This window comes from Kitasatospora sp. NPDC101157 (genome assembly GCF_044768255.1).
In the GTDB taxonomy this organism is placed as follows: Bacteria; Actinomycetota; Actinomycetes; order Streptomycetales; family Streptomycetaceae; genus Kitasatospora.
On record NZ_JBIWPL010000022.1, the window covers coordinates 111,905 to 153,258 of the forward strand.

General features: G+C 74.3%; 35 protein-coding genes and 2 tRNA genes (1 of these 37 cut by a window edge). 27 read left to right on the plus strand and 10 right to left on the minus strand.

Going from position 1 to position 41,354, the window contains the following annotated elements; genetic code table 11:
• Window positions 1–102, plus strand: partial view of an SAM-dependent methyltransferase gene (locus ACIRVF_RS32595; RefSeq protein ID WP_402825915.1) — the final stretch only. Its footprint begins 744 nt before the window's first position; the window shows 102 of its 846 coding nt (coding positions 745–846); the start codon falls outside the window, past its left edge; its stop codon occupies window positions 100–102.
• Window positions 103–304: 202 nt separating this feature from the next.
• The gene (locus tag ACIRVF_RS32600) at window positions 305–721 is read left to right on the plus strand and encodes a hypothetical protein (RefSeq protein ID WP_402825918.1); all 417 of its coding nucleotides are present in this window, start codon (window positions 305–307) and stop codon (window positions 719–721) included.
• Window positions 722–796: 75 nt separating this feature from the next.
• Here the strand turns inward: ACIRVF_RS32600 and ACIRVF_RS32605 are convergent, their stop codons facing one another.
• Window positions 797–1,828: a YihY/virulence factor BrkB family protein gene (locus ACIRVF_RS32605; protein ID WP_402825921.1), complete on the minus strand. Its 1,032-nt coding sequence runs from the start codon at window positions 1,826–1,828 to the stop codon at window positions 797–799.
• A 146-nt stretch (window positions 1,829–1,974) separates the two neighbouring features.
• Here ACIRVF_RS32605 and ACIRVF_RS32610 point away from each other — a divergent pair, with 146 nt between their 5' ends.
• From ACIRVF_RS32610 to ACIRVF_RS32620, 3 genes are all read left to right on the plus strand, one after another.
• A complete protein-coding gene (locus ACIRVF_RS32610) occupies window positions 1,975–3,210 on the plus strand; it encodes a PP2C family protein-serine/threonine phosphatase (RefSeq protein WP_402825924.1) in 1,236 nt (411 codons plus the stop codon).
• A gap of 86 nt (window positions 3,211–3,296) precedes the next feature.
• Window positions 3,297–4,388, plus strand: a complete 1,092-nt coding sequence (locus ACIRVF_RS32615; protein WP_402825927.1) for a VWA domain-containing protein — start codon at window positions 3,297–3,299, stop codon at window positions 4,386–4,388.
• A gap of 291 nt (window positions 4,389–4,679) precedes the next feature.
• Window positions 4,680–5,765 carry a peptidoglycan-binding protein gene (locus ACIRVF_RS32620; RefSeq protein WP_402825930.1) on the plus strand — a complete coding sequence of 362 codons (1,086 nt, stop codon included), beginning with the start codon at window positions 4,680–4,682 and terminating at the stop codon, window positions 5,763–5,765.
• Between the two features lie 221 nt (window positions 5,766–5,986).
• Here the strand turns inward: ACIRVF_RS32620 and ACIRVF_RS32625 are convergent, their stop codons facing one another.
• A complete protein-coding gene (locus ACIRVF_RS32625) occupies window positions 5,987–6,379 on the minus strand; it encodes a hypothetical protein (protein WP_402825933.1) in 393 nt (130 codons plus the stop codon).
• 335 nt (window positions 6,380–6,714) lie between these two features.
• On the opposite strand from ACIRVF_RS32625, the gene ACIRVF_RS32630 reads away from it, so the two are divergent.
• Window positions 6,715–7,101: a phosphodiester glycosidase family protein gene (locus ACIRVF_RS32630; protein ID WP_402825936.1), complete on the plus strand. Its 387-nt coding sequence runs from the start codon at window positions 6,715–6,717 to the stop codon at window positions 7,099–7,101.
• Window positions 7,102–7,166: 65 nt separating this feature from the next.
• Here the strand turns inward: ACIRVF_RS32630 and ACIRVF_RS32635 are convergent, their stop codons facing one another.
• Complete coding sequence (locus tag ACIRVF_RS32635) at window positions 7,167–7,544, minus strand: hypothetical protein (protein ID WP_402825939.1); 378 nt, start codon at window positions 7,542–7,544, stop codon at window positions 7,167–7,169.
• Window positions 7,545–7,716: 172 nt separating this feature from the next.
• On the opposite strand from ACIRVF_RS32635, the gene ACIRVF_RS32640 reads away from it, so the two are divergent.
• From ACIRVF_RS32640 to ACIRVF_RS32650, 3 genes are all read left to right on the plus strand, one after another.
• Window positions 7,717–9,882 carry an ArnT family glycosyltransferase gene (locus tag ACIRVF_RS32640; RefSeq protein WP_402825942.1) on the plus strand — a complete coding sequence of 722 codons (2,166 nt, stop codon included), beginning with the start codon at window positions 7,717–7,719 and terminating at the stop codon, window positions 9,880–9,882.
• Between the two features lie 272 nt (window positions 9,883–10,154).
• A tRNA-Ser gene (locus ACIRVF_RS32645) sits at window positions 10,155–10,239 on the plus strand.
• A 54-nt stretch (window positions 10,240–10,293) separates the two neighbouring features.
• A tRNA-Tyr gene (locus ACIRVF_RS32650) sits at window positions 10,294–10,376 on the plus strand.
• Window positions 10,377–10,494: 118 nt separating this feature from the next.
• Here ACIRVF_RS32650 and ACIRVF_RS32655 read toward each other — a convergent pair.
• The 3 genes from ACIRVF_RS32655 to ACIRVF_RS32665 all read right to left on the minus strand — a co-directional run bounded on the left by ACIRVF_RS32655 (window position 10,495) and on the right by ACIRVF_RS32665 (window position 14,733).
• A complete protein-coding gene (locus ACIRVF_RS32655; protein ID WP_402825944.1) occupies window positions 10,495–11,832 on the minus strand; it encodes a hypothetical protein in 1,338 nt (445 codons plus the stop codon).
• 180 nt (window positions 11,833–12,012) lie between these two features.
• The gene (locus ACIRVF_RS32660; RefSeq protein ID WP_402825947.1) at window positions 12,013–13,848 is read right to left on the minus strand and encodes an FAD-dependent oxidoreductase; all 1,836 of its coding nucleotides are present in this window, start codon (window positions 13,846–13,848) and stop codon (window positions 12,013–12,015) included.
• 60 nt (window positions 13,849–13,908) lie between these two features.
• A complete protein-coding gene (locus tag ACIRVF_RS32665) occupies window positions 13,909–14,733 on the minus strand; it encodes an MBL fold metallo-hydrolase (RefSeq protein ID WP_402825950.1) in 825 nt (274 codons plus the stop codon).
• Between the two features lie 104 nt (window positions 14,734–14,837).
• Between ACIRVF_RS32665 and ACIRVF_RS32670 the strand changes: the two genes are divergently transcribed.
• Window positions 14,838–15,998, plus strand: coding sequence for a YbdK family carboxylate-amine ligase (locus ACIRVF_RS32670; protein ID WP_402825953.1), 1,161 nt, complete (start codon window positions 14,838–14,840; stop codon window positions 15,996–15,998).
• 158 nt (window positions 15,999–16,156) lie between these two features.
• Window positions 16,157–16,771: a hypothetical protein gene (locus tag ACIRVF_RS32675; protein ID WP_402825955.1), complete on the plus strand. Its 615-nt coding sequence runs from the start codon at window positions 16,157–16,159 to the stop codon at window positions 16,769–16,771.
• Window positions 16,772–16,888: 117 nt separating this feature from the next.
• On the opposite strand, the gene ACIRVF_RS32680 is transcribed toward ACIRVF_RS32675, so the two are convergent.
• The gene (locus ACIRVF_RS32680) at window positions 16,889–17,563 is read right to left on the minus strand and encodes an erythromycin esterase family protein (protein ID WP_402825958.1); all 675 of its coding nucleotides are present in this window, start codon (window positions 17,561–17,563) and stop codon (window positions 16,889–16,891) included.
• Complete coding sequence (locus tag ACIRVF_RS32685; protein ID WP_402825961.1) at window positions 17,541–18,611, minus strand: AraC family transcriptional regulator; 1,071 nt, start codon at window positions 18,609–18,611, stop codon at window positions 17,541–17,543. The genes ACIRVF_RS32680 and ACIRVF_RS32685 overlap by 23 nt, the downstream gene beginning before the upstream one ends.
• A gap of 126 nt (window positions 18,612–18,737) precedes the next feature.
• Here ACIRVF_RS32685 and ACIRVF_RS32690 point away from each other — a divergent pair, with 126 nt between their 5' ends.
• The 9 genes from ACIRVF_RS32690 (at window position 18,738) to ACIRVF_RS32730 (ending at window position 30,346) form a co-directional block, all read left to right on the plus strand.
• Window positions 18,738–20,012: an FAD-dependent monooxygenase gene (locus tag ACIRVF_RS32690; protein WP_402825964.1), complete on the plus strand. Its 1,275-nt coding sequence runs from the start codon at window positions 18,738–18,740 to the stop codon at window positions 20,010–20,012.
• 33 nt (window positions 20,013–20,045) lie between these two features.
• Window positions 20,046–21,551 (plus strand): 4-hydroxyphenylacetate 3-hydroxylase family protein, encoded by a 1,506-nt coding sequence (locus ACIRVF_RS32695; RefSeq protein ID WP_402825967.1) that lies wholly within the window; start codon window positions 20,046–20,048, stop codon window positions 21,549–21,551.
• Window positions 21,538–22,986, plus strand: a complete 1,449-nt coding sequence (locus ACIRVF_RS32700; protein ID WP_402825970.1) for an MFS transporter — start codon at window positions 21,538–21,540, stop codon at window positions 22,984–22,986. The genes ACIRVF_RS32695 and ACIRVF_RS32700 overlap by 14 nt, the downstream gene beginning before the upstream one ends.
• A gap of 75 nt (window positions 22,987–23,061) precedes the next feature.
• Window positions 23,062–23,982 carry an SDR family oxidoreductase gene (locus ACIRVF_RS32705; protein WP_402825973.1) on the plus strand — a complete coding sequence of 307 codons (921 nt, stop codon included), beginning with the start codon at window positions 23,062–23,064 and terminating at the stop codon, window positions 23,980–23,982.
• A 129-nt stretch (window positions 23,983–24,111) separates the two neighbouring features.
• On the plus strand, window positions 24,112–25,467 hold the full coding sequence (locus ACIRVF_RS32710) for a polyketide synthase (protein WP_402825976.1): 1,356 nt from the start codon (window positions 24,112–24,114) through the stop codon (window positions 25,465–25,467).
• Between the two features lie 208 nt (window positions 25,468–25,675).
• Window positions 25,676–26,797, plus strand: coding sequence for a monodechloroaminopyrrolnitrin synthase PrnB family protein (locus tag ACIRVF_RS32715; RefSeq protein WP_402825979.1), 1,122 nt, complete (start codon window positions 25,676–25,678; stop codon window positions 26,795–26,797).
• Window positions 26,794–28,074, plus strand: a complete 1,281-nt coding sequence (locus tag ACIRVF_RS32720) for a flavin-dependent oxidoreductase (protein ID WP_402825982.1) — start codon at window positions 26,794–26,796, stop codon at window positions 28,072–28,074. The genes ACIRVF_RS32715 and ACIRVF_RS32720 overlap by 4 nt, the downstream gene beginning before the upstream one ends.
• Window positions 28,071–28,730 carry a DsbA family protein gene (locus tag ACIRVF_RS32725; RefSeq protein WP_402825985.1) on the plus strand — a complete coding sequence of 220 codons (660 nt, stop codon included), beginning with the start codon at window positions 28,071–28,073 and terminating at the stop codon, window positions 28,728–28,730. The genes ACIRVF_RS32720 and ACIRVF_RS32725 overlap by 4 nt, the downstream gene beginning before the upstream one ends.
• Window positions 28,727–30,346, plus strand: a complete 1,620-nt coding sequence (locus ACIRVF_RS32730) for an FAD-binding oxidoreductase (protein WP_402825988.1) — start codon at window positions 28,727–28,729, stop codon at window positions 30,344–30,346. The genes ACIRVF_RS32725 and ACIRVF_RS32730 overlap by 4 nt, the downstream gene beginning before the upstream one ends.
• Window positions 30,347–30,438: 92 nt before the next feature.
• Here ACIRVF_RS32730 and ACIRVF_RS32735 read toward each other — a convergent pair whose 3' ends face one another.
• On the minus strand, window positions 30,439–31,296 hold the full coding sequence (locus ACIRVF_RS32735; RefSeq protein ID WP_402825991.1) for an alpha/beta hydrolase: 858 nt from the start codon (window positions 31,294–31,296) through the stop codon (window positions 30,439–30,441).
• Window positions 31,297–31,396: 100 nt separating this feature from the next.
• Here ACIRVF_RS32735 and ACIRVF_RS32740 point away from each other — a divergent pair, with 100 nt between their 5' ends.
• The 6 genes from ACIRVF_RS32740 (at window position 31,397) to ACIRVF_RS32765 (ending at window position 38,569) form a co-directional block, all read left to right on the plus strand.
• Window positions 31,397–31,807 (plus strand): winged helix-turn-helix transcriptional regulator, encoded by a 411-nt coding sequence (locus ACIRVF_RS32740; RefSeq protein WP_402825994.1) that lies wholly within the window; start codon window positions 31,397–31,399, stop codon window positions 31,805–31,807.
• A 165-nt stretch (window positions 31,808–31,972) separates the two neighbouring features.
• The gene (locus ACIRVF_RS32745; RefSeq protein ID WP_402825997.1) at window positions 31,973–32,551 is read left to right on the plus strand and encodes a DNA-binding protein; all 579 of its coding nucleotides are present in this window, start codon (window positions 31,973–31,975) and stop codon (window positions 32,549–32,551) included.
• A 7-nt stretch (window positions 32,552–32,558) separates the two neighbouring features.
• Window positions 32,559–34,736, plus strand: coding sequence for a hypothetical protein (locus ACIRVF_RS32750; protein WP_402826000.1), 2,178 nt, complete (start codon window positions 32,559–32,561; stop codon window positions 34,734–34,736).
• Window positions 34,733–35,440 carry a helix-turn-helix domain containing protein gene (locus tag ACIRVF_RS32755; RefSeq protein WP_402826003.1) on the plus strand — a complete coding sequence of 236 codons (708 nt, stop codon included), beginning with the start codon at window positions 34,733–34,735 and terminating at the stop codon, window positions 35,438–35,440. Before ACIRVF_RS32750 ends, ACIRVF_RS32755 begins: the two co-directional genes overlap by 4 nt.
• A 118-nt stretch (window positions 35,441–35,558) precedes the next feature.
• Window positions 35,559–37,844: a Helicase associated domain protein gene (locus ACIRVF_RS32760; RefSeq protein WP_402826006.1), complete on the plus strand. Its 2,286-nt coding sequence runs from the start codon at window positions 35,559–35,561 to the stop codon at window positions 37,842–37,844.
• 209 nt (window positions 37,845–38,053) lie between these two features.
• Window positions 38,054–38,569, plus strand: coding sequence for a GNAT family N-acetyltransferase (locus tag ACIRVF_RS32765; protein ID WP_402826009.1), 516 nt, complete (start codon window positions 38,054–38,056; stop codon window positions 38,567–38,569).
• Between the two features lie 179 nt (window positions 38,570–38,748).
• Here ACIRVF_RS32765 and ACIRVF_RS32770 read toward each other — a convergent pair whose 3' ends face one another.
• Complete coding sequence (locus ACIRVF_RS32770; protein ID WP_402826012.1) at window positions 38,749–39,165, minus strand: GNAT family N-acetyltransferase; 417 nt, start codon at window positions 39,163–39,165, stop codon at window positions 38,749–38,751.
• A 475-nt stretch (window positions 39,166–39,640) separates the two neighbouring features.
• Between ACIRVF_RS32770 and ACIRVF_RS32775 the strand changes: the two genes are divergently transcribed.
• Window positions 39,641–40,855, plus strand: coding sequence for a PP2C family protein-serine/threonine phosphatase (locus ACIRVF_RS32775; protein ID WP_402826015.1), 1,215 nt, complete (start codon window positions 39,641–39,643; stop codon window positions 40,853–40,855).
• Window positions 40,856–41,354 lie beyond the last annotated feature (499 nt).

The following is a 41,354-nucleotide window of genomic DNA, read 5'->3' on the forward strand; positions in this document are numbered from 1 at the left end:
CGCTGGCACCCCGAGGGCACCGAGGACACCGCCGACCTGCTGCCGGCCGCCGTCACCGACGCCCAGGTCTCCTTCTACGCCGGGGTCGCCCTCAAGCCCTGACACCCGGCGCCCGGCCCCCGGTCCCTGACCCCCCTGGCCCCCTGGCCCCTTCCGACCGGGAGCCCGTCCGACTGTTACACGACAGTGACGTTCCGCACACAACCGGTGGCGCCGGGTGAGACGTCCTCAGGAAGGACAGTGCCCGAACCGCACCGACGGTGCCCCGGGCCGAACGACCACCTCCCCTGAAAGGGGTGCACCCGTGATCGTCACCAAGCGGAACTCCCTGCGCCTGGCCGCCGTCGCCGCCCTCGGCGCGCTGCTCCTCGGAACGGCGGGCACCGCCATGGCGGCCGCCCCGGCCGCCTCCGCCGCGCCCGCCGTCTCCGTCGCCGCCGCCCCCGCGTCCGCCGGCATCACCGCCAAGCCGTCGGCCACCTCCGTCCAGGCCTGGCAGCTGTTCCGGGTCACCGGCACCACCACCGGCCTCGACGCCGGGAGCACGGTGGCCCTCCAGCAGAAGCAGCACGGCGCGTGGGTCACCCTGCCGGCCACCGTGCACACGACCCGCAACGGCTCCTACTCCCTCGGCGTGAAGCTCGGCATCAAGGGCCTCAACGAGCTGCGCATCGTCAGCGGGAACACCGCCTCGCCCGTGTTCACCGTGACCGTGCGCTGACCCCGCGCCCCCGGCGGCCCGCCGGGTGCAGCACCCCTGCACCCGGCGGGCCGCCGCCGTGCCGGGCGGCCGGCCCTACCCGGACGGCGGCGCCCTCCCGGCATCCCGGTCCCCGTCCCCGCTCTCCTTCCCGTCCCAGTCCCCGTCCCCGTCCCCGTCCTCGAACTCGACGTTCACGCGCTGCTCCGGCCGCCGCTCCTCCTGGCGCGCGATGGACGACAGGACCTCCTGGTCCGGCCCGGTCAACGGGGGCTGCAGGATGCTGCGCGGCCACAGCCGCCGGTGCAGGACCACGTTGGCCTCGGCGGCGTACACGGTGATCTGGGCGTTCAGGTAGAGCCAGGACAGCAGGCCGATCACGGTGGCGAAGAAGCCGTAGACCGCCGTGGCGTGCCGCAGCTGGTGGGCGACCAGCAGGGCGCCGAAGGCCTGCAGCACGGTGAACAGCGGGCCTGCGAGCAGGCACCCGGGCAGCAGCGCCCGGGTGGGCACGCTCTTGGGCGTGAGGACGCGGAAGCACGCCAGGCACAGGGCGGTGTTGACCAGGGCGGACAGCACCAGCCCGCCCACACGCGCGGCCGGCCCGGTGAGGGCGACGGCGACGAGCGTGGCCGCGGAGGTGGCCAGCAGCAGCCCGAGGGCCAGGACGACGAACAGCAGCAGGCTGCGGGCCAGGCGCGGCCAGTAACCGGGGCGCACCACCCCCGGCACGTTCCAGATCTCGGCCATGGCGTGCTGGAGGACCTGGGCGATGCCCAGCGTGCCGTACAACAGGCCGAGCACGGCCACCACCAGGGCCAGTCCGCTGCCCTGCACCGAGTGGACGTTCTGGCGCAGCTGGCCGCCGATGATCGGGAAGTCGGCGAGGGCCGAGTTGACGACGGACTGCTGGGCCTGCGGATGGCCGTGGAGGACGAAGCCCAGGACGGTGCTGAGCAGGAGCAGCAGCGGGACGAGGGCCACGAAGCCGTAGTAGGTGATCAGGGCCGCGAGCAGGCCGCCGCGGTCGTCCCCGTACTTCTTGACCACCCCGACGACCGTTCCGGGGGCCCGGTGCCGCTGCTGGGCACGGTCGAGGGCGCGCAGGGCGCGTTCGACGGGGTTCATCTGCCACCTCCGGGCCGGGCGTCCGTTCGGCCGAGCGCCTACCCCACCGGCGCGCCGGTCACCGCCGACCCCGTGCCGGCCACCGCCGACCGCGTGCGACCGGCCCCGCACGGGGTACACGCCGCTGCGACGGGAGGTGCGAAGCGGTGACCTGGGACGACGCTGTGCTGGGCGACGCCCTGGCCGGGCTGCTCACCGACTCCCGGACCAGCGGCCCGGCCGAGCTGCCCGCCCTGGTGCACGAGGCCGCCCGCGCGCTGGGCGCGGACGGCGCACGGGTCTTCCTCGCCGACGTCCAGCAGCACTCCCTCGTCCCGCTGCCGGGCCCCGGGCCGGGGGAGTACGGCCACCCGGTCGACATCGAGGGCACGCTCGGCGGCCGCGCCTACCGCCTGCAGCAGACCCAGCTGTCCGCCGGCCCGCCGCCCACCGGCTGGTTCCCCCTGGTCGACGGCATCGAACGGATCGGCGTGCTGCGGATCGAAGGCCGCCTCCACGGCGCAGCGCCGGACGGCCGCACCATCGAGCGCTGCGAGGCGCTGGCCGCCCTGGTCGCCCTGGTGGTGGTATCCAAGAGCGCCTACAGCGACGTCATCGTCGAAGCGGGCCGCCGGCAGCCGATGAGCCTGCAGGCCGAACTGCTGTGGGCCTTCCTGCCGCCGCGCACCATCGGCACCCGCGACGTCACCTCCAGCGCCGTCCTGGAACCCGCCTACGACGTCGGCGGCGACGCCTTCGACCACGCGGTGGCCCGCGGCCACCTCCACGTGTCCGTGTTCGACGCCATGGGCCACGACCTCGCCTCCGGCGGCGCCAGCTCCGTCGCCCTGGCCGCCTGCCGCTCCACCCGCCGCTCCGGCGGCGGCCTGGTCGACATCGCCCGCACCATCGACCGCGCCCTCGCCCGGTGGATCCCGGACCGCCTGCTCACCGCCGTCATCGTCGACCTCGACACCGCCACCGGCGAACTGTCCTGGGTCAACTGCGGCCACCCGCCGCCGCTGCTCATCCGCGACACCCGCGTCGTCCCCGACGCCCTGCGCCGCAGCCCCGAACTGCCGCTCGGCCTCGGCTTCCACCAGCACGGGCCGCAACCCGTCCACCACGCCAGGCTCCAGCCCGGCGACCGACTGCTGGTCTACACCGACGGGGTCACCGAGGCCCGCTCGGCCGCCGGCGAACTCTTCGGCGAACACCGCCTGACCGACACCCTGGTCCACCACATGGCCGGCGGCGCCCCCGCCCCCGAAGCCCTGCGCCGCCTGGTCCGCGCCCTGCTCGCCCACCAGGACCACCAGCTGCGCGACGACGCCACCATCGCCCTGGCCGAGTGGCACCCCCGGCGCCACGGCGGCGGACGCACTGTCAGTGGCCCCGCCTAGTGTGGGAACCACGACGGAGAGGGCGCCGCGAAGGCGCCCGCGAAGCCCGCCGGAAAACCACCGCCGAAAACAAGGGGGGCACACCCATGTCCGCGAACAGGATCAAGCACAAGGTCAACCACGTCTCGCTGGTGGTCGACAAGTCCGGCTCGATGCGCCAGCACCAGGGCCAACTCATCCGCGTCGTCGACGAGTTCGTCAAGGGCCTGCAGGAGGAGTCCGACCGCCTCGGCCACGAGACCCGGATCAGCCTCTACGCCTTCGACCACGAAGTGCAGAACCTCGTCTGGGACATGGACGTCAAGCACCTGCCGTCCCTGCGCGGCCTCTACCGCGTCGACAACGGCGCCACCGCGCTCATCGAAGCCGCCGTGAAGTCCGTCGACGACCTGAAGAACATCTGGGAGGGCTACGGCGAGCACTCCTTCCTCCAGGTCGTCGTCACCGACGGCGAGGAGAACGCCTCCGGCTTCTCCCAGACCGGCCAGATGCACACCCGCATGAACGCCGGCCAGGGCACCACCGTCCTGCGCACCTGGCGGGACCGCATCCAGGGCGCCATGGACGACCTGCCCGAGCACTGGACCTCGGCCATCCTCGTCCCCAACTCCCTGGCCAAGCGCACCGCCCAGGAGTACGGCTTCCCCGCCGGCAACATCGCGATCTGGGACGCCGACTCCAGCAAGGGCGTCGAAGAGGCCATCGGCACCGTCAAGTCCGCCGCCACCAGCTTCCTGCGCGGCCGCGAACAGGGCGTGCGCGGCACCAAGAACCTCTTCGCCATGGGCCAGGACCTCAACACCGCCGAGGTCAACGCCAAGCTCGACGCCCTCGACGCCGGCAAGTACATCCTGATCCCCGTCGACCAGGCCACCGCCATCCGCGACTTCGTCACCAGCGCCGGCCACCCGTACCGCACCGGCTGCGCCTTCTACGAGCTCTCCAAGCGCGAGAAGATCCAGGGCAACAAGCAGCTCGCCGTCGCCGAGAAGGACCCGGCCACCGGCCGGATGACCGGCCGGGTCTTCTCCGGTCCGGCCGCCCGCCAACTCCTCGGCCTGCCCGCCGCCGAAGCCACCGTCAAGCCCGGCGACAACCCGGCCTACACCGTCTTCGTCCAGTCCACCTCCGTCAACCGCAAGCTCGTCCCCAACACCAAGCTCCTCGTCCTCCTCTGACCCCCGCACCGCTGCCCGCACCGGCCCGCAGGAGGATCGGGGAGGACGCGGGGAGGAGGCGGGGACGAGGCGGCGGGGACACGCGCCGGGGCCGGGAGGGTGACGGTGTCTCCAATCGGCGGACCCCCGTGGTATCAAATCCCCGGTCAGCGGGTGTGGGACGTTTGGGACGGGCACGACCGGGCCTTGTGCCGGGGCGCTTCGCAGGCAGACTGGCCAAACCGGCGGCAGTCGACCGAGTCCTGCCGGCCGGCCCTCCTGACGAAGCATCACGGACCTGGAGAGCCATCTGTGACCACCCCCCTGCCCACCCGCCGCCGGTTGTCGCTGGGCCTGGCCCTGGCCGCCGTGCTGACGGGCGCCGGCGCCTACACCGCCGCCGCCGCACCCGCCACGACCGCGCCGAGCCCGATACCCCTCACCTCCCCGGCCTGCCCGGCCGACCTCACCCAGGGCGAGGCCGACGGCTGCGTCACCCAGCTCCAGCTGGAGCTCAACCTGACCGGCGCGCGCCTCACCGTGGACGGGCAGTTCGGCCCGGCCACCGGCACGGCCGTGCGCACCTTCCAGGCCGCCCACGCCCTGACGGCCGACGGCGTCGTCGGCCCGGCCACCAAGTCGGCCCTCGACGCGGCGGCCACCGCCGCCTCCGGCACCGTCGACCTGCGAACCCAGTGCGGCGACCTGCGGACCGGCGCCACCGGGCCGTGCGTCAGCACCCTGCAGACGATGCTCAACACCTTCAACGCGGGCCGCCTCACCGTGGACGGGCAGTTCGGACCCGCCACCGACACCGCCGTGCGCAACTTCCAGGCCGCCCACGCCCTGACCGTCAACGGCGTCGTCGGCACGGCCACCAAGAACGCCCTCTACACCAGCACCCCCACCCCGCTGCCCAGCGGCGCCGTCGACCCCACCAAGGTCCTGAACGCCGCCAAGTCCTACCTCGGCGTCCCGTACGTGTGGGGCGGCGGCCACTCCCTGCGCGGCGAGGGCCCCGGCCCCTCCCTCGGCACCTGCGACGGCTACACCGGCTCCATCCAGCCCTGCCCGGCCAACACCACGGCCGGCCTGGACTGTTCGGGCCTGGTCCGGGCGGCCTTCTGGTTCGGCGCCGGCCTCGACCTCGCCAACGGCGGCGACACCACCGAGCAGACCCTGGACAAGCACCTCACCCCGATCACCGAGGCCCAGCGCCGCCCCGGCGACGTCGAGTACTTCGGCACGGACGCGCACAACACCACCCACGTCGTGCTCTACGCCGGCACCGACCCGGCCACCGGCGCGGACATGATGTACGAGGCGAAGGAGACGGGCACCGACGTCCACTACGTCGGCCTGCGCACCGGCGGCTACTGGTACCACGTCACGGCCTGACCCCGGCCCCGGGAAGTCCGCGCCGTTCGGCCGACCGGCCGACGGAGGGCCGGCCCCAGCGCGTCAGCCGACCGGGGAGGCCGCCAGCATGGAGGCATGAGGACCGTCCTGCGCTGTGCGGCCGCCCTGGTACTGGCCGCGGCCCCGGCCGGCCCGGCGGCCCCGCCCGTCCGGGCCGCCGGGCCGGCCGGGGGCTGGGCGGCGCTCGCGCCCGGAATCGGCTACCGGGAACTGACCGTGCGCACCGCCCACGGCCTCGCGAGGGTGTACGCCGTCCGCGCCGAGCTGAGCCGCCCCGGCGTACGGGCGGACCTGCTCCTCCCCGGCGTACGGGCGGACCTGCTCCTCCCCGGCGCGGTGGCGGCCCGGGCGCCGCTGACGCGGCTGGCGGGGGAGCGCGGGGCGGTGGCGGCGGTGAACGGGGACTTCTTCGACATCACCGAGACGCAGCACCCGGGCGTCCAGGCCACCGGGGCGCCCTCCGGGCCGGCCGTCCACCGGGGCAGGGCGCTGAAGGCGGCGGTCCCGGAGGCCCAGCGGTTCGGCTGGCGGCCACCGCCGGGCGACAGCGACCGGGACGTGCTCGGGGTCGGCGTGGACGGGGTGGCCCGCACCGCACGCCTGACGCTCCGGGGCCACCTGTGGACCACGCGCGGCGTCCGGCCGCTGGGCGGGCTGAACCAGTACGCCCTCCCGGTCGGCTCGATCGGCGCGTTCACCGCCGACTGGGGCGAGGTCTCCCGGGCCCGGGCGGCCTGCGGGAGCGACGAGTCGCGGCAGGACCCCTGCACCGCGGAAACCTGGGAGGTGACGGTCCGTCACGGACGGGTGGTGGCGGCCTCCGCCACCCCGGGAAGCGGCCCGATCCCGGCCGGAAGCACCGTACTGCTCGGCCGCGAGGCCGGGGACCCGGGAACTGGCCGCCCTGCCCCTCGGCTCGCCGGTCGCGGTGGACCACCGCCTGGCGTCGAGCGAACCGGTGCCCTTCACCTTCGCCCTGGGCGCCTACTCCCTGCTACGGGGCGGAAGGCCGCCGGCGGGGCTGGACTCCACCGACGTCGAACCGCGCAGCGCGGTCGGTCTCACGGACGGCGGCCGCACACTGACGCTGCTGTCCACGGACGGCCGCGAGGGCACCTCCACCGGCCTGACCCTGACCGAACTCGCCCGGGTGGTGGGCGATCTCGGCTGCCCGGACGGCGTCTACCTGGACGGCGGCGCCTCGGCCACCCTGGTCACCCGCGACCCCGCCACCGGACGCCTCGCCGTGCGCAACCACCTCGACCACGACCAGGAACGACCGGTCCCCAACGCCCTCGCCGTCTTCGCCGGATAGGCCCGCCCCCGCTCCGTACCGCGCCCACCTCCGGACCCTCCCGCCAGGTCCCCCGCTCCGCCCGTTCACCCCCGCGACCGCCGGCCGGCCCGCTCCCCGAACACCCGCACCACCCAGGCGGCGAGCCGAAGGCCGAACACCGCCGCCGAATCGATCCCGGACGCCGCAAGCGCCCCGGCGTCCTCGTCGCCCAGGTAGTCCACATCGGCCCAGCCGCCCCGGAAGAGCACCACCGACAGCACCGTCTCCCGCGGACCGGAGACGAGAACACCCATCGAGTCGGGATCGCCCACCCGCGCCCGATCCGTCTCAAGGCCCTGCGGCCACGGCGCCGCCGCGTCGCGCCACGTCAGCTCGCCCACCACGAGACCGGCGGCCCGCCAGCCGGGCGCCCGCGCGGCCACCTCCGCGGCCGCCCCGTCGAGATCCACGATCCTGTCCATGGGACGGATCATGATCCAGCCCCGCCTCCGTCCTCCACCGACTTCCACCGGCACGGCGCGGCGCCGCACGGCGGGGGAGCGGTGGGCCGATCGGTGTGCCGTAGGTATAGAAATGCCCAAACCGGGGCGCTTCCCAAGGGATCTCTCACCAACGCGTCCGAAGGTGCCGACCATGGCTACCAACGTCCTCACCGCCCCCAGGGAGCCCTCGTCTCCCCCTCCGCGCGGCCGCCGGGCCCCGTGGAGGTCACCCGACGGCCAGCCGGGCTACGCACGGCCCGCACTGCTCGGAATCGCCGCCGTCGCCGCCGTCCTGTACGCGTGGAACATCAACCACAGCCAGTACCACAGCTTCTACGCCGACGCCGTGCGCAGCATGACGGAGAGCTGGAAGGCGTTCGTGTTCGGCTCCTTCGACCCGGCGGGCACGATCACACTGGACAAGCTGCCCGGCTTCCTGTGGCCGCAGGCACTGTCGGCGCGCCTCTTCGGGTTCCACCCGTGGGCGCTGACCCTGCCACAGGTGGTCGAGGGAGTGCTGTCCGTCCTGGTGCTGTACCGGGTGGTGCGGCGGTGGGCGGGGGCCGACGCCGGACTGCTCGCGGCCGCGGCCCTCACGCTGACGCCGGTGGCCGCGGGACTGTTCCGCACCGCGGTCGAGGACGCCGCCTTCACCCTGCTGCTCCTGCTCGCGGCGGACGCCGCGCAGCGGGCCGCCCGCACGGCACGGCTGCGCCCGCTGCTGCTGGCCGGAGTGTGGGTGGGACTGGCGTTCCAGACCAAGATGCTGGAGGCGTGGGCGGTACTGCCCGCACTCGCGGCGGTGTACCTGCTCGCGGCGCCAACCACCCTGCGGCGGCGGATCGGGCACGTCGCGCTGGCCGGGCTGGTGACGGTGGCGGTGTCGGCCTCCTGGATGCTGGCGGTCACCGCGACCCCGGCTCCGGACCGCCCGTACGTGGACGGCACGACGGACAACTCGGCGTTCAGCATGGTGGTCGGCTACAACTTCCTGAACCGGTTCTCCGCACTGGGAATGAGCGCGGCGCGGACCGGCAGCGTGCAGGCGGTCCGCGGCGGCGGGGGCGGGGGCCACGCCGGCAAGGGTTCGCAAGGCCCCCAGGGCAGCGCCCCCGCCCAGGCCCCGTCCCAGGCCTCGGGACAGGGCCCCGGCGGCTGGGGCGGCCAGGGCGGCGGCGCGAGCGACGGCGGCTGGACGAAGATGTTCGGCCCCCAGTTCGCCCCGCAGACCGGCTGGCTCTACCCGCTCGCCGCCGTCGCGCTGGTGTGCGCCCTGCTCTGGCGGCGGCGCGAGCCGCGCACCGACGCGCTGCGGGCCGGCTACGTCCTGTGGGGCGCCTGGCTGGGCGTGTTCTTCCTGGTCTTCAGCGCGGGCAGCGTCGGCGGCCACAGCTACTACATGGGTGTGATCGCCGTCCCGCTGGCCGCCCTGGGCGGCGCCGGGACGGTCCTGCTGTGGCGGGCCTTCCGCGAGGGCGGCGCCCGGGCGTGGGTGCTGCCCGCGGCGATCGCCGCAACGGTCGCCTGGTCCGCCCACCTGGCCCGGGAGTTCCCGTCCTTCCTGCCATGGCTGGCCCCGACCGTGATCGGACTGGGCGCCGTGGCACTGGCGCTGCTCGCGGCGGTCGCGCTCGAACGCGTCACCGGGCGGGGGTTCGCACCGGCGGGGCTGGTGGCGGGCGTCGCGGCGATGCTGGTCGCGCCGGGCGCCTGGGCGTCGTCGGTGCTCAGCCCCGCGTACGGCAACTCGGGCATGGGCACCGTCGGCCCCTCCGCGGCCGCGCACGGCGGGGGAGGGCACCACGCCTCGCCGAAGGGCTCCACCACCACCGCCGCGCTGCGCACCCGCCACGGCGGTGGCGGCGGGTTCGGCGGCTCCTCGGAACACCTGACGGCATCCGAGCAGGCCCTGTTCGACTACCTGCAGGCCCACCGGAACGGCGCCCGCTACCTGTTCGCCGCCTCCAGCTGGAGCGCCGCCTCACCGTTCATCCTGGCGACGGGCGAGGAGGTCCTGCCGATGGGCGGCTTCAGCGGATCGGCACCCTCACCGACCCTGACGGAGTTCCAACAGCTCATCGACAAGGGCGAGTTGCGCTACGTCCTGCTCGGCACCGACCGGCACGGCAGCAGCGCCGGCAGCGCGTCGACGGCAGGGACACCGACCGCACAGGTCCAGTCCTGGGTACGCGGCACCTGCACCCCGGTGCCCCCCACCGACGTACCCGGCACCACCACACCGCCCCCCGCCGCGGAACGGCCGGACGACAACGACCCCACCGGCCAACAGCTCTACCTCTGCGCGCCTTCGGCCTGAGCCCCGCCCCGGGAGGCCCCACCACCACCGGCCTCCCGGGGCGAAAACCGGTTGCCCGCGCCGCCGACGGTCCGGCACAGTGGGCACATCGCGCCACACGCCCGAGGAAGGAGCGCGACCGTGAACAGCACCACCCCTGTCCAGTCGTATCAGCGCTCCTCCAGTCCCCGGTCCACCGGGACGTCCTCGTAGCGCGCCGACCGGCCTGAGGCCGGGCCGCCCCGGGGAGTCCCCGTACGGGCGGCCCTTTTCCGTGCCGCCCAGCAGCACCCGGAGAGTTGGCCGAGTGGTAAGGCAGCGGCTTGCTAAGCCGTCGTCGGGTGAAAGCCCGCGCGCGTTCGATCCGCGCACTCTCCGCGCAACGCGGCGCAATCACGGAGGACCCGGCACCCGTGCGGGTCGGGCCCCCAAGGGCGAGCTGGGCACCGGAGAGCCCAAGGGTCTGTAACACCCCCGCCTCGGCTGTGGCGGTTCGAATCCGCCCTCGCCCACCAACCACCGCGCGCCGCCGAGCCGGCGCGGGCCGACCGATCCGGTCCGCGGACAGGTCGAAGCCCTGCCCGCGGACCGGACCGGAGCACCGGCCCGATCGGCGTCAGCCGCGACGAACCGTCACGCGAAGCGGGAGCTGCGGACCGGCCCGGCGGAGCGGACGCGCTCGCGCGGGCCCGCCGCGGGCCAGCCCACCGCGCGGGCGGCGAAGGCCGTGAGGACGTCGTCCGTGTCGGGCGGGGTTTCGCCGTCGCCCTCCGGGGCGGTCGGGGCGGCGGCCAGGACCGCCTCGGCCAGTTCCTCGGCCGAGCGCCGGTCGGGCTCGTCCTCCTGCGGTTCGCCGTCCTCACCGAACCGCAGCCCGGGCTCCCACGGGGCGTTCACGATCTGCCCCAGCAGCGTGGAGACGTCGGCCGTCACGGCCGGCGGGTCGGTCCAGCAGGTGGCGTGCTCGAAGAGCAGCTGCCCCTGCGCCCGCTCGTCCAGCTGCGCCACCTCGGCGGGATCGCACTCGTTCAGGTCGTACGCGACCACCAGCACATCCGTCGCATCCGGCCGGTACGGAGCCGCCGGAACGCCGAGCAGCCGCGCCGCCGCCAGCCCCAGCGCCCGGCTGCCCCGGTCGGCCAGCAGCCCGACCGAGGCGGGCCGGCGGCCGGTGGCGGCCAGCACGGTGCGCAGCCGCTCCAGGCCGTAGTGGCAGAGCCCGAAGTCGTCCTGCAGGTAGGCCCAACGGCCGGTCATGCCCTGGTCGAACCCGTGCGGCGACAGGGTGGTGAGCAGGCCGCCGGTGAGCACGTAGTGCCAACCGCGCAGGTCCCGGTCGTCGACCGGCGGCAGGGCCGCCGCCCGCTCCAGCATCCGCCCGACCCGCTGCGCCGGGCCCGCCCAGACCCCCTCGGGGGCCGACAGGGCCTCGTACACCTCGCGGGCCAGGGGTATCCGGCCGGCCATCAGCGCGTTGTAGACCGTCAGGTACCGGTCCGGCCAGTCGTCGAGGCGGGCGTCGTGCTCGCGCAGTACGGCCAGGGCCTCGGTGTGCCGCTCGCAGCCCTCCAGGGCGGAGACCAGCTCCAGCAGCACCGTGCGCAGGCCGAGCCGGCGGGCGGCCTGCGGCTTGGGCTTGCGGCGGAACAGCCCGGTGCGGGCCGTGGTGGTGGGCGGTTCCTGGACCAGCCGCAGCGCCTCCCGCAGTGCGGGGACGGCCACCGCGTCGATGCCGCGCTCGACGCAGGCGTAGCCGTAGGTGTAGAGCCGGTCGGCGTCGCCGGGGCCGGCCGCCAGTGCTGTCGAAGCCTGTGCCAGGTCCTCGAAACCGGCGCCCTGGGCCAGCCTGGCCACCAGCGGTGCGGTTTCGGCGGGCGGGAGCCGGTCCGCTGCGGAGCGCAGCACCCGCATCGAACCCTGCGAGTCGCCGGACTCGAAGAGTTCCCAGGCTTCGGACAGTTCGGTGGCCATGTGTCTCCGGGGGTCGGGGGGGGGTGGCAGGACCTCAGGATGATCGTCCACCGACCGCGGCCCGGGCAACTCGGTTTTCCGCGCCGCGGGGGACTGCATGTGCGGTCGGCCGACAGTTGAAGGGGGACGGCCGATCGTCTGGACGGAGCGGTGGCAGGAGGGCGGGCGCACCGCCCGCCGTCAGCCCAGGTCGAAGGCGTTCGGCAGCCCCCGGCGGTAGCGGCCCTCGTCCTGCTGCTGCAGGGCGGCCAGCTCCGGCGGCCGGTACAGCGGCCACACCGTGCAGCGCGGGGCCGGTGAACCGTCCGCGTCGAGCAGGGCGTTGACCGCCCGGCGGGCGGATTCGTTGGCGCCCTCCATGGTGGCCAGGTCGATGTCGGTGGCGACGTAGTCGCCGGCCAGGAAGAGGTTGGGCACGGCCGTCGCGGCGGACGGACGGTTGTCCAGGGTGCCCGCCGGGTGGATGAGCAGTTGTTCGCGGTTGGCCGGGGCGGGGCCGCCGAGGCCGGTGACGGCCGGGTCGATGAACCAGGTGAGCAGGTCCGCGTCGTCCAGGACGCGCCGGCCGCCGCTGTTGAGGGATTCCTTGAGCTGGGCCCAGGTCTCGCGCACCACTTCCTCGCGGGTGCACTTGAGCGCGGGCCTGCCGTAGACGATGCCCGGGGCGTCCCACTGCGAGACGATCGCCGACAGGCAGTCGGCGGCCCGCCCGTCGCCGTAGTCCCGGCGGAAGTCGCGGTCGGGCCAGAACTGGGCCTGGCCGATGCAGGTGATCGCCCAGGGGGAGTCGACCAGGTCGACGTGGCCGTGCACGATCGGGGTGCGGCTGCGCAGGTAGAACTGCACGCCGACCATCCAGTCGGTGCGCAGCCGGTCGCAGCGCCCGAGTTGGGGGTCGGCGGAGCGCAGGGCGGGCCCCCAGGTGTTGCGGGCGTGTTCGACCGGCATCGCGCTGACGTAGTGGTCGGCCACGACGGGGGTGGCCGAGTCCCGCAGCCGCACCCCGGTGATCCGGCCGCCCTCGTACAGCAACTCCTGTACCTCTGCGCCGAGTTGGAACCGCACCCCGAGGGAGCGCAGCCGGGCCTCCCAGGGGCCGATCCAGGCCTCGCTGGTGGGAGCGTTGAGGACGCGGTCCGGTTCGCCGTCGTTGCCCCGGCCCAGGGCGTTGTAGACGAACGCCTGGAAGATCCGGGCGACGGTGCGGGTGCTGGCCTCCTCCGCCTTGGTCGCGACGATGTTGCGGGTGACGCCGACGCCGAGCAGCCGCTGGTAGTCGTACGACATCTCCTCGGCCCGGATGAACCGCCACCACGGGACGCGTTCCCACTGCTCGCGGCGGCGCAGGTCGCAGCTGGTGAAGTGGACCAGCAGCCGGTTGGCGAAGTACGCCGCCTCGGTGGCAGGCAGGTGCAGGGCGGTGTCCAGCAGGCCCGTCAGCGTCTGGAGCAGCGCGTCGGGCAGCAGTTCGCCGAGCACCGGTGGCGCGGTCACGGTACGGAACGGCAGCCGCAGCGCCGGTCGCCCTCCGGCGCGGGGGAGCAGTTCCTCGGTGGCGTTCACCAGGTTGTCGTGAACGGTGCGCCCGGGCGTGCCGGTGGGCAGCGGGATCCGGCGCAGGGTGTCGGGCAGGTTGCGGTAGAAGCCGGGGAAGAAGCGGAAGCCGTGTTCGCCGGGCAGCGGCCGCCGCCCGCCCCGGGCGGTGCCGGGCACGTCCATGCTGCGGGCCTTGCCGCCCAGTGCCGTGTTGCGCTCGTAGACCGTCACCCGGTAGCCGCGTTCGGCCAGTTCCTGCGCCGCGCTCAGTCCGGCGACCCCGCCGCCGAGCACGGCGACCCGCCGTCCCGGCCGTCCCGGCTGTTCCGGCTCTTCCTCGGACCGTCCCGCCGCCCGTGCCCGTGCCCGTGCCGCCTCGCTCCCGGTCGGGCCGAGGTCGAGGCCGAGACCGGCGGCCGCCCCGGCCGCCCCGGTGAGCAGGGCGCGCCGGGTGTGCGCGGCCGCTGTGATCGTTCGCATGTCCCGTCAACGAGCCGGTGCGCGCGCGGGCACGGCCGGGGGCCGTCGCCGCGCGCGGGGTCAGCCGATCGGTGGTGCGAGGTATTCCAGCGCGTAGCCGTCGCCGCCGGGGCCGGGACTCACGCGGGCGATGCCGGGTGAGTCGAGGTGGGCGCCGGCCACGAAGTGGTGGGGCCGGGTCAGTCGTGCGAGCAGGGCCGCCCGTGCGGTGCGGGCCTGGGACCGGTCGCCGTCGAGTTCCCAGGTCACGTCCGGCCGGTCGAACTGGAGGGTGGGGACGTGCACGGTGTCGCCCCAGACGAGCAGGTGGCCGGCGTCGCTCCTGATGTCGTAGACGGTGTGGCCGGGGGTGTGGCCCGGGGTCGGGAGCGCGGTGGCCCAGTCGTTGATCGCGGTCTCCTGTGAAACGGGGACGACCCGGTCGCGGACCGGTTCCAGCCGCCCGGTGAACACCGGGGTGTCGTCCGCGCCGATCCACACCCGCTCCAGTGCGGTGAACGCCTGCGAACCGTCGGGCGCGATCAGGCCGCTCACGTGGTCCTGGTGCCGGTGGGTGATGGCCACGTCGGTGACGCGCGCGCGGTCGATGCCCGCTTCGTCGAGCGCGTCGTGGAGCAGTCCCATGGTGGGCTCGTGCCAGACGTCGGACGCGCCGGTGTCGACGAGCAGCGAGCGCGTGCCGTCGGTGACGTGGAAGGCGTTGACCGACAGCCGCAGGTTGTCGCCGGCCAGCGGGACGGCGGCCGGCAGCACGTCGAGCGCGCGCCCGTCCTCGCCGCGCAGCCGGGTCGGCGGCAGGTCGAGGTACCCGTCCCGCAGCGAGGTCACCCGCAGGCCGCCGAATTCGAACGTGGCATGGTGCCGGCCACGGGAGAGCAGACGCATGGAACCTCCGTCGGGTGGGATGCACAGGCATGTCCGGTGAACGATTCTCGTCCGGGACGGCTCCCCGGGATGACACCGCCGACCGCGCGGGGGAGCGTTGGCTGATGGACGACACGACTGAGACGAGTTCCCGGCGGTCGGTGCCCGCGCCGCCGGCGTGCGCCGCCGGGGTGCCGACGGTCGGGGTGGAGGAGGAGCTGTTCCTGGTGTGCCCCGGCACCGGCGCCGTGGTGGGCGCCGGCCCGCGGGTGGCGGCCCTGGCCGCGCGGGAACTGGGGGACCTGGTGGCCGGGGAGTTCACCGACCTGCAGGTCGAGGTGCGGACGCCGCCGTGCACGGACACCGGGGAGCTGCACGCCCACCTGGTGCGGGCCCGGCAGGCCGTCGCCGCGGCCGCGGCGGGGGAGGGCCTGCGGGTCTGCCCCTCGGCGACCCCGGTGATCGGAGGCTCCCACGCCCCGGTGGGCGATCACCCCCGCTACCGGGCCGGCGTGGAGCTGTACCGGTCGCTGATGGACGACTTCGTGGTCAGCGCCCTGCACGTCCACGTCCTCCTGCCGGACCGCGAGGTGGCGGCCCTGGTCGGCAACCACCTGCGGCCGTGGCTTCCGCTGCTCGTGGAGATGACCGCGAACTCACCGTACTTCGACGGCCGGGACACCGGCTACGCGAGCTGGCGCACCGTGACCCGCCTGCGGATCCCGGCTCTGGGCCCGCCCCCGTACATCGAGTCCTTCGACGACTACCGGCGCACCACCGCGCAGCTGGCCGCGGCGCGCGTGGTTCCCTTCGCCGACCTGCCGTTCTGGGACGTCCGCCCGCACCCCCGCCTGCCGACCATCGAGGTGCGGTCCATGGACGTTCCCCCGGACCCGGCCGACTCCGCCGCCGTGGCGGCCGTCGTCCGCGCCCTGGTGGACACCTCCGCCCGCCTGGTCGAAGGCGGCGACCCCGGCCCGCGGCTGAGCTCCGACCTGCTGCGCGGGGCGTACTGGTACAGCACCCGCGACGGCTGGACCGGCACGGGCCTGGACGCGCTGTCCGCCGCCATGCTGCCCGCACCGGAACGCGCCCGCCGGCTCATGGACCACATCGGCCCCGCCCTCCAGCGCTTCGGCGACCTCGACAGGGCCGCCGCCTTCTTCGACAGGCTCGCCGCCCACGGCACCGGAGCGCACCGCCAGCGCGCCGCCCACCGCGCCGGAGGCCTGCCCCACGTCGTCGCCGACCTGACGGCCAACTGCGCCGCGCCGCACCGGGAGTAGCCACGCCCCCCGGTACTCGGTGGTACCGTGTAGCGGTACTCAGTACCACGCAGTACCGGCGGGGGCGACCGGCCCGCCGAGCAGCTGGACCGGGGCGTCCGGAGGCCGGGCGCCGGGGCGCTCAAGACGATCACCGAACAGGGGCAAGGGGAGTGGACGTGACCACCGAGCGGATGCTGGACCGGCTCGCCACGCTGATCGGACCACCGCCGGAGGACGTGGTCCCGGTCCCGTGGGAGCTCGGGCCCGAGGCACTCGGCTTCCAACTGCCCGCGGACTACCGGGCGTTCGCCGACCGGTACGGGACGGTCAGCATCGGCGACGAGCTGCACGTCTACACACCGTCACAAGCGCCGCCCAGCCCCCAGGCCGGGCAGCCGGTCGGCTTCGAGGGGTTCCTCCACTGCACGACCGAACCGTACGGATACTGCACCACGCTGGCCCGGGCCTACCGGGACGGGGACCACGACGAGTGCCCGTACCCGCTGTTCCCGGCCGAGGGCGGGCTCCTGAACTGGGGCAACAACTGGGACTCCGACCACTTCTTCTGGCTGACGCGGGGCCCGGACCCGGACCGGTGGCCGGTCGCGGCCAAGTTCCACTCGCTGCGGGAATGGGACCTCTTCGAGGGCGGCTTCCTGGAGTTCCTGCTGGCCGCGGTGACGGAGCAGTACCCCTACCACGCGGACGTCGTCCCCGGCGGGATGAAGCAGCTCGGTGACGGCCGCGGCTACCGCCCCCGGGGCGACTGGTCGAAGCAGCTCTGGCAGTGAGCCCACGCCCCGGTCGACCGCCGGCCCGGGTCGGGCCCCCACCGCCGCCAGCTGCCTCCGCTGCCGCTGTCGCCGCTGCCGTCGCCCCCGGACGGATCGGATGTCGCCGACGGACGATCAGAACACCCGCGCCTGCGTGACCCGGTTCAGGTGGACGAGCACGTCGTACGCCCGGCCGATCGCCAGCCGCGGCATCGGGTCGCCGACGTAGACCGAGCCCGCCTCGTAGGTGGGGCGGGAGACGTCCAGCCAGTCGCGGGCCACCCGCGCAACGGTGCGCAGGTCGACGTAGTAGTCCCGGTAACGGACCCGGTCGAGGGCGTACTCGTTCATGTCGGGGCCGGCCGGCGGGACGGTGACGGCCTTCCAGCTGTCGGTCAGAACGGCGTCGTTGGTGAGGAAGGAGCCGCTGCCGAAGGTGAAGCCGATCGCCACGTAGTCCCGGCCGTAGGCGTCGCGCAGCCGGGAGCCCTGCGGCTCGGGGTACAGGAAGGTGTCGGTGGCCAGGTAGCCGGCGTGCCCGTGGTGCGCCGACAGCAGCACCTTGCCGCCGGTGCGCCGCTGCCACCACATGACGTTGTCCGCCATCGCCCGGTCGCGCAGCTGCTCCGAGGCGGCGACGGAGGCCGGGTCGGCCAGGTCCAGGGTGGCGAAGGCGAACGTGCCGGCGATGTTGCGGGCGTGCTGCACGGCCGCGGCCATGCGAAGCCGCGGGCGGATGCCTCGCCGCGCCCGTGGCTCCGGGACGTCCTGGCCGGGGGCGATCCCGTCATTCGCCCCGCGCAGCGCCACCCTTGCCGTCCGGCCCTGCCGCCGGGCCCGCGTCGCCCGCGGCAGCCGGGCGGGCCGGGGCTTCGCCGTCCCGGCCCGCCCGGTCGGGGCCGGGACGGCCCCGCCGCGGGGTGCGGCCTGCCGCGGACCGGTGGGTGCGGTAGTCGCCGGGCGTCGTGCCGCACTCCTTGCGGAAGGCGAGGTGGAAGCCGACCTGACTGCGGTAGCCGATGCGCTGGGCGATGTCCTGCTGCGGCACGGTCGTGTCCGCGAGCAGCCGTCTGGCCTCCTGCAGCCGACGCGCCGTCAGGTGCCGCATCGGCGGCTCGCCCACCAGGTCGCGGAACATCTGGGAGAACACCGACCGGGACATGCCGGCCTCGCGGGCGAGCGACTCCACCGTCCAGGGCTCGGCGTAGGAGCCGTGGATCGCCAGCAGGGCCTTGCTGATGCCCGGATGGTGCAGGGCCTGGAGCGCGGGCGACTCCTCCGCCAGCTCCTGCATGGCGAGCCGCAGGGACAGGACGAACACCGTCTCGAAGGCCCGCAGCGTGACCAGCCGGGACCCGGGCGCCGTCCGCCCGATCTCGGACGGCAGCGATTCGAGGGTGCGCAGCAGCAGCGGTTCCCCTTCGAGCATGTGGCGCCGGAGCACGATGATCCGGGGCAGGGCCTGGTAGAGCCCGGGCTCACCGATCGCGCTGTAGCGCAGGCTCGCGCAGAGCATGCGCGTGCGGTACGGGGGCGCCCCGACCGTGACGACGCCGGAGCGGCCGGGGCGGCAGTGGGGCACCAGGGCGGACAGCGGTGTCGTGCGCACCCCGGGCTCGGCGGCGAAGGTGTGGGCGGTGCCGTGCGGGAAGATCGCCAGATCGCCCTCGTGCAGCTCCGTGGGCGCGGAGCCGTCGCCGAAGCCGATGACGCAGCCGCCCTCGATCATGTAGTGGACGATCGCGCACTCGTCGTCGTACCCCTTCACCCCCCAGGGCCCGCCGGCCTGCCACATGCTGTAGAAGACGTCGGTCAACCACAGAGGACGCAGCAACTCGCTGAGCACGTCGTCATGCACGGACGATCCTTAAAGCGATCCGGCTCCTGATTAATTGATCGTAGCCGTCCCCACGCACAACGATGGGGGACGGAGCCGGGCTCTTCGGCCGGTTCACGGGGTTGAGTTTCCGGGGGGACTCGTTGGATGGACATCGTCATTGCCGGTGCGGGCATCGGCGGCCTGACCGCCGCGCTGAGCCTGCACACCGCCGGCCTGCGCAACGTCCGCGTCCTGGAGGCGGTTCCGCGGATCCGCCCGCTGGGAGCCGGAGTGAACCTCCAGCCCAACGCGGTGCGTGAACTGGCCGCCCTGGGACTGGCCGAAGACCTCGCGGACCTCGGCGCCGACCTGACCGAACTCGGCTACTACAACCATCTCGGACAGGAGATCTGGCGCGAACCGCGCGGCCGCGCGAACGGAGCCCGGTGGCCCCAACTGGCCCTGCACCGCGGGGCCCTGCAGACGACCCTGGCCGACAGCGTCCGCGCCCGCCTGGGGGACGACGCGATCACCACCGGCACCCGCGTCACCGGCTTCGCCCAACTGCCGCACGCAGGCGTCGAGGTGGGCGTCGGCCACCGCGACGACAACCGGCCCGCCGCCAGGATCCGGGCCGACGTGCTGATCGGGGCCGACGGGCTGCGCTCCGCCGTACGGCGGGTCCTGTACCCGCAGGAGGGCGAACCGCGCTCCAACGGCACCACCGTGTGGCGGGGCATCACCCGCGCCGAACCGTTCCACGGCGGCCGCTCGATGGTCGTGATGGGGGACGGGCGCTGGAAGGCGGTCGTCTACCCGCTGGCCGTACGCCCGGACGGCGACGGCCTCGTTCCGGTCAACTGGGCGGTGTCCCGGGCCGGACGGGAGGACCCCGCGCCCCCCGACGCCGGGCCCGGTGACGGCTTCCCCACGGCGGTGGCCCACTGGCGCTGCGAGGACCTGCGGATGGACGCGCTCGTGGCCGGCACCGACGCCACGGCCTCCTTCCCGATGCTCGACCGGGACCCGGTACCCCGCTGGTCCTTCGGCGCGGTGACCCTGCTCGGCGACGCCGCCCACGCCATGGCACCGATGGGCTCGAACGCCACGACCCAGGCGGTGCTGGACGCGCGCAGCCTCGCCCACGCCCTGGCCACCCACGACGACCCGACCGCGGCGCTCACCGCCTACGACCGCGACCGCCGCCCGCGGATGAACCGGCTCCAGCTCCTCAACCGCGCCAAGGGCCCGGAGGTCGTCATCGACCTCGCCCACCAGCGCGCCCCGCACGGCTTCGCCCGGGGCGTGCACTCCGTGCTCCCCGCCGAGCGGCTGGCGCACATAGCCCACGCCTACGCCCGCGCCGCGGGCTTCGACACGGCCTCCGTCAACGCCCCCTCCCCCTACCGGCCGCCCGCCCCGGACCCCCACACCCTTTGACCACCACCCATCGCACCCTGTGTCAGGAGAGACATGCGCAGCGGTCAGGACTACCTCGAATCACTACGCGACGGCCGTACCGTCTGGCTCGACGGCGAACTGGTCAAGGACGTCACGGAGCACCCCGCCTTCCGCAACACGGCCCGCTCGATGGCGCACCTGTACGACCTGGCACGGGACCCCGAGCTGCGGGACGTCCTGACGGTGCGCCCCGAGGGACAGGACCGCCCGGTGCTGCGCGCCTACCACGTGCCGCGCACCCACGCCGAACTGATCGAGCGGCGCAGGGCGTTCAAGACCTGGTCCGAGGCGAGCTTCGGCTTCCTCGGCAGATCCCCCGACTACATGGCCGCCGGCATCGCGGGCTTCGTCTCGGCGCCGGACGTCTTCGCGGGCGAGGCCTTCGACGGGCGGCCCAACCTCGCCGCGTACCACCGGCGGATGGCCGAGGGCCACCTCTACCCGGCGTTCACCATCACCAACCCGCAGATCGACCGGACCAGGGCGGCCGGCGAGCAGGTGCAGGACGACCTCTACGTACGGGTCGTCAAGGAGCGCGACGGCGGCATCGTGGTGCGCGGCGCCAAGATGATCGGCACCGGGGCGGTGTTCGGCGACGAGGTCGTCGTCGGCACGATCGAGCCGCTGCCGCGCCAGGACGTCCAGTACGCCCTGAGCTTCTCCGTGCCCCTGGACACCCCGGGCCTGAAGTTCGTCTCCCGCACCTCCTACGAGGGCCGGGCCCGCAGCGTCTTCGACAACCCGCTGTCCGCGCGCTTCGACGAGAACGACGCGCTGCTCGTCTGCGACGACGTCTTCGTCCCCTGGGAGCGCGTCCTGACCTACCGCGACGTCGACACCACCTTCGGCATGTGGTGGCTCACCCCCGCCTACAACAACTTCGTCCACCAGGCCGCCACCCGCTTCTGGACCAAACTGGAGTTCCTCACCGGCCTCGCCGTCCTCATCACCCGCTCGAACAACACCTACGACCTGCCGCCCGTGCGGATGCAGCTCGGCCGGCTCATGGGCTGGCTCAACATCGCCAAGTCGATGGTGCTGGCGGCCGAGGCGGCCTACGAGCGGGTCCCCGGCGAGGGCGGCGCCGTGCACATCAACCGGGAGATCGCCTCCGCCCACCGGGCCATGGCCGGCGACCTCTACCCGAAGGTGCTGGCCGAGATCAAGCTGCTGGCCGGCGGCGGCCTCATCCAGCTCCCGGCCTCCGGCCACGACCTGAGGCACCCCGAACTCGGCCCGCTGGTCGCCAAGTACGTGCGCTCCTCGGGCACGCCGGCCGAGCAGCGCGTCAAGCTGCTCAAACTCGCCTGGGACGCCCTCGGTTCGGAGTTCGCCGCACGCCACGAGCAGTACGAGCGCTTCTACCACGGCGCCCCGCACGTCTACCTGCCCGGCATCGTCCGCGACGGCGACCCCGACCTGCTGGCCGCCTTCACCCAGTCGTGCCTGGACGGCTACGACCTGGACGGCCCGGACGACCTGCCGGGCGGCGCGGGAGCCCCGCATGGCAGCCACTGACCGGCGGCGGGCCCTGGCCCTGCTCGCCTGCACGCAGTTCGTCCTGATCCTGGACACCTCGATCATCAACGTGGCCGCACCCTCCATCGGCCGGAGCCTGGACATCTCGCCCGCCGAGCTGTCCTGGGTGGCCAACGCCTACCTCGTCTCCTTCGGCGGACTGCTGCTGCTCAGCGGCCGCGCCGCCGACCTGCTGGGCCGGCGCAGGGTGTTCGTGTCCGGGCTGGGCGTACTCGCGGCGGCCTCGCTGCTGGGCGCCCTCGCCGACCGCGCCGACCTGCTGATCGCCGCTCGCGCGCTCCAGGGCGGGGGAGCGGCGCTGGCGGCGGCGGCGGCGTTCTCCCTGGTCCTCACGCTCTTCGAGGACGGGCCCGAACGCCACCGGGCGCTCGGGGTGTTCGCCGCGATGGCGGGCGCGGGCGGCGCCGTCGGCACGGTGCTCGGCGGCGTGCTCACCAGCTGGCTGGGCTGGCAGTCGACCTTCGCGCTGAACGTCGTGGCCGGCCTCGCCCTGATCCTGCCCGTGCCGCGACTGCTGCCGCCCGGCACCCCGGACGGACGCGAGCGCGGCTTCGACGTACCCGGCGCGGTGGCGGTCACCGCCGGCCTGGGGCTGCTGGCCTACGCCGTGGTGAACGCGGGCGAGGCCGGCTGGAGCTCCACGCCGACCCTGGCCACCGGCGCCGCCGCCGTCCTGCTGCTGGCGGCGTTCGTCCTGATCGAACGCCGGGTCGCGCATCCGCTGGTGCCGCTCGCGGTGCTGGGCCGGCCGACGCTGCGCCTCGCCAACATCCTGGCCGGGCTGTGGCAGATGTCGCTGTTCCCGATGTTCTTCCTGGTCAGCCTGTACCTGCAGGCGGTGCTCGGGTACCAGCCGGTGCTCGGCGGCCTCGCCCTGCTGCCGCTGTGCGCGGTCGTCATCGCGGTCGCCTCCCAGGCGGACCGGCTGATCGGCCGCTTCGGCCCGCGCACGGTGATGCTCGCCGGCTTCGCCCTGGTGACCGCCGGCATGGCCTGGCAGTCCCTGCTGTCGGCCGACGGCTCCTTCCTGACCGACGTCCTGCCGCCCAGCCTGGTCCTGGGCGCCGCCCTGCCGCTGGTCGCCATCACCACCAACGTCGCGGCCACCCTCGACACCCGCGAGCACGAGGCCGGCCTGGTCTCCGGACTGGTCAACACCAGCCTGCAGTTCGGCTCCGTGCTGGGCCTGTCCGTGCTGTCCGGAGTCGCCGCCGCACGCACCGGCGCCTCCTCCGCGGCCCACGACACCGCGCTCACCGAGGGCTTCCGCACCGCCCTCCTGGTCGGCGCGGCACCGGCCGCACTGGCCCTGCTGCTCGCCCTGCGGCTACGGCTGGGGCTGCGCTCGCCGGAAGCGGACGCCGCGGCCCCGCCGGAGGCGAGGACCGCCGGGCACCGCGGCCCCGGCCCCTGAGCGCGCACGGCCGGCCCGGACCCCCGGCGGACCGGCCGTGCGCACCGAACCGAAAACCACCGAGAAAGGCACGACATGACACGACAGCACCGCAAGCACATCCTCGTCACCGGAGCCAACGGCTTCCAGGGGGGCGCGGTGGCCCGCTTCCTGGCCGCACAGGGACACCACGTGCGCGGCCTCGTCCGGGACACGGCGAAGGCCGCCGAGCGGGCGACCGCCGGACTGACGCCGGTGCGCGGTGACCTGGGCAGCCTCGACGACCTGCGCGCCGCCTTCCGGGACGTGACCCACGCGGTCGTCGTGATGCCGCTGGTGTACGACGCCGACACCGTCGCCGCCTACGCCCGCAACATCGCCGAGGCGGCCCGCGAGGCCGGAGTGCGGCGCCTGGTGTACAACGTCAACACCCCGGTCCCGGACGAGACCACGCCCTACGCCGCGTTCGAGACGCGCCGCCTCGCGGAGGCGCTGCTGCGCGACGGCGAGGTCCCCGTCGTCGTGGTCAGGCCACCGGTGTACCTGGAGAACCTGTTCAGCCCGTGGAACGGCCCCGCGATCGTCAACGACGGCGTGCTGGCCTACCCGCTGCCGGCCGAGCAGCGCGTGGCCTGGATGTGTCACGACGACCTCGCGCGCGTGATCGCCCGGGCCCTGGACGACGACGTGCCGCCCGGCCGGGTGATCAACGCCGGAGGCGCCGACGTGGTCACCGGACCCGAGCTGGCGGCGGCGTTCGGGCAGGCGCTGGGGCGTGAGGTCCGCTACCTCCCCCTGGACGTCGCGCAGTTCGAGCAGGGACTCGCCCAGCTCCTCGGCCCGGAGGCCGCCGCGGGCGTCGCGGGGATCTACCACCACGCCGCCACCGGCCGGGCCGGCGACCTGCTCGCCCCCTCACCCGACGCGGTGGAGGCCGCGCTGGGGGTACGGCTGACCCCGGTGATCGAGTGGGTCAAGGCACAGCACTGGGACCACTGGGCCCGCAACGCGGGGTGATCACGGCCGGGGCCGGGACGCGGTTCCACGCGTTCGCGTCCCGGCCGACGGCACCAGGACACACGGGGGGAAGACATGTCAGGCCACAACCGTGCGCCGCACCAACGGCGCACACCGGTGCCCGTCGCCGTGACCGGCGTCGGATGCCGCCTGCCGGGGGCCCACGGCCCCGGGCAGCTGTGGGAACTGCTCCACGCGGGCCGGGACGCCACCGGCCCCGCGCCGACGGACCGGTTCCCGGCCGGGGCCGCGCTGCCCGCGGGGGGCGAGCGCGGCGGATTCCTGGACGGCGTCGAGGAGTTCGACGCGGGGTTCTTCGGCATCCGGGACGACGAGGCCACCGCGATGGATCCGCAGCAACGCCTGCTGCTGCTCACCGCCTGGGAGGCCCTGGAGGACGCGGGCGCCGACCCGGCGCGGCTGAAGGGCAGCCGCACCGCCGTGTTCGTCGGCCAGGCCCACGCGGACCACTGGGAGCGGCTGCGCGATACCGGGGCCGGCGCGCTCGACCTGGACCGTCTGGTCGGCGGCCACCAGCGGGCGATGCTCGCCGGGCGGCTCTCCTTCCACCTCGGACTGCACGGCCCCAGCGTCACCGTGGACTGCGCGCAGGCCTCCTCGCTGGCCGCGGTCCACCTCGCCTGCCTGAGCCTGCGCGCGGGCGAGTCGGACCTGGCCCTGGCCGGCGGCGCCAACCTGCTGCTCGCCACCACGACCACCGCCGTCCTCGACCGTGCGGGGGTCCTGTCCGCGCGGGGGCGCTGCCGTTTCGGGGACGCCGACGCGGACGGCTTCGTGCGGTCCGACGGCGTCGGCGTCGTCGTGCTCAAGACGCTCGACCGGGCCGTCGCGGACGGTGACCCGATCCGGGCGGTGATCCTGGGCAGCGCGATGAGCCACGACGGCGCCACCAAGGAGCGCGTCACGGACGCCTCCGGCAGCGGTCAGGCCATGGCGATGCGCTGGGCCTACCAGGACGCCGGCGTGGCGCCGGGCGACGTCGGCTACGTCGAGGCGCACGGCACCGGCACGGGCATCGACGCGGTGGAACTCGCCGCGCTCACCGAGGTCCTGGCCGAGGGACGCCCGCCCGGCCGGCCGTGCATGGTGGGCTCCCTGAAGACGAACATCGGGCACTGCGAGGCCGCCGCCGGCGTCGCCGGGCTCATCAAGGCCGTGCTGTGCCTGGAACACGGGCAGGTGCCGCCCAGCCTGCACTTCGACCGGCCTTCGCCCCGCGTCGACTGGGACCGGCTGCCCTTGGTGGTGCCGACGTCGCCGCGGCCCCTGCCGGCCACCGCGGGCCGGCCGCCCCTGGCGGCCGTCAACGGGCAGGGCATGTCCGGCACGAACGTGCACGTGGTCCTCGGCCGGTGGGACGCGCCGGAGCGCGACCCGCTCCGGCGCGCGAGCGTGCCACCGCACCGGTGGCGGCCACGCGCCCACCCCCTGCCCGGTGCCGCGGCGACGCCGCAGCGGCACTGACCGGCCCTCACCGGAAGAACGGCCCGCGGCTGCGGCCGCCCGGGGCCCCTCTCCCTCCTCCTCTCCCACCCACCGGCCCTCGTCCGCTCCTGCGGCCGCACCACGTCACCGTCACCGCCGCCCGTGCGCGCGAGCGCGGTGAAGGCGCTGTGCGCGAGGAACGGCCGCCGGCCGGCCCACGACTGACGACTCTTTCTGGAGACATGTCATGACACGTACGGGTGTCGATCTCGGCAGTTCCCCACGCACGGCGGTGATCCGGGAACTGGACCCGCTCGCCGCCGACGGCCCCTGCCTCGGCATGCGCCGCCACAACGACCGCGCCGACGTCCCCGCCCTGGTGGCGGCGGTGCGCCGGCTGGTGCCGTCCCTGGACGACGTCGCCGGGTACTCGGTGGAGGCCTGTGCCGCGGCGATGCGCGACCTCGGCATGTTCCTCGGTTCGATCAAGCGGCACGGCCCCGAGCCGCTGCCCCTGGTCCCCGAGGCGGTGCCGGTCCTGCTCGAACTGGGCCGGCGCACCGACATGGTGCCGCGCGACACCGTGCACCACTACACCACCTGGAACCCCGTCGGCGGCCGCCAGCGCATGTACACCGGGGACATCCAGGAGGCGTACCTGCAGGAGTCCGTGCGCATGGTCTTCCCGCATCTGCGCGAGGGCCTGGAGCTGTGCGAACGGCTCAGCGGCGCGGACGTCGCCGACCCCAAGTTCGCCGTGCTCACCGAAGAGCTGACCGCCCACGTGGAGACCATGGTCTCGTCCATCGACATGGTCGTGGCCAACGTCAGCCCGGAGTTCTTCGCCCGGGTCCTGCGCTCCTACTTCGAGGAGATCACCGTGGACGGCCGGGTGCTGCTCGGGCCGGCCGCGGCCCAGGTGCCGCTGTGGCTGGTCGACCAGGCGATCTGGGCGGCGGACAACAGCGAGCCGCAGTACGAGGAGTTCCTGCGCGACTCGGTGCCCTACAGCCTGCCGCGCTGGCGCGAGCTGTACGGCCGCTGGACGGGCGTGCCGTCGGTGGTGACCCGGCTGGTGGAGGCCTACGGCCCCGACCCGGACTGCGCCGAGCGCCGCGCCCCCGCGCTGCGGCAGTCCGCCGAGGAGCTCGCCCGGCTGCTGCGGGTGATCGTGGTCTTCCGCGGCCGCCACCTGGGCATCGCCCGCAAGGCCTACGACGCCGACCTGCGGCTGTACCCGGTGGGCAGCGGCGGTGCCAGTGTCGACCTGCTGCGGCAGATCATCGACCTGACCCGGGCCGGCGCCGCCCTCACCCGCCGGCCCGGGCCGGCGGGCGCCGCGGCGGGCGCCGAACGGACGTCGGCATGAGCGTCCTGATCGCGGGAGCCGGCATCGGTGGCCTGACCGCGGCGCTGAGCCTGCACGCCGCGGGCGTGCGGGACGTCCGCGTCCTGGAGGCGGTGGCGCAGATCAGGCCGCTCGGCGTGGGGCTGAACATCCTGCCCAACGCCGTCCGGGAACTGGCCGAACTCGACCTGCTGGACGAACTGCTGGAGGTCTCCCTGCCCACCGGCTCGCTCGGCTACTACAACCGCCACGGGCAGCTCATCTGGCGGGAGCCGCGCGGTGAGGCGGCCGGGTACCGCTGGCCGCAGCTGTCCGTCCACCGCGGCCGGCTCCAGGCGGTGCTGGCCGAGGCGGTGCGCCGCCGGATGGGCGGGGACACCGTCGTCACGGACGCCAGGGTCGAGGGGTTCGCGTACGTGGACGGCGGGGTCGAGGTGCGGGTGCACCGCCCGGGCGCCGCACGGCGCTGCACGACGAGGGCCGACGCCCTGATCGGCGCGGACGGCATCCGCTCCCGGGTCCGCGCCTGCCTGTACCCGCAGGAGGGGCCGCCGCCGTGGAACGGCCTCGTGGTGTGGCGGGGCACCGCCGTCGCGCCGCCCTTCCTGGACGGCCGGACGATGATCATCGCGGGTGACGACCGGCGCCGCGCCGTGGTCTACCCGATGTCCGCTCCCGGGGGGCCGCACGGCGGGGTGCTGACGAACTGGGCGGTGGCCCGGGCGGCCGGTCCTGACGAGGTGTTCGAGGACGCCGACTGGAACCGGGCCGTGCCGACGGAATCGTTCCTGCCCCACTTCGCCGACCTGGCCTTCGACTGGCTCGACGTGCCCGCGCTGATCCGTACGGCCCGGGAGGCCTACGTCTACCCCATGGTCGACCGGGACCCCCTGCCGCGCTGGTCGCACGGGCCGGTCACGCTGCTCGGGGACGCCGCCCACGCCATGTACCCGATGGGCTCCAACGGCGCCACCCAGTCGATCGTCGACGCCCGGGTGGTGGCCCGCGAGCTGGCGCTGCGGGAGTGCCCCGCCGCCGCCCTGGCGGCCTACGAGGCCGAGCGCCTGCCGGCGCTGACCCGTCTCCAGGCGAGCGCCCGGCGCCGTGGCCCCGAGGTGGTCATCGACCTGGCCCACGAGCGGGCGCCGGACGGCTTCGACGACGTCGCCGAGGTCTTCCCCGGCGACGAACTGCGGTCCGTCTCCGACGACTTCGCCCGGCTCGGCGGCTTCGACCCGCAGACCGTCAACACCCGGCCGTCCCTGGCCGTGCCGAGCGGTGCGGGAGACCCCCGATGAGGATCGACATCTGGTCCGACGTCTCCTGCCCCTGGTGCTACATCACCAAGCGGACCTTCGAGCTGGCGCTGTCGGCGTCCGGCCGCCGCGACGCCCGGGTGGTGCTGCACCCCTGTCAGATCGACGGTGAGCAACCCGCCCGGCCGGTGCCCGTCCTCGAATGGCTGGCCGGCAAGTACGGGCCCGAACGCGCGGCGCGGATGGACCGGGAGGTCACCGCGGCCGGCCCGCGCCACGGCATCGCCTTCCGCAACGCGACGGGCCTCGCGGCCAACACCCTGGACGCGCACCGCCTGCTGTGGTGGGCCGGGCGCGAGCACGGGTGGCCGGCGCAGAGCCGGCTCGAAGAGCTGCTGTTCGCGGCCCGCTTCGTGGAGAGCGCCGACGTCTCCGACCACGAGGTCCTGCTGGCCCGGGTGGAGCGGGCCGGCCTCGACCGCCACCGCGCCGCCCGGCTGCTGGCCGGCGACGAGGCGCTCGCCGAGGTGCGCGCGCAGGTCCGCGCGGCCCGCGAGCTGGGCATCACCGTCGTCCCCCGCTTCGTCCTCGCCGGCGGCCCCGTCCTGGAAGGCCCCCAGGAGGACCCGGAGGTCTTCCTGCGGGCCCTGACCGGCGCGGGCGACACCACCACCGACCCCCAGGGAGAACCCCAGTGAGCATCCTGACCCGCCGCCGCTTCGTCGAAGCGGCGGCGCTGATCGGCACGGCCACGGCCACCTCCGGCGCCTCGGCGGCGGCCCGCGAGGAGTCCCCCGCCGCCGAGGCGGGCACCGCCGTACGGGCCGGCAGCCCGCAGTACGCCGACCTCGCCCGGGGCGTCAACCAGCGCTGGATCGGCACCCCGGACTGGATCGCCCTGCCGCGCTCCACGGACCAGGTCGTCACCGCGCTCCAGCAGGCCCTCGACTCCGGCAGGCGGGTCGCGGTCCGGGGAGGCGGGCACTGCTTCGAGGACTTCGTCGGCAACCGCGACATCCGCGCGGTGATCGACCTGTCGGCGATGAACACCGTCACCTACGACACCCGGCGCCGGGCGGTCGCGGTGGGCGCGGGCGCCCGCCTCGGCGAGGTCAACGAGCAGCTGTTCAAGCGCTGGGGCGTGGCCCTGCCGGGCGGATCGTGCCCCACCGTCGGCGTGGGCGGTCACATCAGCGGCGGCGGCTACGGCCCGCTGAACCGCACCCTCGGACTCACCGTGGACCACCTGTACGCGGTGGAGGTGGTCGTCGTGGACGCCTCCGGCACCGCGCGCGCCGTGTTCGCCTCCCGGGACGACGACGGCGCGTCGGGCGACCTGTGGTGGGCCCACACCGGCGGGGGCGGCGGCACCTTCGGGGTGGTCACGCGCTACTTCCTGCGCAGCCCCGGCGTGGGGGAGGCCGCTCCGCAGCGGGTCCTGCCCACCCCGCCGGCCGAGCTGCTCGTCGGCACGGTGGTGTGGCCCTGGGCGGACCTCGACCAGGCCTCCTTCGTCCGGCTGCTCAAGAACTACAGCGCCTGGCACGTCGCCCACAACGAGCCCGGCGACCCGCAGGCCGACCTCTACAGCCACCTGGCGGCCTTCCACCGCTCCGGCGGGGCCGTGGCGCTCAACGTGCAGCTGTCCGCCCTGAACGGCGACCCGGACAAGAGGCTGGACGCCTTCCTGGCCGCCGTCGGCAGCGGTGTCGGCGCCCGGGCGAGGACCGTCGAGCGCCAGCGGCTGCCGTGGCTGATGGCGACCCAGTGGCCGGGCTTGGCCGACCGCCCCACCGGCAAGCGGATCAAGGGCAAGTCCGCCTACCACCGCACCGCCTTCGACGACGCACAGGCCACGGCCCTGCACCGCCACCTGACCCGCTCCGACTACGACCACCCCGGCAGCGGCCTGCTCATCGCGCCCTACGGCGGGCAGGTCAACACCGTCGCGCCGGACGAGACGGCGCTCGCCCACCGCGACAGCGCGCTGATGCTGATGTACGTCAGCGAGTGGACCTCCCCGGCGGAGGACGACCGGCACGTGGGCTTCCTGCGCGAGCTCTACGAGGACGTCTACGCCGCCACCGGCGGCGCCCCCGTTCCGGGCCGCAGCACGGCGGGCGCCTACGTCAACTACGCCGACACCGACCTCAAGGACCCCCGCCGCAACCGGTCGGGAGTCTCCTGGCAGGAGCTGTACTTCGGCTCCAACCACACCCGGCTGCGCGAGGTGAAGGGCAGGTGGGACCCGCACGACGTCTTCCGCCACGCCCTCTCGGTCGAACCGGCACCACCCGCGGCGGACCCGCGCTGACCGCGCCCCCCACCGGCCCCCCGGCGCATGGGCGCCTCCTCCGCGCGGCGAACGCCCGAAAGCGCTGACGTGGCCCTGGGGCCCTGCTCGGGTCACTCCGGCAGGTCTTCGGCGAGGAAGGGGGCGAGGAGCGCGAGCAACGCGTCCGGGCGGTCGAGGGGGATGATGTGGCCGCAGTCCCGCAGGTGGTGGCCCACCAGGTCGTCGGCGACGGGACGCAGTTGGCGTTCGAGCCCGCTGCCGACGGGGTGGGAGCCGAGGACCATGGTGGGCACGGTCAGCCGGGCCGTGGCGACGGCGTCCCGGAGCTGCCGCGCGCTGGTGGGCAGGGCCCGGTAGTAGGAGAACGCGCAGCGCAGCGCCTCGCTCCCGGTGTAGGCGTGGACGAAGGCGGCGCGGATGTCGGCGGGCACTCCTCGTCCGAGTGTCCCCGAGTCGAGGAACCAGTCGATGTAGGAGGCCTCGTTGCCGGCCAGCACGGTCTCGGCGAGGCCGGGGACGGCGTGGAAGCCGAACCACCACGGGGCACCGCCCGCGAGGACGTGCTCGGCGCCGGGCAGGTGGCCGAGCAGCGCCTCCATCACGACCAGGCGCCGCACGCGCGCGGGCCGGCGCAGGGCCAGCAGGGTGGCGGGTGCGGTGCCCGCGTCGATGCCGACCACCGCCGCCGAGGGCTCGCCCAGTGCGTCGAGCAGCCCTTCGGCGTCGGCCGCCAGGGTGCCCGCGTCGTAACCGTCGACGGCGCGTTCACTGGCACCGAAGCCCCGCAGGTCCGGGGCGATGACCCGGTAGCGCCCGGCGAGTCGGCCCATCACGCCCTCCCAGAGCCGCCAGGTGTGCGGGAATCCGTGCAGCAGCAGGACCGCGGGTCCTTCCCCGGCGACGGCGACATTGAGACGGACGCCGTTGGTCTCGACGCGGCGCAGGTGAGGTGTGCGGGTGGCGGGCATGACAGCTCCTCGGCCTGGTTACCATTGGTGACCACAAAACGATAGGTAACTGCCCGGCCCGTTCCCAGACGGCACTTTCGAGGAAGGTGGTGAGCCACGGGTGACCACCCGGCAGGCCCCGGCCCACGCTCGCGGCGTACGCGGCGACCTGTTCGACCCCCACTGCCCCACGCGGCAGCTGCTGGACCGCATCGGCACGAAATGGACGTCCATGGCCGTCAAGGCGCTCGCCGACGCCGCGCCGCAGGAGGTGCGCTTCGCGGAGTTGAGGCGCCGGATGCCCGGCGTCTCGCAGAAGATGCTGTCCGTGACGCTGCGGAGCCTGACCCGTGACGGGCTGGTGTCACGCCGGGTCGAACCGGCCGTGCCCCCGCGGGTCTTCTACCGGCTCACCGGACTCGGGATGTCCCTGGAGGCCGTACTCGCGGGGCTGCGGACCTGGGCGGAGGAGCACATGGCCGAGATCGACCGCGCCAACGCCGCCGCCGGGCAGGAGGCCGACGAGCGGTAGACGGCCGGTGCCGCCGCCCCGCCACCCGCCGCCGCGCCGGGCCGCCGCCGGAGGGGGCGTAAAGTCACCCCTAGCGTTTCCGTTCAGATCAATAGGCGTGGGGTGGCGGGTGTGTTCCTGACGACCGGTCAAGCCGGGACGGCCCTGGGGTGCTCGATCCCCACGGTGAAGAAACTGATGGCCACCGGCGTGGTCCCCGGTGTCCGGGAGCAGGGCCGGCAGGTGTTCCCCCTGGCCGCGCTCCAGGCGCTCCGGACCCGGCCCGCCGCCGCCCTGACCGTGCTCGGCACGCCCGAGATCGCCGTGCTGCGCTCGGACGCCCCGGCCCGGGTCGAGGAGCCGGACCGGGAGTGGATCGGCTTCGGCACCGCGCTGGACCAGGCGCAGCTGCTGGCCGCGCTGTCCGGCTGGTGGCGGTGCGACCCGGCCCGGGTCGCGGCCGGCGCCGTACTGCCGGTGACGGTCGCCGGGTTCGTCGTCGCGGTGCTGACCGGCCTCACCGAGTGGGAGTCGGACGGGACCGCCGGCACGACGGCCCGCTACCGCTTCCCGAAGGCGCGCCTGGCCGGCTACCTGAGGGACCTCACCGCCCCCGCCAACGCCGCCACCCCCACCGACCCGCAGGACGCCCGCCTGGCGGAACTGCTCCTCGGCACCCGCCTCGCGTCCGTCTCCGGCGGCCCGATCGCCTACGTCCCCACCCGCCCGACCACCACCGACCAGCTCGACACCGAGGGGGAGTGACCCGCTGATGGACCGCAAGACGTACACCGCCGAGCTCGCCTCCCTGCGCGAGCTGCGCACCGGGATCACGGCCGCCGAGAAGCAGGTCGCGGCCGCGCAGAAGGAGCTGGACAAGCTCACCGCCCAGCGCGCGCGCCGGGTGGCCGGGCTCGCCGGGTACGAGGGCGCGAAGGCCGACGCCGTCGCGAAGGCCTCGGGCCTGTCGGTGGGCGACGTCGTGCGGATCGCCCCGCTGCTGGACCCGACCCCGGCCGCCGTGCGCGCCGCCACGACCGACGACCGGGCCACCGCCGCTCCGGCGCCCGAGGCGCCGAAGGCCGAGCCGGCCGCCGAGCCCGTGAGCGCCCTCGCCCCGGCACTGACCCGCCCCGCCGCCGTACCCGAGCAGCCGACCCCGGCCGCCGAGGCACCGGCCGAGGCCCAGGAGCGGGCCGCCGCCGCCACGCCCGCCCCGGCCGCCACGCCCGCCCCGGCCGCTGTCGGGCCGCGCGAACTGCCCACCCTCCCCGAGGGGCCGGCCGGTGCGCGATTCGAAGCCGTGACCACCGCCCTGACCTCCAAACGCCCGAACTTCACCCAGCAGGCCCGCTCCACGGTCTTCCTGGACGCCGCCACCGGCGACCTCGCCGTGCGCGACCGCGTGGAGCGCCTCGACCTCGGCGCCCGCACCCCGGGCGAGATCCTGGACGCCGTCCTGGCGTCCGCGCCCGGCACCGAACGCATCTACATCACCGCCGGCGCACCCTGGCACGACGGCGCCGAGCGGTACTCCACCCTCAAGGACGCCGTCGCCGCCTGGCTCAACACCCCCAGCCAGCGGTGGACCACCGCCGTGGGCTCCGGCCGCGACAAGCTCGCCGGGCACTTCGTCCACCAGCGCCAGCCGGTCGGCCGCTACGCCCCCGCCACCGCGCCGGACAGCGCCGGCACCGAGATCCGCTCGATGGGGGAGTGGTTCGACCCGGACGGCGCCGACGTCGTCACCTGCCGCCAGGCGTTCACCCTGCTCTGGCAGGCACTGCGCCGCCACTGGGACGACGCCGTGCTCATGGGCTCCCCCTCGCAGACCGGCCGGGACCTGTGGTCGCGCACCATCCCCACCACCGGCAAGTGGGCCGGCGGCTACCCGGTCCTGTCGGAGGAACTGCGCGCCCTGCTGCACGCCACCGCAGGCCAGGGCCGCACCGAACTGATCCTGCCGCCCCACGTGCCGCAGCAGCTCCCGGCGCTGGTGGAGTACGACCGCACCTTCGCCTACGCCAAGCACCTGTGGAAGTCCCCGGTCGGAACCCCGCGCCGCATCACCGCCGCCGCGTTCGCCGCGATGTCCGAGCAGGAGCAGACCAAGGCCCTGATGTCCTGCTCCCACTGGAACGTGCGCGTCACCGTCCCGCAGGGCTGGCAGCACGTCGGCCTGCTCCCGGCCCCCGTCACCGGCGACCGCGCCTGGACCTACCCCTCGCAGCCCGGCGCCACCTTCACCACCTGGGCCGGCGGCGCGGAGATCCACCTCGCCCTGTCGAACCACATCGCACCGTGGCGGATCGAGGTTCTCGACGGCCTGCTGTGGGAGGACGGCAAGCCCCTCGACGAGTGGGGCAAACGCCTCAAGTCTGCCTGGGCGGACCTGACCAGCCTCTCCCGCGCCCACGCCGACGAACGCCAGCGGCAGGCCGCCCACCTCGCCTCCCGCGCCGTCCGCTCGGTGCTGCTGTTCGGCCTCGGCGGCTTCGCCCAGCGCCCCCGCCTGGTCTCCGGCACCACCCCCGTCGGCGAGGCGCTCCCCGCCGGGGTGGAGATCCTCGGCCGGGACGACGAGGTGGTGACCTGGCAGCGCCAGGCCGGCTTCTCCCGCGACCCGTACGCACACCCCGAGTGGGCCGCCTACGTGTGGTCCGGAGCCCGCGCCGCCCTGCTGGACATGAAGTACCGCCAGGGCAAGGAGGTCATCGCCACCGCCGGTGCCCTGCACGCCGAACCCGGCACGGTCGTCTACTTCGGCACCGACGGCATCGCCCTGACCGAGCGCCAGCCCTGGCCCTACCGGGGCGAGCCCGGCGACTACCTCCTCAAGGGCCACCTCACCGGCCCCGTCGAGCACCCCACCACCCAGGAGCAGTACCTCAAGCTCCGCGGCCTGGGCCGCGCCGAACTCGCCGCCGCCGAGAAGGGAAGCGACCGGTGAGCCCGGCCGACCCGAACCACCCGAACGAGGCCGCCCGCCTCACCCAGCAGCTGATCGACCAGGGCTTCACCAAGCGCCAGATCGCCAGGATGCTCGGCCGCGACGCCTCGCTGGTCACCCAGTTCTTCACCAAGGGCAAGGGCAAGGCGTTCGTCCGCGCGCTGCGCCAGATCCTGCGCGCGGTGCGCGGCGGCGAACGCGACACCGAGACCCTGACCGGGATCGCCCGCGAGAACGTCGAGCGCCGCCGCACCAGGACCGGCCAGAAGGCCCGGGTGCGGGGCAAGGACGTCGTCGGGGCGCCCGGCGAGTCGATGGCCGGCCGCGCCGGGAAACAGGCCATCAGGTCCGGCGCCTCCCACCTCGCCCCGGTCGTCCACGAGACCGGCCGGGCCGGCGGCCGCCTCGCCTTCACCGTCCGGATGAAGGCCGACCAGTACACGATGTCGGCCGGCTCCACCGAGGACTCCCCGGGCCTGCGCCGCGGCTTCGTCCCCCGCGCGGACGGCACCGAGGAGCGCACCTACGGCTCCGCCTCCACCGGCGGCTTCGACGCCGCCGAATGGTCCCGGCGCGTCGCCGACCACCACGGCGACGTCACCGAAGCCATGAAAACCTGGCTGGTGGAGACCGGCCGCGCCGTCGAGGACGCCGACATCCAGTACCTCGAAGTCCGGGCCTGGGTGCCCCCCGAACAGCGGTAGGGAATCCGGCCGGCCACCCCCAGCCAAGACCTGGCCCCGCAAAGAGGCCGCCCGCCGCCCCTGCCACAGCCCCGCCCGCACCGGCCCGCCGTCCCAGCCTGCGAAGGAGAGCACCGCCGTGGAGCCCACCACCCTGGCCGGCCCCGAGAAGGCCGTCCCGGCGCAGCCGACCGGCACCCCCGCCAACCCGCTGCCGCTGCACTGGTTCCAGAAGGACGCCGTGGCGGCCGCGGTGCGCGAGGTGAAGAACGGCGGGCGCGCGACCGTCGTCGCGGCGACCGGCTCCGGCAAGACCCTCATCGCCGCCGGCAGCGCCCGCCGCCTGGCCGCCCGCGGCCGGGTGCTGGTCCTGGTCCCGACGATCGAACTGCTGGAGCAGACCGCCGAAGCCTGGACACTGCGGGGCGCACGCCGCGGCCTGGCGGTGGCGGCCTGCTCGCGCGAGGAGGCGCTGGAAAGCGCCGAGGCCGGCGGCCGGATCCGCGCCCAGGTGTCGACCCAGGCCGCGCGGATCACCGACCTGGTCACCTCCGTCAAACCCGGCGAGCCGGTCACCGTGTACACCACCTACGCATCCCTGGAACGGATCGTCCAGGCCCATCGCGACTTCGGCCTGCCGCCCTGGGACCTGGCGGTCATCGACGAGGCCCACCGCACGGCCGGCTCGCACGCCAAGGCGTGGGCCGCGATCCACACCGACGACCAGGTCCCGGCGAAGCGCCGCCTGTACTTCACCGCCACTCCGCGGATCGTGGACGAGGCCCGGGTGCCGCGCGAAGTGGTGGACGTCGCCGAGGGCACGGTCATCTGCTCGATGGACGACGAGACCATCTACGGCAGAACCGTGTTCACCTGGACCCTCGGCCAGGGCATCGAGCACGGCTACCTCGCCGACTACCGCGTCCTCGTCCCGGTGGTCACCGACGAGGACCTGCGCGAACTCCTCAACCTCCCCGCCGTCGCCGACCTGCGCTCCCAGCGCACCAACGAGGAACTGCTGCGCCTGGCCCTGCAGACCGCGGTACTGCGCGCGGTCGCCGACCTGGACCTGCGCCGCGTGATCACCTTCCACTCCCGGGTGACCTCGGCGCGGGAGTTCGCGAGCACCCTGCTGGAGAGCGCGGAACTGCTGCCCGACGCCGAGCGCCCGGAGCGGATCTGGGCGAGGGCGGTGGCCGGCACCGACCGCCTCAAGGACCGGCGGGCCGCGTTCGCCGAGTTCAAGGCCCACACCGGCGAGGACGGCGAGGAGTGCGGCATCCTCTGCAACGCCCGCCTCCTGTCCGAAGGCATCGACGTCGCCGCCGTCGACGCGATCTGCTTCGCCGACCCCAAGTCCAGCGTGATCGACATCGTCCAGGCCGTCGGCCGCGCGCTGCGCCAGTCCTACCGGCAGGGCAAGGTCTCCTGGGTCATCATCCCCGTCCACCTCCCCACCCCGCCGGTCGGCGACGACACCGCCACCGCGGACCCCGCCGAGGTGAAGGACGCCGGCGAGGCCGTGAAGGCGCAGGCCGACGCCGAGATCGAGGCCAGCTCCTTCCGCACGATCTGGCGGGTCCTGCGCGCCCTGGCCGCACACGACGCCCGGGTGGTCGGCCGGATCACCGAACTGCGCGCCCACCGCGCCCAGTCCGCCGCGCACACCACCGCGGCCACCGAGCCCGGCGGGGAGGGCGAGCAGCCGCCGGCCCCGGCCGAGTCACCGATCGCGTGGCTGAGGATCAACGCCCGCCGCCACGCCGCCCGGATCCTCCAGACCGTCAAGCTGCGCGCCTTCAACCCCCGCGCGAGCGAGTGGCAGCGCATGCACGCCGTCGCCACCGCCTTCCACCTCCAGCACGGCCACCTCGACCCCACCGACAGGACCGAGCACGCCGAGCTGATCTCCTGGCTCACCCGCCAGCGCCACCTGAACGGCCAGCACCTGCTCGACCCGGCCCGCGTCTTGGAGCTGGACGCCCTGGGCATGATCTGGTCCAAGCACGCAGGCGCCTGGGAACGCGGCTACGCCTACGCCGCCGCCTTCCACCACCAGCACGGCCACCTCGCGATCCCCGCCACCGCGAAGCTCGACGGCTACGCGGTCGGCGCCTGGATGCGCCGCCAGCGCAAGGCCGCCGGTCTCACCACCGACCAGATCGCGAAGCTGGACGCGCTGGACGAACTGTGGCGCCTGGAGCCGGACTGGAACCGTTCCTACCGCCGCCTGCTCACCTACCTCGCCGCCGGCGGCACCCTCACCGGCCCCGCCAACCGCACCGGCCTCGGCGGCGACCCCACCTTCCGCCCCGGCACCTGGCTGCGCAAGCAGGCCAGGGCCCGCACCGAGGGCGAACTGACCGACCAGCAGACCGCACTCCTGGACGCGCTCACCCGGCACGCCGAGACCGTCACCGGCTGACCCCCTCCCGCACCGACCCCGCCATCGCACCCGAGCGGCCGGAGCCGGCCTCGTCCAGCAGCACCGACGGCCCGGAGCACACCCCGGCGCGGCACCGAACGGTTCTCCTGACACCCGGGCCCGCGGACGTACTCGCCGCGACGGTGCGGCACGGGCCGCAGTTCCCGGGACAGGGCACATCCTCCGGGACCGGAGGCTACCGTGCCACCATGCCAGCCGATCACGCCTTTGCCGTCCGGCCCGGAACCGCATCCGACATCGAGGAGGCGCTGACCGTCCTCAGCACTGCCGACGCGTGGCGAAGCGGCCGTCCGCCCGGTGGGGAAGCGAGCCGTGACCGTGCGCGCCGCAGACTCACCGGTGCGGACGCGTTCTTCTACGTCGCGCACGGCATCGAGGGCGAGGTGATCGGCCTCGCCGCCGGGATGAGCGGCCGTCAGGGCGGTGGAACCGGCCCGGTGATCGCCGGACTGTGCCACATCAGCATGGTCAGCGTCCGGCCCGGGCACTGGGGCCGGGGAGTGGGCCGCAAACTCGTTCAGGCCCTGCTCTCCCACGGCTGCGACCACGGTTACGACCGGTTCCAGCTGTTCACCCACGCCGACAACGTCCGTGCCAGACGCCTCTACGAAAGCCTGGGCTTCACCACGACCGGCCAGGCGGGGGTGTCCGACGAGGGGGAGGACATCGTCCACTACCTGTGGCTTCCCCGGCAGCTCCGCTGACACCGGAGCGCCGCACCCCCACCGCTCGGCGGCTTCCCGAGCCGGCTGACCCTGCGCTGCACCGCCGAGCCCGGAGCCGCGGCCCGCGTCGAAGCACTCACCCGGACCTGACGAGAACCGACGAACCGCCCTGACACAGGGGCCGCGCGATGCGGGAGGCGGGCTCCCGCGCCTCGAATCTACGGCTGGTCAAATTCCCAGGCGAACACCACCTGGCCGGCTTCCGCGACGGCACCCGCGCGCCGGTACGTCGCCAGGGCCGCTTCGTTGTCCTCCTCCGTGACCGTCCACATCCCGTAACAGCCCCGCTCACGCGACAGGTCCCCAAGCGCGGACACCAGAGCGCGGCCCACGCCCCGCCCGCGGAACGACTCCTCCACGCCCAGTTCATACAGGAACATTTCGGTCCCCTTGTCCGGATGCGTCATCTCGACACCCGTGACCATCCCGGCCGGGACACCGTCCACCCAGGCGATCAGAAGATGATGGCGCTCGTCCGCCAGGAACCGCTCCGTCGCCTCCCGCCCCGGGACAGCGTCGAAGAGGTGCCCGGCAGCCTCGACCGCCCCGGCCCGAGCGACGCGACGGATCTCCATGCGGCGATCCTGACAGTTTTCGAGACCGAGGGCGGCCCATAGAACGAAACGGACCCGGGACAGCCAACCCATCGGCCACGCCCCCGCGAACCCGAGCACAACACCCAGGGACACGCCGACAGCAGGCCCGGACCATCACCCGAACAAGGTGGCCCCGTCCCGGTACCGATCACGGACCACCGGTCCAGCCCGGACGCGACCACCGGCGGACGATCCGCACGGCACGTGCCGGTGACGAGGACCCGCGAACCGGCCGGGCCCGCTCACGGCTCCCACCCGGTCGCGCGTGCATCGAAAGCCCGATCCGTCCGTCCGGAGCAAGACGGACCGGGGCCCTGCCGTGATCTCGGAACGAGCGGGGCTTTCGGACGTCACGACCGCCACTCAGGCCGGCATCGACGTGGCACCGTGGGAGACAGGAATTCCCCGGGTCATAACGGGAAGGTGAGAGCACTGGATCTTCGAGGAGGCTGACGTGGCGCGGGAGCGGATGGTACTGGGGGACGTGCTGGCGGCGGCCGAGGCGGCGGCGCCGGTGGACTCCCTCGACGTGGTGGCGCGCAACCTGCGCGAGCGGCTCGGCGCGCAGTACGTCTCCTTCCTGTTCCTCGACCTGATCGGCCAGAGCGTGGTGCGGGTGGCGGAGGCCGCCACCACCCTGCACGGGCGCGGCACCGAGCGGATCCAGCTCACCGGCAGCCTCTTCGAGCAGGTCCTGCGCACCCAGGAACTGGTCCGCGCCCCGGTCGACGCCAGCGGCCACGGGCACCGCGTGGTCGCCCCCGTCACCAACCGCGGCGACGCCATCGGCTTCCTGGAACTCTCCCTGCCCGAAGCCACCGACGTCAGCGACGACACCCTGGAGCAGGTGGAGCAGGCCGCCCACGCCCTCGCCTACATCGTGGTCACCGACCGCCGCTTCACCGACCTCTACCACTGGGCCCAGCGCACCGCCCCGGTCAGCCTGGCCGCCGAGATCCAGCGCCAGCTCCTGCCCACCGCACCCTGCTGCGAAGCCGCCCAGTTCACCCTGTCCTGCGCCCTGGTGCCGGCCGAGAGCGTCGCCGGCGACACCTACGACTACGCCCTGGACCGCGAGACCCTGCACCTGTCCCTGACCGACGCCATGGGCCACGACCTCGACGCCGCGCTCATCGCCACCATCCTCGTCAATGCCTCCCGAGGCGCCCGCCGCGTCGCGGCCACCCTGGCCGAGCAGGCCGACCACGCCCACCACTCACTCATCGACCACAAGCCCGGAGTCCTGGCCACCGGCCAGATGCTGCGGATCACCCTGGACACAAACGCGGCGCAACTCGTCAACGCCGGCCACCCGCACCCGCTGAGGCTGCGCAAGGGCACCGTCGAAGAGGTGCCCCTGCACGCCGACCTGCCCTTCGGCGTCGAAGGGCAGGGCCGGTACCGGGTGCAGGACATCGACCTGCGCCCCGGCGACCGGCTGGTGCTCTACACCGACGGCATGCAGGAACACCGAGCGGAATCCGTCGACCTGCCCGCCCTCCTGGTGGCCACCGCCACCGAGCACCCGCGCGAGGTGGTACGCGCCCTGGTCGCAGCCGTCACCGAGGCCTGCGACGGCAAGCTCCAGGACGACGCCACCGTGATGTGCCTGGACTGGCACGGCCCCACCACCACAGGACGCCAAGCCCACGCCGGAGCCAACATCTGAACGGCACACCCCACGTCCGGGAGCACACGGCCGCCCGCCGCCCGCCATCCGCACCTCCATTGCAGACCTGGCCGGCTCCGCACCCCCTTCCGAAGGCGGACTGCCAACAGCTCGCGCCCAGGCCCAGGGAAGACCAGGTCATGCTGCCTCCGCGCCTCCCGTGACCGGACGCCCTGGACAGCCCCGTCCCCTCCCAAGCTCAGCCGGCTGACGGGCGACCGCGCAGCCATGACGCCGCTCCGTCTCAGGGCAGCAGCCATGGGGCGGGCAAGTCGCGTGAGCAGGTCTGTCCCGAACCCGAACCCGGACCAGGAGTGGAGATTCTCAACGATCCTCACCACCGGCGGGCCACGGGCAGACGGACGCCCCGGCGACCCTCGCCCCTCCGGCCGACCGGGCCCCCAGGGTCTGTAAAAAGAACGGTGTAACTCCCGATCAAGGAAGTAGCACCTGATGACAGACGTGATCGTCTCCGCCGAGGCCGTGGAGGCCGTGCGGC

Bases quoted from the DNA above. Each gene is read 5' to 3' on its own strand.
- ACIRVF_RS32605 (WP_402825921.1), bottom strand. From the start codon at position 1,828: ATGAACCCCGTCGAACGCGCCCTGCGCGCCCTCGACCGTGCCCAGCAG.
- ACIRVF_RS32615 (WP_402825927.1), top strand. From the start codon at position 3,297: ATGTCCGCGAACAGGATCAAGCACAAGGTCAACCACGTCTCGCTGGTG.
- ACIRVF_RS32635 (WP_402825939.1), bottom strand. From the start codon at position 7,544: ATGGACAGGATCGTGGATCTCGACGGGGCGGCCGCGGAGGTGGCCGCG.
- ACIRVF_RS32640 (WP_402825942.1), top strand. From the start codon at position 7,717: ATGGCTACCAACGTCCTCACCGCCCCCAGGGAGCCCTCGTCTCCCCCT.
- ACIRVF_RS32655 (WP_402825944.1), bottom strand. From the start codon at position 11,832: ATGGCCACCGAACTGTCCGAAGCCTGGGAACTCTTCGAGTCCGGCGAC.
- ACIRVF_RS32660 (WP_402825947.1), bottom strand. From the start codon at position 13,848: ATGCGAACGATCACAGCGGCCGCGCACACCCGGCGCGCCCTGCTCACC.
- ACIRVF_RS32665 (WP_402825950.1), bottom strand. From the start codon at position 14,733: ATGCGTCTGCTCTCCCGTGGCCGGCACCATGCCACGTTCGAATTCGGC.
- ACIRVF_RS32670 (WP_402825953.1), top strand. From the start codon at position 14,838: ATGGACGACACGACTGAGACGAGTTCCCGGCGGTCGGTGCCCGCGCCG.
- ACIRVF_RS32690 (WP_402825964.1), top strand. From the start codon at position 18,738: ATGGACATCGTCATTGCCGGTGCGGGCATCGGCGGCCTGACCGCCGCG.
- ACIRVF_RS32695 (WP_402825967.1), top strand. From the start codon at position 20,046: ATGCGCAGCGGTCAGGACTACCTCGAATCACTACGCGACGGCCGTACC.
- ACIRVF_RS32700 (WP_402825970.1), top strand. From the start codon at position 21,538: ATGGCAGCCACTGACCGGCGGCGGGCCCTGGCCCTGCTCGCCTGCACG.
- ACIRVF_RS32705 (WP_402825973.1), top strand. From the start codon at position 23,062: ATGACACGACAGCACCGCAAGCACATCCTCGTCACCGGAGCCAACGGC.
- ACIRVF_RS32715 (WP_402825979.1), top strand. From the start codon at position 25,676: ATGACACGTACGGGTGTCGATCTCGGCAGTTCCCCACGCACGGCGGTG.
- ACIRVF_RS32720 (WP_402825982.1), top strand. From the start codon at position 26,794: ATGAGCGTCCTGATCGCGGGAGCCGGCATCGGTGGCCTGACCGCGGCG.
- ACIRVF_RS32725 (WP_402825985.1), top strand. From the start codon at position 28,071: ATGAGGATCGACATCTGGTCCGACGTCTCCTGCCCCTGGTGCTACATC.
- ACIRVF_RS32735 (WP_402825991.1), bottom strand. From the start codon at position 31,296: ATGCCCGCCACCCGCACACCTCACCTGCGCCGCGTCGAGACCAACGGC.
- ACIRVF_RS32750 (WP_402826000.1), top strand. From the start codon at position 32,559: ATGGACCGCAAGACGTACACCGCCGAGCTCGCCTCCCTGCGCGAGCTG.
- ACIRVF_RS32765 (WP_402826009.1), top strand. From the start codon at position 38,054: ATGCCAGCCGATCACGCCTTTGCCGTCCGGCCCGGAACCGCATCCGAC.
- ACIRVF_RS32770 (WP_402826012.1), bottom strand. From the start codon at position 39,165: ATGGAGATCCGTCGCGTCGCTCGGGCCGGGGCGGTCGAGGCTGCCGGG.